This is a genomic window from Rhizobium arsenicireducens, assembly GCF_964021225.1.
In genome coordinates, this window is record NZ_CAXHYK020000001.1 from 1131185 (window position 1) to 1188855 (window position 57671).

The 57671-nt window shown below is 62.5% G+C and carries 48 protein-coding genes and 2 pseudogenes (1 of these 50 cut by a window edge); 30 read left to right on the forward strand and 20 right to left on the reverse strand.

The genetic code is table 11. The annotated features are described in order from the left end of the window. Nucleotides 1–2307: an NADP-dependent malic enzyme gene (locus ACWPVA_RS05325; RefSeq protein ID WP_454289533.1), complete on the reverse strand. Its 2307-nt coding sequence runs from the start codon at nt 2305–2307 to the stop codon at nt 1–3. Between the two features lie 183 nt (nt 2308–2490). Continuing rightward, on the reverse strand, nt 2491–2676 hold the full coding sequence (locus tag ACWPVA_RS05330; RefSeq protein WP_454286690.1) for a lipoprotein: 186 nt from the start codon (nt 2674–2676) through the stop codon (nt 2491–2493). Nucleotides 2677–2927: 251 nt separating this feature from the next. Between ACWPVA_RS05330 and ACWPVA_RS05335 the strand changes: the two genes are divergently transcribed. From ACWPVA_RS05335 to ACWPVA_RS05360, 6 genes are all read left to right on the forward strand, one after another. Beyond that, nucleotides 2928–3494 carry a TetR/AcrR family transcriptional regulator gene (locus tag ACWPVA_RS05335; RefSeq protein ID WP_454286691.1) on the forward strand — a complete coding sequence of 189 codons (567 nt, stop codon included), beginning with the start codon at nt 2928–2930 and terminating at the stop codon, nt 3492–3494. Nucleotides 3495–3595: 101 nt separating this feature from the next. Next, nucleotides 3596–4444, forward strand: coding sequence for a UDP-2,3-diacylglucosamine diphosphatase (locus tag ACWPVA_RS05340; protein ID WP_454286692.1), 849 nt, complete (start codon nt 3596–3598; stop codon nt 4442–4444). Nucleotides 4445–4634: 190 nt separating this feature from the next. Beyond that, nucleotides 4635–5783 carry an MlaE family lipid ABC transporter permease subunit gene (locus ACWPVA_RS05345; RefSeq protein WP_454286693.1) on the forward strand — a complete coding sequence of 383 codons (1149 nt, stop codon included), beginning with the start codon at nt 4635–4637 and terminating at the stop codon, nt 5781–5783. 8 nt (nt 5784–5791) lie between these two features. Then, nucleotides 5792–6613 (forward strand): ABC transporter ATP-binding protein, encoded by an 822-nt coding sequence (locus ACWPVA_RS05350; protein ID WP_454286694.1) that lies wholly within the window; start codon nt 5792–5794, stop codon nt 6611–6613. Continuing rightward, nucleotides 6613–7983, forward strand: a complete 1371-nt coding sequence (locus ACWPVA_RS05355) for an MlaD family protein (RefSeq protein WP_454286695.1) — start codon at nt 6613–6615, stop codon at nt 7981–7983. The genes ACWPVA_RS05350 and ACWPVA_RS05355 overlap by 1 nt, the downstream gene beginning before the upstream one ends. A 59-nt stretch (nt 7984–8042) precedes the next feature. Continuing rightward, nucleotides 8043–8630, forward strand: coding sequence for an ABC-type transport auxiliary lipoprotein family protein (locus tag ACWPVA_RS05360; protein ID WP_454286696.1), 588 nt, complete (start codon nt 8043–8045; stop codon nt 8628–8630). A 14-nt stretch (nt 8631–8644) separates the two neighbouring features. Here the strand turns inward: ACWPVA_RS05360 and ACWPVA_RS05365 are convergent, their stop codons facing one another. The 3 genes and pseudogenes from ACWPVA_RS05365 to ACWPVA_RS05375 all read right to left on the reverse strand — a co-directional run. Then, a complete protein-coding gene (locus tag ACWPVA_RS05365; RefSeq protein WP_454286697.1) occupies nt 8645–9583 on the reverse strand; it encodes an IS110 family transposase in 939 nt (312 codons plus the stop codon). A gap of 635 nt (nt 9584–10218) precedes the next feature. Beyond that, a complete protein-coding gene (locus ACWPVA_RS05370) occupies nt 10219–13824 on the reverse strand; it encodes an apolipoprotein A-IV repeat region-like domain-containing protein (RefSeq protein ID WP_454286698.1) in 3606 nt (1201 codons plus the stop codon). A gap of 55 nt (nt 13825–13879) precedes the next feature. Next, nucleotides 13880–15773, reverse strand: a pseudogene (locus ACWPVA_RS05375) (hypothetical protein); the annotation flags it as partial. 481 nt (nt 15774–16254) lie between these two features. Between ACWPVA_RS05375 and ACWPVA_RS05380 the strand changes: the two are divergent. Continuing rightward, nucleotides 16255–16626: an Hpt domain-containing protein gene (locus ACWPVA_RS05380; protein ID WP_454286699.1), complete on the forward strand. Its 372-nt coding sequence runs from the start codon at nt 16255–16257 to the stop codon at nt 16624–16626. 139 nt (nt 16627–16765) lie between these two features. After that, nucleotides 16766–17086 (forward strand): 2Fe-2S iron-sulfur cluster-binding protein, encoded by a 321-nt coding sequence (locus tag ACWPVA_RS05385; RefSeq protein ID WP_454286700.1) that lies wholly within the window; start codon nt 16766–16768, stop codon nt 17084–17086. Nucleotides 17087–17357: 271 nt separating this feature from the next. Here ACWPVA_RS05385 and ACWPVA_RS05390 read toward each other — a convergent pair whose 3' ends face one another. Then, complete coding sequence (locus tag ACWPVA_RS05390) at nt 17358–17984, reverse strand: DUF922 domain-containing Zn-dependent protease (RefSeq protein WP_454286701.1); 627 nt, start codon at nt 17982–17984, stop codon at nt 17358–17360. A gap of 103 nt (nt 17985–18087) precedes the next feature. On the opposite strand from ACWPVA_RS05390, the gene folP reads away from it, so the two are divergent. Genes folP through folK form a run of 3 tightly spaced genes read left to right on the forward strand, consistent with a single transcriptional unit; the run spans nt 18088 to nt 19827 of the window. Beyond that, nucleotides 18088–18954, forward strand: coding sequence for a dihydropteroate synthase (folP, locus tag ACWPVA_RS05395; protein ID WP_454289534.1), 867 nt, complete (start codon nt 18088–18090; stop codon nt 18952–18954). Beyond that, complete coding sequence (gene folB / locus ACWPVA_RS05400) at nt 18951–19319, forward strand: dihydroneopterin aldolase (RefSeq protein ID WP_454286702.1); 369 nt, start codon at nt 18951–18953, stop codon at nt 19317–19319. Before folP ends, folB begins: the two co-directional genes overlap by 4 nt. Next, on the forward strand, nt 19303–19827 hold the full coding sequence (folK, locus tag ACWPVA_RS05405) for a 2-amino-4-hydroxy-6-hydroxymethyldihydropteridine diphosphokinase (protein ID WP_454286703.1): 525 nt from the start codon (nt 19303–19305) through the stop codon (nt 19825–19827). The genes folB and folK overlap by 17 nt, the downstream gene beginning before the upstream one ends. Before the next feature lie 39 nt (nt 19828–19866). On the opposite strand, the gene ACWPVA_RS05410 is transcribed toward folK, so the two are convergent. The 4 genes from ACWPVA_RS05410 to ACWPVA_RS05425 form a co-directional block, all read right to left on the reverse strand. Further along, nucleotides 19867–20418 carry a hypothetical protein gene (locus ACWPVA_RS05410; RefSeq protein WP_454286704.1) on the reverse strand — a complete coding sequence of 184 codons (552 nt, stop codon included), beginning with the start codon at nt 20416–20418 and terminating at the stop codon, nt 19867–19869. Nucleotides 20419–20550: 132 nt separating this feature from the next. Continuing rightward, complete coding sequence (locus ACWPVA_RS05415) at nt 20551–21633, reverse strand: YcjF family protein (protein WP_454286705.1); 1083 nt, start codon at nt 21631–21633, stop codon at nt 20551–20553. Beyond that, nucleotides 21630–23105, reverse strand: a complete 1476-nt coding sequence (locus ACWPVA_RS05420; RefSeq protein WP_454286706.1) for a YcjX family protein — start codon at nt 23103–23105, stop codon at nt 21630–21632. Before ACWPVA_RS05420 ends, ACWPVA_RS05415 begins: the two co-directional genes overlap by 4 nt. Before the next feature lie 115 nt (nt 23106–23220). Next, nucleotides 23221–23718, reverse strand: a complete 498-nt coding sequence (locus ACWPVA_RS05425) for a SixA phosphatase family protein (protein WP_454286707.1) — start codon at nt 23716–23718, stop codon at nt 23221–23223. Nucleotides 23719–23997: 279 nt separating this feature from the next. Here ACWPVA_RS05425 and dksA point away from each other — a divergent pair, with 279 nt between their 5' ends. Then, complete coding sequence (gene dksA / locus ACWPVA_RS05430; RefSeq protein WP_028735380.1) at nt 23998–24417, forward strand: RNA polymerase-binding protein DksA; 420 nt, start codon at nt 23998–24000, stop codon at nt 24415–24417. Between the two features lie 91 nt (nt 24418–24508). Here the strand turns inward: dksA and ACWPVA_RS05435 are convergent, their stop codons facing one another. Further along, entirely contained in the window at nt 24509–25858 is a 1350-nt protein-coding gene (locus ACWPVA_RS05435) for a flagellar biosynthetic protein FliO (RefSeq protein WP_454286708.1), read from the reverse strand. Nucleotides 25859–26134: 276 nt separating this feature from the next. On the opposite strand from ACWPVA_RS05435, the gene cckA reads away from it, so the two are divergent. Together cckA and ACWPVA_RS05445 are read left to right on the forward strand one after the other, a co-directional pair. After that, nucleotides 26135–28771, forward strand: coding sequence for a cell cycle histidine kinase CckA (gene cckA, locus ACWPVA_RS05440; RefSeq protein ID WP_454286709.1), 2637 nt, complete (start codon nt 26135–26137; stop codon nt 28769–28771). 141 nt (nt 28772–28912) lie between these two features. Further along, nucleotides 28913–29650, forward strand: a complete 738-nt coding sequence (locus ACWPVA_RS05445) for a helix-turn-helix transcriptional regulator (protein WP_454286710.1) — start codon at nt 28913–28915, stop codon at nt 29648–29650. A 27-nt stretch (nt 29651–29677) separates the two neighbouring features. Here the strand turns inward: ACWPVA_RS05445 and ACWPVA_RS05450 are convergent, their stop codons facing one another. Beyond that, nucleotides 29678–30604: a pseudouridine-5'-phosphate glycosidase gene (locus ACWPVA_RS05450; RefSeq protein ID WP_454286711.1), complete on the reverse strand. Its 927-nt coding sequence runs from the start codon at nt 30602–30604 to the stop codon at nt 29678–29680. 28 nt (nt 30605–30632) lie between these two features. Beyond that, entirely contained in the window at nt 30633–31577 is a 945-nt protein-coding gene (locus tag ACWPVA_RS05455; RefSeq protein ID WP_454286712.1) for a carbohydrate kinase family protein, read from the reverse strand. A 242-nt stretch (nt 31578–31819) separates the two neighbouring features. Between ACWPVA_RS05455 and recA the strand changes: the two genes are divergently transcribed. After that, entirely contained in the window at nt 31820–32905 is a 1086-nt protein-coding gene (recA, locus tag ACWPVA_RS05460) for a recombinase RecA (protein WP_454286713.1), read from the forward strand. A gap of 158 nt (nt 32906–33063) precedes the next feature. Next, a complete protein-coding gene (alaS, locus tag ACWPVA_RS05465) occupies nt 33064–35724 on the forward strand; it encodes an alanine--tRNA ligase (protein ID WP_454286714.1) in 2661 nt (886 codons plus the stop codon). Between the two features lie 235 nt (nt 35725–35959). Here the strand turns inward: alaS and ACWPVA_RS05470 are convergent, their stop codons facing one another. The 3 genes and pseudogenes from ACWPVA_RS05470 to ACWPVA_RS05480 all read right to left on the reverse strand — a co-directional run bounded on the left by ACWPVA_RS05470 (nt 35960) and on the right by ACWPVA_RS05480 (nt 39691). Further along, a complete protein-coding gene (locus ACWPVA_RS05470) occupies nt 35960–37588 on the reverse strand; it encodes a SulP family inorganic anion transporter (RefSeq protein WP_454286715.1) in 1629 nt (542 codons plus the stop codon). A gap of 110 nt (nt 37589–37698) precedes the next feature. Further along, a pseudogene (locus ACWPVA_RS05475) lies at nt 37699–38326 on the reverse strand (glutathione S-transferase family protein). Nucleotides 38327–38476: 150 nt separating this feature from the next. Beyond that, complete coding sequence (locus tag ACWPVA_RS05480) at nt 38477–39691, reverse strand: NADP-dependent isocitrate dehydrogenase (protein WP_454286716.1); 1215 nt, start codon at nt 39689–39691, stop codon at nt 38477–38479. 225 nt (nt 39692–39916) lie between these two features. Here ACWPVA_RS05480 and ACWPVA_RS05485 point away from each other — a divergent pair, with 225 nt between their 5' ends. The 6 genes from ACWPVA_RS05485 (at nt 39917) to ACWPVA_RS05510 (ending at nt 46031) form a co-directional block, all read left to right on the forward strand. Beyond that, complete coding sequence (locus tag ACWPVA_RS05485) at nt 39917–40441, forward strand: hypothetical protein (protein WP_454286717.1); 525 nt, start codon at nt 39917–39919, stop codon at nt 40439–40441. Nucleotides 40442–40553: 112 nt separating this feature from the next. Next, on the forward strand, nt 40554–41384 hold the full coding sequence (locus ACWPVA_RS05490; protein ID WP_454286718.1) for an RNA methyltransferase: 831 nt from the start codon (nt 40554–40556) through the stop codon (nt 41382–41384). Then, a complete protein-coding gene (gene murI / locus ACWPVA_RS05495) occupies nt 41365–42198 on the forward strand; it encodes a glutamate racemase (RefSeq protein WP_454286719.1) in 834 nt (277 codons plus the stop codon). Before ACWPVA_RS05490 ends, murI begins: the two co-directional genes overlap by 20 nt. Before the next feature lie 112 nt (nt 42199–42310). Next, nucleotides 42311–43585 carry a hemolysin family protein gene (locus tag ACWPVA_RS05500; RefSeq protein WP_454289535.1) on the forward strand — a complete coding sequence of 425 codons (1275 nt, stop codon included), beginning with the start codon at nt 42311–42313 and terminating at the stop codon, nt 43583–43585. A gap of 447 nt (nt 43586–44032) precedes the next feature. Then, nucleotides 44033–44233 (forward strand): DUF1127 domain-containing protein, encoded by a 201-nt coding sequence (locus ACWPVA_RS05505; RefSeq protein ID WP_454286720.1) that lies wholly within the window; start codon nt 44033–44035, stop codon nt 44231–44233. A 277-nt stretch (nt 44234–44510) separates the two neighbouring features. Beyond that, a complete protein-coding gene (locus ACWPVA_RS05510; RefSeq protein ID WP_454286721.1) occupies nt 44511–46031 on the forward strand; it encodes an ATP-binding protein in 1521 nt (506 codons plus the stop codon). A 9-nt stretch (nt 46032–46040) separates the two neighbouring features. Here ACWPVA_RS05510 and ACWPVA_RS05515 read toward each other — a convergent pair whose 3' ends face one another. Next, nucleotides 46041–46469: a DUF1810 domain-containing protein gene (locus ACWPVA_RS05515; RefSeq protein WP_454286722.1), complete on the reverse strand. Its 429-nt coding sequence runs from the start codon at nt 46467–46469 to the stop codon at nt 46041–46043. 115 nt (nt 46470–46584) lie between these two features. Between ACWPVA_RS05515 and ACWPVA_RS05520 the strand changes: the two genes are divergently transcribed. Further along, complete coding sequence (locus tag ACWPVA_RS05520; protein ID WP_454286723.1) at nt 46585–46965, forward strand: DUF1622 domain-containing protein; 381 nt, start codon at nt 46585–46587, stop codon at nt 46963–46965. 43 nt (nt 46966–47008) lie between these two features. Here ACWPVA_RS05520 and pepT read toward each other — a convergent pair whose 3' ends face one another. Further along, nucleotides 47009–48241, reverse strand: a complete 1233-nt coding sequence (gene pepT, locus ACWPVA_RS05525; protein ID WP_454286724.1) for a peptidase T — start codon at nt 48239–48241, stop codon at nt 47009–47011. A 395-nt stretch (nt 48242–48636) separates the two neighbouring features. Between pepT and rpsD the strand changes: the two genes are divergently transcribed. The 3 genes from rpsD to ACWPVA_RS05540 all read left to right on the forward strand — a co-directional run bounded on the left by rpsD (nt 48637) and on the right by ACWPVA_RS05540 (nt 51951). After that, entirely contained in the window at nt 48637–49254 is a 618-nt protein-coding gene (gene rpsD, locus ACWPVA_RS05530) for a 30S ribosomal protein S4 (protein ID WP_454286725.1), read from the forward strand. 113 nt (nt 49255–49367) lie between these two features. Then, the gene (locus tag ACWPVA_RS05535) at nt 49368–50291 is read left to right on the forward strand and encodes a glutaminase (RefSeq protein ID WP_454286726.1); all 924 of its coding nucleotides are present in this window, start codon (nt 49368–49370) and stop codon (nt 50289–50291) included. Between the two features lie 154 nt (nt 50292–50445). Beyond that, nucleotides 50446–51951, forward strand: a complete 1506-nt coding sequence (locus tag ACWPVA_RS05540) for a glycosyltransferase family 39 protein (protein WP_454286727.1) — start codon at nt 50446–50448, stop codon at nt 51949–51951. A 6-nt stretch (nt 51952–51957) separates the two neighbouring features. On the opposite strand, the gene ACWPVA_RS05545 is transcribed toward ACWPVA_RS05540, so the two are convergent. Then, nucleotides 51958–52350, reverse strand: a complete 393-nt coding sequence (locus ACWPVA_RS05545) for a GtrA family protein (protein WP_454286728.1) — start codon at nt 52348–52350, stop codon at nt 51958–51960. A 206-nt stretch (nt 52351–52556) separates the two neighbouring features. Between ACWPVA_RS05545 and ACWPVA_RS05550 the strand changes: the two genes are divergently transcribed. From ACWPVA_RS05550 to ACWPVA_RS05565, 4 genes are read left to right on the forward strand one after another with little or no spacing between them, the layout of a single operon-like run. Next, complete coding sequence (locus tag ACWPVA_RS05550) at nt 52557–53507, forward strand: glycosyltransferase family 2 protein (protein ID WP_454286729.1); 951 nt, start codon at nt 52557–52559, stop codon at nt 53505–53507. Further along, nucleotides 53504–54361, forward strand: coding sequence for a ChbG/HpnK family deacetylase (locus tag ACWPVA_RS05555; RefSeq protein ID WP_454286730.1), 858 nt, complete (start codon nt 53504–53506; stop codon nt 54359–54361). The genes ACWPVA_RS05550 and ACWPVA_RS05555 overlap by 4 nt, the downstream gene beginning before the upstream one ends. After that, entirely contained in the window at nt 54358–55209 is an 852-nt protein-coding gene (ttcA, locus tag ACWPVA_RS05560; RefSeq protein ID WP_454286731.1) for a tRNA 2-thiocytidine(32) synthetase TtcA, read from the forward strand. Before ACWPVA_RS05555 ends, ttcA begins: the two co-directional genes overlap by 4 nt. Before the next feature lie 2 nt (nt 55210–55211). Beyond that, on the forward strand, nt 55212–56033 hold the full coding sequence (locus ACWPVA_RS05565) for an inositol monophosphatase family protein (protein WP_454286732.1): 822 nt from the start codon (nt 55212–55214) through the stop codon (nt 56031–56033). A 69-nt stretch (nt 56034–56102) separates the two neighbouring features. Here ACWPVA_RS05565 and ACWPVA_RS05570 read toward each other — a convergent pair whose 3' ends face one another. After that, nucleotides 56103–57671, reverse strand: partial view of a methyl-accepting chemotaxis protein gene (locus ACWPVA_RS05570; protein ID WP_454286733.1) — the 3' portion only. 537 nt of this gene lie beyond the right edge of the window; only the last 1569 of its 2106 coding nucleotides appear in the window; its start codon lies off the right edge, out of view; the stop codon is at nt 56103–56105.

The window sequence follows — 57671 nt, forward strand, 5'->3', positions numbered from 1 at the left end:
TCAGTCCGGTTGCGACGCCTCTACGACGGCCAGCGCCGCCATGTTGACCACGCCGCGTGAGGTGACCGAGGTGGACAGGATATGCGCGGGCAAGGCAGCGCCGAGCAGGATCGGGCCGACATGCAGGGCATCCATCATCGTGCGGATAATGCCGAGCGAGATGTTGGCCGCATCAAGGTTCGGGAAAACCAGCAGATTGGCCTCGCCGGTCAGGGTGCTGTCTGGCATGGCGCGCTTGCGTAGGGCTTCGGACAGGGCCGATCCACCCTGCATCTCGCCATCGACCTCGAGTTCGGGCGCCTGGCTGCGGATGAGCACCAGCGCCTCACGCATCTTGCGGGCGCTTTCGGAATCGCGCGAACCGAAGTTCGAATGGGTGAGTAGTGCTGCGCGCGGCGTAATGCCGAAGCGGCGGATTTCCTGGGCCGCCAGAATCGCCATTTCGGCGACTTCGGCGGCAGAGGGATTGTAGGTGACGAAGGTGTCGGTGAAGAAGATCGCGCCACGCTGCGAGATCAGCAGGCTGAGGCCGGAAAAGGCCCGGACGCCGGGCTTTTTGCCGATGATCTGGGCGACGTCTCGCAGATGCCGGTCGAAGCGGCCTTCGACCCCACAGATCAGGGCGTCGGCGTCGCCGCGTCGGACCGCGAGCGCGCCGATCACGGTGCTGTTCGTGCGCACGATGGTACGGGCGGCCTCGGGGTTGATGCCAGCGCGGCCGACCAGCGTGAAATAGTCCTCTACATAGTCGCGATAGCGCGGATCGTCCTCCGGGTTCACCAGATCGAAATCGACGCCCGGACGGATGCGAAGGCCGAAGCGCTGGAGGCGGCTCTCGATGATGTGCGGGCGGCCGATCAGGATCGGCTTGCCGCTGCCTTCCTCGAGCAGGACCTGGGCGGCGCGCAGCACGCGCTCGTCCTCGCCCTCGGCGAAAATCACGCGCTTTTCGGATGCCTTCTTCGCCGCTGCAAAGATAGGCTTCATGACGAAGCCGGAGCGGAAGACGAAGCGGTTCAACTGATCGAGATAGGTATCGTAGTCGGCGATCGGCCGGCGGGCGACGCCGCTTTCCTCGGCCGCCTTGGCAACGGCGGGTGCGATGCGCAGGATGAGGCGCGGGTCGAAGGGCGAGGGGATCAGGTAGTTCGGGCCGAAGGTCGGGGACTCGCCGGAATAGGCGCGGGCGGCGACTTCGGAAATCTCTTCGCGGGCAAGGGCTGCGATGGCGCGCACGGCCGCCATCTTCATCTCCTCGTTGATCGTGGTTGCGCCGCAGTCGAGCGCGCCCCGGAAGATGTAGGGGAAGCAGAGGACATTGTTGACCTGATTCGGGAAGTCGGAACGTCCGGTGCAGATCATTGCGTCGGGACGCGCTGCACGGGCGAGGTCCGGCATGATCTCCGGCGTCGGGTTGGCAAGTGCCATGATCAGCGGCTTTTCAGCCATTCTCGCCAACAATTCGGGCTTCAGGACGCCAGCGGCCGAGAGCCCGAGGAAGACGTCTGCGCCATCGATCGAGTCGGCCAACGTGCGCTTGTCGCTCTCTTGCGCATAGACGGATTTCCAGCGGTCCATCAGCACTTCCCGGCCGACATAGACCAGGCCCTCGATGTCGTGCACCCAGATGTTCTCGCGCCGCGCGCCGAGGATGACCAGAAGATTGAGGCAGGCGAGCGCCGCCGCGCCGCCGCCGGAGGCGACGATCTTGACGTCCTCGATGTTCTTGCCGGCCAGTTCCAGCCCGTTGAGAATCGCGGCGGCGACGATGATTGCTGTGCCGTGCTGATCGTCATGGAAGACCGGGATATTCATCCTGTCGCGCAATTGCTGCTCGACCTCGAAGCATTCCGGCGCCTTGATGTCCTCGAGATTGATGCCGCCGAAGGTGGGTTCAAGGGCGGAAATGGTCGAAACCATCGAGTTGACCGTCATGGCGTCGATTTCGATGTCGAAGACGTCAATGCCGGCAAACTTCTTGAATAGAACCGCCTTGCCTTCCATCACCGGCTTGGAGGCGAGCGGGCCGATATTGCCGAGGCCGAGGACGGCTGTGCCGTTGGAAATGACGGCGACCAGATTGGCGCGTGCGGTGTAGTCGGCCGCAGTGTCTGGTTCATCCCGTATGGCCAGACAAGGGGCAGCGACGCCGGGCGAATAGGCAAGCGCGAGGTCGCGCTGGTTTCCCAGCGGCTTGGTCGCCTGGATCTCCATTTTCCCCGGTCGCGGATAGCGATGGTAGAAAAGTGCCTGTTCGTCGAGGTCGGCCGTGGCGGCTGCCGGCTTGGTCTGGTCGTTGGTGTCCATGTTTATCGTATCCGGTTCGTTCACTGCTGTGCATTCCTGCATACACCAAATGAACCGGACTGGGAGTACCCGGTCACTGCGCGCACCGATTTTGTCGGGTGCAATGCCTGCCGACAGATGGAAAAGGCCCGGCGGGGGAGCGCCGGGCCTGCCTTCAGTCGCGCCTCAATAGCATTGGTGCGCTCAGATGGAGGGCGACACGATCGATGGTTGAGTCGTGCCACGGTAGCCGTATTTCGACTTGGCGCACTCCTCGGGGGAAAGGCGGGCATATGCACAAGCAGCCTGCTTCTCATTGGCCGGGCGGGTTGTCTGCGAGCAGCCCGCGAGAGCGGCGGTTACAAGCAAGGCGACGAGAATCTTTTCCACGATCTGTACTCCTGGGTGGATGGCTCGATGCTGTCGAATGCATTGCATCGGCCGCTTGGGAAGTGAACGAATATGATCTATATTGAACACATATGTTCAAATGTCAACAACGTCGTTATATGATGCAACGGGATGATCAATGGTCGGCCGCAGGCCTTGGCTTAGGGCCGCTTGATGGGCTACGAAGAATGGATTCATGAGGGAGTGCGACCGTGAAGTCTGTCGTCCAATGCCGCATCCATGAGGCAGCGATGCGCCTGTTCGCCCGATTGGGCGTGTGCCGGGTGAACGTCAGCGATCTTGCCGAGGAGGCGGGCGTCGCACGCGGTACGATCTACAACGCCATTCCCAACCCGGACCGCCTGTTTGAGGAGGTCGCCGGCGATCTCGCGGGTGAGATGCAGGAACGTGTGCGAGCAAGTATCGACGGCCTTGCCGATCCGGCATGTCGCCTTGCCTGCGGCATCCGGCTTTTCATTCGGCGGGCCCACGAAGAGCCGCAGTGGGGCCGTTTCATCGTGCATTTTGGCTTCAGCAACAAGTCGCTGCGTGGATTGTTGACCGCCTCGCTGGCGGATGAAATGGCAAAGGCGATCGAAAACGGTCGCTACGCAATTGCCCCGGATCAGGTCACGGCGATGGTCGCCGCGATCGGAGGCGCAACCCTGTCAGGGATGATGCTGGTTCAGGAAGGCTACAAGAGCTGGCGCGACGCCGGCAGCGAGGTGGCGGAACTCATGCTCGTGGCGCTTGGGATCGAGCGCACGGAGGCGGCGGAGATTGCCCGGTGTGAACTGCCGCAGCTGGGGCCGGCCTGACGGCACGCTGTCAGGCGCGGATTTGCGGGCTGTCATGTTCCTGAAATACGAGTCTGATTTGAAAAAAGGGCAAAGGCTCGTCAAGCGAGAGGCCCAAGACCGTGAATACAGATTCGGAAATTCGTCACTTCAGAACCCTGTTCATTTCCGACGTGCATCTCGGTTCCAAGGCGGCCAAGGCAGACTTCCTGCTGGATTTCCTGCGAACCCACGAGGCCGAGACGATCTTTCTCGTCGGCGATATCGTCGACGGCTGGCGGTTGAAGCGAAGCTGGTACTGGCCGCAGGATTGCAACGATGTCGTCCAGAAGCTCTTGCGCAAGGCGCGCAAGGGCACCCGCATCGTCTACATCCCGGGCAATCACGACGAATTCCTGCGGGGCTTTCCCGGCACGCATTTCGGTGGCATCGAGGTGGCCGAGCGGATGATCCACGAGACGGCCGATGGCAAGAGATACCTGGTGCTGCATGGTGATGAATTCGACGTTGTGGTGCGCAACGCTCGCCTCGTCGCCTATCTCGGCGACTGGGCCTATGATATGGCGATCAACATCAATATCCTGCTTGCCGCCATCCGCCGCCGTCTCGGAATGCCCTACTGGTCCTTTTCGGCCTGGGCCAAGTTGCAGGTCAAGCAGGCGGTCAATTTCATCGGTGAATTCCAGAGGGTTGTCGCCGAGGAGGCCCGGCGCAATGACGTTCACGGCGTGATTTGCGGGCATATTCATCACGCGGTGATGGAGGACATCGACGGCATTCACTACGTTAACACCGGCGACTGGGTTGAGAGCTGTACCGCGATCGCCGAGCATCCCGACGGACGGTTGGAGCTGATTTCCTGGGGCCACCGCATCGGCGCGTCTGCGAGTACGATCGCTCCTCTTGCCCTGCCGCGTCCGGTGGCGCTTGGCGCAGCGACGGCCAAGGAAAAGGATGCTCAGGCGGCCTGACCTATCCTGCGCGCAGCGCTGTTGTAAGTTCTACGTGGAAGCTGTGGCTTCGGGGTGACTGGTCCCGATAAACGCTTTCTTAAGGATTTCATTGCCGGCCCGTGTGGCTATACTGCGCCTTCAAGTGATTTGCGCCGCTGCCCGGTCTGGGGCGGCTCACGTTGCGCAGGCCGGGGAAGTTGTCAGAACATTGAAGTCCGTACACCCAGAAAGCGCCGCGATTAACATCGACGAACTGTCGAGCGAGAGGCACTGCCTGCGCCTGTCCGGCGCGTGGCGCAACAACAGCCTTGGTGTGCTGCTGCAGAATAATGGCCGACTGGTTCCGGCGGATGCAAGCAAGTCGTTCGAGATCGATCTGAGTGGCGTATCGGACATGGACATGGCGGGTGCCTGGCTCCTGCGCCGCTTTGTTGCAGCTCGCAAGAAGGAAGGCACCGAGGTCACGCTGACTGGCGGAACGCCTGCGATGCGGGAACTGCTGCGCGTTCTTCCCGAGGACGTCAAGCGTCCACCCCCGCCGCCGGCCAAGGGGCCGCTGTTCCAGCGGATGTTTGCGCCAGCAGGCAAGGTCATTGTCGATCTCTGGCTCGATGTCGTGGCGATGATGTTCGTCCTTGGGTCTGCGGTGCACGGAGCCCAGACCAAGCTCGGACGCGCCAGTGGCATCTCGCCGGCATCGGTCGTCAACCAGATGGACCATATGGGTGTCCGGGCGGTGCCGATCGTTGCCTTGATGTCCTTCCTCATTGGCGCGATCATCGCCCAGCAGGGCGCCTTCCAGCTTCGCTATTTCGGCGCGGAGATCTTCGTCGTCGACCTTGTCGGCATCCTGCAGTTACGCGAAATCGGCGTGCTGCTGACGGCGATCATGGTTGCAGGACGCTCGGGGAGCGCGATCACCGCTGAAATCGGTTCGATGAAGATGCGTGAGGAAATCGATGCCCTCAAGGTCATCGGCCTCAATCCGATCGGCGTGCTCGTCTTCCCGAGGCTTGTGGCGTTGACGATCGTCCTGCCCTTGCTGACCATCCTGGCCAACTTCTCCGCGCTTTACGGCGCGGCCCTGGTGGCGTGGAGCTATTCGGGGATCACCTTCGACGTGTTTACCACCCGCCTCCATTCGGCGGTCGACTATTCGACCGTTGCATCGGGTATGATCAAGGCACCGTTCATGGCGTTGATCGTCGGCATCGTCTCGGCGGTCGAGGGCATGAAGGTCGGCGGGAGCGCCGAATCGCTCGGCCGTCATGTCACGGCGGCCGTGGTGAAATCGATTTTCGTCGTCATCCTCGTGGATGCTCTGTTCGCCATGTTCTACTCGGCGATTGACTTTTGAGGGGCGGGATGGACGAACAGACGCAGGTGGCGGACGAGCGTGAAAAGGTGTTGTCGGTCAAGGGACTGACGGTCGGTTTCGGCAGCAAGATCGTGCTCGAAAACCTCGATCTCGATATCTATCGCGGCGAGATCCTCGGCTTCGTCGGAGCGTCCGGCGCCGGCAAGTCGGTGTTGATGCGAACGGTGCTGCGGCTCTTGCCCCGCCGGTCGGGAAAGATCGAGATCCTTGGCTCAGATTATGACACGGTCAATGAACGCGAGCGCATGGAACTCGACACACGGCTCGGCGTCCTGTTCCAGCAAGGCGCGCTGTTTTCGGCGCTCACAGTCAAGGAAAACATCCAACTGCCGATGCGCGAATATCTCGAGTTGCCGCAATGGATGATGGACGAACTCGCCTATCTGAAGCTCGATCTCGTCGGCCTTGAGCCCGATGCGGCGGACAAATACCCGTCCGAACTTTCTGGCGGCATGATCAAGCGGGCAGCCCTTGCACGCGCCCTGTCACTCGATCCGGATCTTGTCTTCCTCGACGAGCCGACCTCCGGTCTCGACCCGATCGGCGCGGCCGAATTCGATGAGCTGATCGCAAGACTGCGCGACACGCTGGGCCTGACCGTCTATATGGTGACCCACGACCTCGACAGCCTGTTTTCGGTCTGCGACCGCATCGCCGTTCTTGGGCAAAAGCGCGTCTTGGTAGAAGGCAGCATAGACGATATGCTCGCCAGCGAGGATCCGTGGGTCAAATCCTATTTCAGGGGCAAGCGGGCCCGTTCCATTCCACGGCCGGCGAACCCGGCAAAATCCGGTAGAGTAACTGACTGATGGAAACCAAAGCCAATTACGCGATCGTCGGATTTTTTGCGGTACTTGTCATCGCAGCCGCCTTCGGCTTCGTCTTCTGGATGGCCGAATACGGCCGCGGAGGGACGCTCGCGCCGCTCACGATCCGTATCCCAGGCTCGGCCAACGGGCTCAGCATCGGTTCGCCGGTCCGCTTCAACGGCATTGCCGTCGGTTCTGTTCGGAGCCTCTACATCGACAAGGATGATCCGCAGTTCTCCGTGGCTTTTACCGAGGTGCGCGCCGATGCGCCGGTCACCGCCTCGACGAAAGCGGTGCTTGAGATCCAGGGCTTGACCGGGGCGGCCTATATCGAACTGTCCGGCGGTAGTGCGACGGACGAAAACATCCTGGCCAAGGCACTCGACACGGGCGAGCCCGCGGTGCTTCTGGCCGACCAGTCGAGCGTCACCAACCTCCTGGCGACTGCCGACAAGATCCTCAAGCGGGCGGATGATGCGATCGGGCAGTTGCAGGGCTTTATCACCGACGCCCGTGACCCGTTGACCAATACGGTGAAGAACGCCGAGACTTTCTCCAAGTCGCTGGCCGACAATGCCGATGGTATCGACAAGTTCCTGCAAAGCGTCAGTGCGCTGTCGGATTCGGTCTCCGGCCTGTCCGGCCGGCTCGACTCGACGCTCGGCGCGGCCGAGAGCCTGTTCAAGGCGCTCAATTCGGAGAAGATCGACAAGATCCTCACCAATACCGAGGCCTTCACCGGCAATTTCGCCGATGCCTCCGACCAGATCGGTCCGGCCATCGAGACTTTCCGCGATACGGCATCGACCTTCCAGAAATTTGGCGAGAATGCCGACAAGACCTTGGCCAGGGTCGACGAGATCTTCATGGCCGTCGATGCCCAGAAGATCAGCAAGGTGATGGACGACGTCTCGGTCGCTTCCGCCGACGCCCGCGAAGCGATCAGCGGATTCAAGGACCTGAGCCAGAGCATTACCGACCGGACCCAAGACATCGACCAGGCGATTACCGACTTTACCCAGCTTGCCAACAAGCTGAACAATGCCTCGGATCAGATCGACGGTATCCTGACCAAGGTCGATGCCTTCCTCGGCTCGGGTGAGGCGGATTCGCTCAGCGCCGAGGCCCGCAATACGCTGGTATCGATCCGCGGCGCCGCCGACAACCTGAATTCAAGGATCGGCCCGATCGCCGACAATCTGGCGCGCTTCTCCAATACCGGGCTCAGGGACATTCAGTCGCTCGTAACCGATACGCGCCAGACGGTGCGTGGTCTCAACGATGCGATTACCAATTTCGATCGCGATCCGCAGCGCCTGCTGTTCGGCGGGGAAAACGTCAAGCAATATGACGGGCGGACGCGCCGATGAAGCTCATCACCGCAATGGGCAAGGTTCAAATGGGGACAAGCGCGATGACGGCACATCGAATGACGGAATGGAGATCGGTGCTGCTTTTGTCGCTGCTGGTCGCGGGGCTCTCGGGCTGCGGCTCGAAAGCCACGAACGATACGTTCGCTATTACGGCGGCACCGGACGTCAGGAGCAGTGGACCGGTTCGTAGCCGGCAGTTGCTGGTCGCCGATCCCTCGGCGCTCAAGGCTCTGGACAGCGAGAATGTCCTCGTGCGCGTCTCGCCCTCCGAGATCCGCTATCTGTCGAATTCTCAGTGGAGCGACAAGCTGACACGGATGGTGCAGGCCAAACTGGTTGAAGCCTTCGAAAACACCGGCAAACTGGCCGGCGTCGGCAAGCCCGGGCAGGGGCTGGCCATCGACTATCAACTGATCAGCGACGTGCGCGCTTTCGAGGTCGACACGGTCGGGGCAGATCGTGGCGTCGTTGAGATCTCGGTCAAGCTGCTCAACGATCGCAACGGTACGGTGAAGTCGCAGAGGGTGTTCAGCGCCAGTGAAACTGCGACAGGCACATCGAACGAGGCCTATATCCGCGCCATGGACCGGGCCTTCGGACGCGTGAGCGCCGAGATCGTTGCCTGGACGCTGGCGCAACTCTAGAGTATCCGTTTTGATCAAGCGGGTTTTGGGATCCATTTCCTGTTGTTTCGCAGAAGTGCGTTTGCCAGGAGGATGAGCTTTCGCATGATGGCTGTAATGGCGACCTTGGGTGGCTTTCCTGTTTTGACGAGGTCGTCGTATTTTGCCTTGAGATCTGGGTTGAAGCGGCAAGCGACGAGGGCGGGCATGTAGAGCGCGTGGCGGACGATGGCCCTGCCGCCAGCAATGAAAGCGCGTCCGGTCCATCGTCCGGACTGGCGGCTCACCGGCGCAAGACCGGAGAGTGCGGCTGCGGCTTTCTCATCCAGTTCGCCCAGTTCAGGCATCTCGATGAGAAGTGTAAAAGCCGTGACCTGTGACACGCCCGGAATTGAGACGAGGATGTCGAACCTAGCCTTGCGGGATGCGTCCTCGGCAATCAAGGCCATGATGGCTTCGTCCACGGCCTTGATCTGGCGCTCGATCTGCCTGAGCCTTTCGACGTTGTGTTTCTTCAGCAGCGGGCTGGAAAGGTTCTTGGCCCTGTTCTTCGCGGCGGTCCTGTCTTTGACGAGCGCCAGCCGCGCCATATGCAACTCTTTCAGATCATTATGGTCTTGTGTATTGGCCTGCAGGATGCGCGGTTCAAGAAGCGTCCCGTAGCGGGCCAGCAGTTCGGCATCGATCCGGTCCGTCTTGGCAAGCCTGCCGGTGGCTTCGCAAAAGCGCCGGGCAAGGCGGGGATTGACCTTGGAGAGCGGCAAGCCATTTGCGGCCATGAAGCGCTCGAAGGCCTTGTGGTAGGGGCCGGTGGGTTCATAGACGATGCGCTCCACGCTCTTTGCGCCGATCCATTTGAGAATGGCCGCAAAACCCTTGCGGTCATTGCCCACCCTCAAGTTTTGACCGTCTGGCAGGCTGTGCAGGTCGATATGGTCTTTCGAGATGTCCGCGCCGATGGTAATATCCGTCATCTTTTCCGCCTCCTATGCTTGTCATCCGAGCCCGAAACTCGGGTATCCGTTCAGGACGATTGGAAAAGATGGGGGCGATCACACTCTAGCTCGGCCCGGCACTCGATGAATGGCGGCCTGCATTTCCACGATCCGTCCCCCATCGCCGGAAGAGGATGGCCGTCCTCTCCGGCGCTTCCTTATCTCACGAAGAAGCACAAATAGTCATAAGACAAGCGTTTCCTGTCTAGATTGAAGCATTCTGTTGGCTCAAACGGAGTCGGATGGTTGCCCGGCCGGCGCGCGTCGTAGCCACGCCCTACGGCCAAGCCGGCCGGGCGATCAGGCGGCCCGTTTCAGCCAACCCGAAGGGCCGGGCATCTTTCCGCCAGGGCAAAGACGATCGGCTCGGACGTACCAAGGGGTATGCCCTTCGCCAATCGCCTTTGCCCTGACAAAAACCTACTCCGGCAGAATGCTTCAATCTAGACAGGAAACGCTCTAAGGGCATCGTGCCGGTCTGGGCGGCACTACCGCTTGATCGCTCTCCCCCCATTCTCCTCAGCAATAAAAAGAGCCCCGGGCCATTCAGGCGCCGGGGCTCTTCGCTATGGTCATGCTGTCTGGACCGGCTTTGTGCGCCGGCGCCATGGGTCTCAGCTGAACCGGCCAGCTGCGTGGGCCAGCATGGTGTAAACCTTGCCGGTGTCCGAGGTCAGGTAGGACTGGGTCACGGTCTTGTCGCGGTCGGTGCGGGCGACGTCGCCGAGCAGCTTTTCGAAATCTGCGATGTAGCGGTCGACGGCGACGCGGAATTCCGGCTCGCGGTCATACTTGCGCTTGATCTCGTCGAAGGTCTGCTGCCCCTTCAGCGTGTAGAGACGACGGGTGAACACGTCGCGTTCGCCGCGCTGGTAGCGGCGCCACAGGTCGACAGAGGCGTCGTGGTCGATTGCGCGGGCAATATCAACCGACAGAGAATTCAGCGATTCCACCATGTGGCGCGGATTGCGGTTGTCGGTCTGGCGCGGAGCGGGCTGGGCATCGGCTGTCGGGCGCGGCGCTGCGGCGCGCGGGGCCGGGGCGGCAGTCCGTTCCTCCTGCTCGTCGCGCGAGGCACCACGCAGGAGGTCGCTGATCCAGCCACCGGAAGGAACGCCGGCGGCAGGAGCGGCGGCAGTCGGCGTCGGCGCAGGGTTGAGGCTTCCACGCAGTCCAAGCGCTTCCATCGGGCGCGCGGGTGCGGGCGCGGCAACTCTGGCGGGCGCCGGAGCCGCGACCGGCTGTTGGGCAACGGGAGCCGGAGCAGTGGCCGCCCTCGGGGCTTCTGCGGGCTTTGCTTCGGAAAGCTTGCGGGCGACCGGTGCGGAGATCTCAAGGACCTGGGTCGAGCGGCCAACCAGCTGCGAAATGTCCTGAAGCGCCTTTATCTGCTCGGACACGGCGCGGCGCATGGCGGCGGCACTTTCCTTGGCTTCTTCGGGAAGATCGAACGCGCCGCGCTTCAGTTCGCTGCGGGTCAGGTCCAGTTCCTTGCGGATGTCCTGTGCCGAGCGACGGATCTCGTCGGTCGCGCCGGCAAAGCGGCCAACGGCGTCATCGACCGCTTCACGCATGGCTTCGCGCAGATGGTTGGCGGCGCCGTCGGATTTGCGCCCGGCCTCGCCGAGCAGCTTGTCGACGTCGGAAAGCGAAGCGGACAGCCCGCCGCGCAGGCGGTCGGCCAAGTCGCCGGACCGCTTTTCGGCCTCGGAGAGTGTCTTTTCGATCGCGCGATTGGCATCTTCGCCGGCCGACATCAACGCACCGCGCATGTTGCCTGCCGTTGACAGTGCCTGCTTCTCGGTTTCGGACAGGATCTTGCCGATATCGGCAAAGGACGTCTGAATGCTCTGGCGCAGGTTTCCTGCGACCTGACCCGAGCGCTGTTCGGCGCGTTCGAAAGCGCCCTCGACCATGTTGCCGAGGTTCTGCATTGTCGTCTCGATTTCTTCCGAGCGCTTGACGAGACCGACGGCAAGATCGCGCAACGCCTGCTGGCGTTCCTCCAGCGTGCCGACGAGGTTGGATTGGGCGGCCGACAGCAGCTCAGAGGCCTGGCTCAGCACCTTCGAGTGGTCGCCAAAACGGCCGACGATTGAGGTGACCTGCGAGAGGGTCTCGCCGGAAACGGTGGACAGCCGCTCGAGCTTGCCGTCCAGCAGGCGACCCGAGGTCTGCAGCAGGTCCGCGGCCTTGGACGTGGATTCGGCAAAGCGCTCGGTGGTCTGGTTGAGATGGTTGTCCGCCGTCGCGATATTGGCGGCGACCTGCTCGATCATCGTGGCAAGGCCCGAGTTGCTTTCGCTGAGCCGCTCGATCAAACGGCTTGCACTCTCGGTCAGGCTGACCTCGGCCGCATCGATGGTTTCCGCGGCCTTGTCGGCGCGGCTGCTGATCGCCTCGACGATGGCATTGTTTTCGGCACGCAAGCGCTCGGCGCTGAGGGCTGCGGCTTCGGTGATCCGCTCGGCGGCGGTCCGGCCAGTCTCGGCATAGTCGGCGATGAGCGGGGACGCCTTCTCGTCGATCAGGCGCGACAGTTCCGCCGAACGCGAGGCGAGCATGGAATTGAGTTCACGGGTCCGCTCGTCGAGCACCGTGCGGATCGTGTTGCCACGCGCCTCAAGAGCCTTCTCGACGGCATCCATGGTCGAGGTGATTTCCGCGGTATTGCCGGAAAGCTGTTCGCGGATCGCCGCGGCGCGGGCTTCCAGGACCGAGCCGGCTTCGGACAGGGTGCCGGAAAGGACCGAAATCTGGTCGCCGACGAGGGTTTCCGCTTCGGCAACTTTCTTGGCGATGGCATCGCCGGCTTCCGAGAAGGTCTGTGCCACTGCAGCGGCCTGGCCGCTGAGACGGTTTTGTGTCTCGGAAATCCGATTGGCGAGATCCTGTGACTTTTCCTCGACCGTGCGGCTCAGCTCGGCAGTGCGTTCGCCAATCCGTTCGGCGAACTGCGCGCCGGTCTGGTTGAGCAGTTCGACGGAGCGCTGAGCTTCGCCGTCCAGTTCGCGGGCAGCATCCGCCACGGCGCCGCGCAGGGCGGAAGCGAGGCCCGCGGCCTTGCCTTCGATCGTGCGGTTGACGTTGTCGAGGCCGACATTGAGGGCGCGGTCCATGGTCGACAGGCGCTCGTCGATCTGAGCAGTGCGGCCGTCGAAGGTTTCTGCGACCTTCGCGGTTCCGTCGTCAAGCACGCGGGCGACGCGGTCGACAGCCTCGCCACCGACGCGCTCCAGATCGGAGACCTTCTCCGCGAGACGGCTGGCGAACGTCTCGCCGGCGTCGCCGACTTGGGTTTCAACCCCGTCGAGCCCGTTCTTGATGCGCTCCTCAAGGGTCTCCAGGCTGAGTTCAATGCGGCTGCTGGTGTCATCGAGGCGGGTCGACATGCCGCCGACCGACTGTTCGATGCGGCCGGAGAAATCCTCGGCGGTTCGGGTGATTTCGTTGGCGGCCTCGCTGAGTTGGCCGACAAGTGCGCCGGTGGTGCCCCGCAGGCGTTCATCGAGCGTCTTGCCGCTTTCGTCGATGGCGCGGCGAAGGGCTTCTTCACGTTCCTCAAGCGTCATTTCCAGCATGCCGGCGCTTGCGGCAATCGACGCGCCGATCGCGGTGCCCTGCTCGGCTAGAATCGTATCGAGTTGGCCGTGGGCGGTGCGCAGGGTCAGGTCGATGGCGTTTCCGCGCTCTTCGAGTGTCGCACGGATCCGTTCATGGGTGTCGGTCAGTTTGCCGTCGATGCCGGCAAGGCCGGTGGCGAGGGTCTCGCCGATACGGCCCGAACCTTCCCCGAGCGATTTTTCCAGCTGCTCGCCGGCGTGCTCCAGCGTGGAAGCGAGATAGGTGGCGTGTCCGGCCAGCGACAGGTCGAGCCGGTCCTGGTTTTCGTTATAGGCGCTGCGGATCGCCTCGGCCTTGTCAGCAAAGGCGGCTTCGATGCGTTTGTCTGCGTCGGCTACGGTGTCGATGATCGTCGCGGTGCGCCGGTCGAGGGCGTCGGCGAGGCGGTTTTCGGTGCCGGATACCGCCTCGATGATCGAGGAGGCGCGGCCGTCGAGCGTCTCGTTCGAGGCGCTGCTGGCCCAAGGCGAGCGTGGATGCGATCGCCTGATTGCGGCTGTCCAGAATGTCGGCGAGGCGGTCCTCCGTGCCGGATACGGCCTCGATGATCGAGGAGGCACGGCCGTCGAGCGTTTCGTCCAGACGCTTTTGCCCATTGGCCAAGGTATCGGCGATCTCGCGGCTCTTGGTGTCGAGGGTTTCGGCAAAGCGCTCCTGATTGCCTGAAAGCGCGTTGACGATGGTTTCGGCGCGTGTCGCAAGCGTTTCCTCGAAGCGCGACTGGTTGTCGGCGAGAGCCGAATAGAGGGCGCCACTGCGCTCTTCCATCACGGCGTCGATGCGCTTCTCGGCGTTTTCCAGGCTCTCGCTGAGCGACAGCGCGCGGGCCGACATGGCGTTTGCGATTTCCTGTGCGCGGGTGGAAAGCGCGTCGTCGATCAGTTCCTGACCGGTACCGACGGCGGTGGCAAGCGCGAAGGACTGGTCGGTCAGAGTTCGAGCCGAGGCGTTCGATGCTGGAGTTGAGGATGCCGTCGATCGCGTCGGAGCCGCCGGTGACCGTCTCGTTGATGCGGGCAAGGCTTTCCATCAACTTGCTGTCGAGCGAGCCTGCGCGCTGGTCGAAAGCGCTGGCGAATTCGGCGACGCGCTCGTCGAAGGCGGTATTGACAAGACCGATGGTCGCCTGGAGGCGATCCTCGAACAGGCCGGAGCGCAGGTCGAGGTCAACGATCGCATCGTCGGCGCTCGATTGCAGGCTCTGGCGGAAGGCGGCGCCCTTGTTGTCGAGTGTGGCATTAAGCTTGGCCAGGACGTCCTCGAGCGAACTGGTGATACCCTGTTCTCCGCTCGTCAGGCGTTCGGCGATTTCGCGGGTGCGCTCGGCGAGTGTCTCGTTAAGCTGACGGGCGCGTTCGCTGAGTGCCGTGTTGAGCTTTTCGGTATTGGCGTCGAGCGTCGAGGCGCGGGTCTCAAATTCACCGAGCAGTTCACGGCCGCGTTGCTGCAGCGTGCCGGTCAGTTGCTGCAGGCGGGTATCGAACTCGCTGGCAAGCGAGATGCCCGAAGCGCTGAGCGTTTGGACCAGGTTTTCGGTCTTGCTGGATAGCAGGCTGCCGATCGAGGTGGCGGCGGCATCCGACTTTTCCATGAGGGCGGCGGCGCGGGTATCGATCAGCGAGGCGAACGCCTCGCCCGAAGTGGCCAGGCGGACCGCGATCTCCTCGGTCGCCAGCGAGAGTTCTTCTTTCAGCTGTTCATGGGCGCCGACGATCGAACTGCGAATGCGCTCGGCATGATTGACGATCGCGTCGCGTTCCGAGCCGAGTTCATGGACGAGCCCGCGCACGCGCAATTCGTTGTCGGAATAGCTGCGCTCGAGCGCGTTCACTTCGGAATGCACCAGCGTCTCGAGTTCGGTGGCGCGCGCAATCGTGCGCTCGATGCCCTCGTTCATCGCCGAGACCTCGCGGCGTACGGCCTGGCCGACGGTCATGATGCGCTCGGAGGCAACCGTCTCAGGCTCTGCGAGGCGAAGGGCGACCTCCGCCATCGACCGTGCGGCATTGCGAAGGTCATGGGCTCGCGCCATCATGATGGCAAAGGCGAAGAACAGCATGACCGGAATGATGGTCCCGATGAAGATCGCGACCACGCCCGGCATTGCAACGACATCGGCCACGCTCGGCGCCTGCCAGATCTGGCTGCCGTAGAGAAGCTGGCTTAGGCCGACGGCGCCCAGGACCCATAGTGCCGAAACGATCGCGGCGTTGCGCATCGCGCTACGCATGGACGCACCTTCGAGGGTCTTCATGATAGCTGCCGGGCTGCGGCGCGAGGCGTCGTTGGCAGGCTCGAAGGCGGGTGCTCTCGGCGCCATTTCGGGCGCAAGCTCGCCGCCACGGGCCGGACGGCGGTCGGCCGGCTTCGTGGATGCGACGGGACGCTGGTTGCTGGACTCAGACACTTTGGCCTCCGGTGCGTCTGACGCCTGCCTGCCTTTGCCGGCTGACGTCTCCTCTTCGTCGAAATCGATCCTCAGAGCCGCTTCAAGCGCCTGGAACGCGCTGTCGTCAATCGACTCGACCGTCTTTTTGTTCGCCATAGGATTACGCCTCGTTACCAAGCCTATTGAGCCGTCTTGCCTGCTACCCTGGATCAATCGAGGCCGGGCATTTGGCAAAACCGCTTATTACGGGGATCCCATCCTGCCGCCACGCCAGATGGAATCTCCTTCGGAATACGCCACCGGAACTGCTCCAAATTATGAGCACGATGATTGTTTCCTATCACCATCCGGCTTGAGGGCAAAGGATTCCACCCCTTAGCCTTACCATGCGTATCGTAGTGACACATTCAGAATGCAGAGACAATTAAGTGGGGGCGGCATTCCTAACGCGCTGGGGAGATTGTTAACAGCATTTAAACTAAATTAGCGCCTGAAAAACCATATGGTTCCACCGTTTAGGCGTTGTTAACCATATCCTAAGTTTTTGCCGGGGCATCGCTCCCTATTTAACCGGAAATGGACGCTGTCGCCCGAAGGATGCAGGTATCACAAATAGCCTCAAGAAGGAAATCGACCCATGGCTGCGCCCAGTATTGCGTTCGAAGCCCCCGAGAATACCGGTGGGCGTTGCCCCTCGAAAGATCGTCCGATCGACCTCGTTCAACTGGCGACAAGGACCAAGGGCGACAAGGCGGTGGAAATCGAAATCCTGCAGATCTTTGCCCGCCAGGCCCGCGGTTGCCTCCAGGCTCTCGCCAACGAAGTCGAGGCCGCGGCCAGAGTGACGATCGCTGCGCGTCTGAAGAATGCTGCCGGGGCAGTCGGGGCCCACGCCGTACTGCGGTCTGCCGAGGCGGTCGAGCGTGAGGGTGCGGATGCCGGCCAACTCGCCACGGTCGCCGCGAGCGTGATCGAGGCGGAGAACTTCATCCTGAAGCTCTGCCGCTGAGCGCTCTGCGTGCGCACGGTTCCCTTGGTGCAATGCGGTAGAGCTAGCGGAAATTCGGTTGTCGTAATGTTGACTGCCCGCCGGATTTGGGTGATGACTTCGCGGTTTTTTGCAATCGGCGAAGTCTGGACACCTCATCATGGCACAACTCACCATCATCGCTTTCGACGGTACGCGTTTTGAGATCGCTGCGGACGAAGGATCCACGGTCATGGAGAATGCCGTGCGCAATTCCGTTCCCGGTATCGAGGCCGAATGCGGCGGCGCCTGCGCCTGCGCGACCTGTCATGTCTATGTCGACGAGGCCTGGACCGAGAAGGTTGGGGCTCCTTCGCCTATGGAAGAGGACATGCTCGACTTTGCCGTGGATGTTCAGCCCAATTCCCGTCTTTCCTGCCAGATCAAGGTCACGCCGACGCTCGACGGTCTCGTTGTGCGCGTTCCTGAACGCCAGGGCTGATCTTCGGCAAAAAAAGCCTCGCTCATCGACAAGCGACGAGCGAGGCAGGAGGGCGCATCGCCATGATCAGGCGAGGGAGGAACACCTGTGGCTCCTGGATGCGCCAGGGAGAACTCGGGAACCCAACACGTGAACGACTGAGTGTTATGACATTTATATTTCAGCGTTTGTTCAAGTACCACACCGAGAAATAGCCAGTTATTCACAGGCTCGCGTGCAAGTTTCGCGCAAGCTCTGTGGCATTTTTGCCTGTCTAATAGGCTGAACCACCTTAGTTTTTAGGGGAGTTCTGTTTCGCCCGATAATCGAGGATGCGAATCATCCGCTTCTCGAAGTTCACGGCTTCGACACGGTCGAAACGCATCTGTGCGGCGTCATGCGCGGCGACGACCTTGTCGGTAGCCTCGGTGACCTTTGCCTGCATGGCCTCGCAGTCCCGTTGCGGGCGCAGCGACTTCAGCGTCTTTTCCAGCCGGCGGGCATAGTCCCTCGCGATCTCCGCGTGACGTTCTTCGTGGCGCTTGATGTCGCTCGACAAGGCGTCCCAGATAAGCGCAATATCGCCCTTTGCCCTTTTGCGGTTCTTCCAGCGGGGCAGGACGAGGCGCGTGTCGAGGGTCACATCGACACTGCCGACCCGGCAACGCCCCGCAGACTCCACATATCCCAGTTCCCCGCCGAACTTGATTTGCGTCGCACCTGGATGACGCGATCCGCTGGCACGGGTCATCGGACCTCGGCGCTCAAGCTCGCGGTCAAGTTCCTCCGCGGTGGTGCCGCCGATCTGAAAATAGGAGATCGACTTGCGGACGATTGTTTCGGCCTCGGTCGTGCCGCTCAGAGCGAGCCACAGTGCTGCGGCGGCGGTGAGGACGCCTAAACGGCGTTCAGTCTTCATTCTTGATGGCTCGCTAAGTTGAATTCGCCGCGACCTTGGGGCATAGGCTGTGAAAGTGCAATATCAGCACAAGCAAATTCTCGCCGGGAAGGACAGCAGCGTGATCAGGGCAACGACCGGATACTGGCGCGCGGCCCACGGGCTCGGAATCGCGCTTGAGGCTAAGGGCAGGCTGATGGCGATCGTCAACGTCACGCCGGATTCCTTTTCCGACGGGGGGCGGCACTTCAGTGTGGACCGGGCGGTTGAACACGCGCTTTCTTGTCTCTCCGATGGTGCCGAGATCCTCGACATCGGCGGTGAATCAACCCGGCCGGGTGCAACACCGGTAAGCGCCGCTGAGGAGCAGGATCGCGTCCTGCCGGTGATCGAACAGTTGGCGCGCGAGACAGATGCGCTGATTTCGATCGACACCTACCGCGCCGACACGGCGCGTCGGGCAATCGCGGCCGGTGCTCACATCATCAACGATGTCCACGGGTTGCAGCGGGAACCGGAGATTGCGGCGATCGCCGCGGAATACGGAGCGGGGCTGTGCGTCATGCACACGGGGCGAGGCCGCGACCGGCTGGCCGATGTCGTCGCCGACCAGTTCGACTACCTCGAACGTTCGCTGGCGATCGCCGCTGCGGCGAAGGTGGCCCGCGAGACGATTGTGCTGGACCCTGGTTTTGGATTCGCCAAGGAAACGGTCGAGGAGAACATGGCGCTGATGGCGCGCTGTGACGAACTGCTGGCGCTCGGTTATCCGCTCCTGGTTGGGACGTCGCGCAAGCGCTTCCTCGGGACGCTGACCGGCCGGGAAGCAGGCGAGCGCGATGCGGCGACCGCCGCGACCACTGTGCTCTTGCGGATGAAGGGCGCTTCGGTTTTCCGGGTGCACAATGTCGCGATTAACCGGGATGCTCTGGCGATCGCCGATGCTATGATCGCGGCGCAACGAGAAGCCGGCAAGGAACAGGCACTATGACGGACATCTACACAATCACGCTGGAGAATTGCGCGTTCTTCGCCCGTCACGGGGTCTATGCCGAGGAAGAGTTTCTCGGCCAGCGCTTCTTCATCGATGCCGAGTTCGACGTTGCAGCCGGAACCGCGCTCGAGAATGATGATATCGACGGCACTGTCGACTATGGGATCGCCTTCAAGGTGATCGAGGATACGGTCACAAATAGCCGACGCTACCTGATCGAGGCGCTGGCACTGGCAATTGCCAAGGAGCTATGCACTCGCTTCCCTATGATCCGGCGGGCGAAGATCACTGTCCGCAAGCCGAGCGCTCCGGTTCCAGGCATCCTCGATTATGTGCAGGTGAGCGTTGAGCATTTCAATTGAGGACGGCTGGCGTCGCGCAACGCTCGGGCTCGGCGGCAATATCGGCGATCCGGTTGCGGCCATGGCGCTTGCGCTGCGCCGGCTCGATGCGCGCGCGGATTGCCGGGTAACGGCGGTGTCGCGACTCTACCGTACGCCGCCCTGGGGCAAGATCGACCAGGCCGACTTTTACAATGCATGTGCGACTATCGAAACGACGCTTTCCCCGCTGCGACTGCTCGAAGCGTGCCTGGAGATCGAGCGCGACATGAAGCGGATCAGGACCGAGCGCTGGGGCCCGCGCACCATTGACATCGATGTTCTGACCTTTGACGGGCTGGAAATCGCCGAGGACGCGCTGACCGTACCGCATCCGCGCATGACCGAACGCGCTTTCGTCCTGATGCCGCTCGCCGATATCGCTGGCGACCTCAAGGTGAAGGGAAGGGCGGTCTCGGATTGGTTGGCCGCGACCGGTGCCGAAGGGATTGTGGTGGCAAACGAAAACCGCGCCTGGTGGCGCGGCTGAGGAATAGTTAATCGGCTGGCGACTGGGGCCGACAGCGCGTCAGTTCTTGATCGCGCCGGCGTAGGCTTCGGCCTGGCGATTCAGCTTCAGGCCGATCACAGGTATCATGCGATCCTCGACCTTGACCGAAATCGTGATGTTCAAGGCGCTGTCGTTGTGCAGGCGAGCGACCATGGCGCCGTTCAGCTTTTTGCGGTTGATACCCATCACGACGCGATCGCCGGTCACGGCGCCGGAAACGATGTCGAGGCCCTTGCCTTCCGCGCCGTCGAGGAACTGACCCTGGTACTTGCCGCCGACCTCGGAAATTGTCGCTTTCATCGGCTGGGAGAATACACCGACGCGGCAGGTGCCGTCGAGCGTCAGCCCTGTCAGGTTGCCGTCGGCTGGCAGGCCGGTGAGGCTACAGGTGAACTTGGTGCCCTTGTACTTGCCGGCTACGATCTCGCCCGGGCCTTTCCAGACACCGGCGACCGATTGGAAAAAGCGCTTGTCGCGCGATGCGGCATCGGCCACGGGTGCCGAGGCAACCATTGCGGCGACGGACATGGCGATGATGCGGCCGAATGGCGAGATGAAACGATGTGACATCGACTTACCTTGGTACGAGCAACCAGAATACCCGCAGGCAGACTACCCTGGGAATGGTTAACGCATCATTGCACTAGCCGCAAATGGCGCGGCGGGCAACGGCAAAAGAGGGCACGCGAGACCGGCTCTTTCCTACTTCGCGGCCTGGGTGGGTTTGCCGGTCATGCTGGGCGTTAGGTCCGAGATGAAATCGCCGATGCCGGGTCGTTTCACGGCCCGGAACGGCAGGGGGCGGCAGAGATCCATGGCGGCGATGCCGATTCGCGCGGTCATCAGACCGTTGATCACGCCTTCGCCCAGCCGCGCCGAGAGCCTTGAGGCGAGTCCGTGGCCGAGGATCTGCTGGGCCAGACCATCGCCGACGGCAATCGATCCGGTGATTGCGAGATGTGCGATGACGTCGCGCATGAGCCGCAGCATGCCGACCGTACCCGGCCGTCCGCCGTAGAGCTCGGCCATGGCGCGCACCAGGCGGAAGACTTCGAACAGCACATAGGCCAGATCGACGATGGCACGCGGACTGACCGCAGTAACCACCGACACGCGCTTTGCTGCGCCGAGGATGAGGCCGCGCGCCCTCATGTCGAGCGGAGCCAGCAATTCGCGTTCGGCAAGTTCAATCAGCTGCGGAGCGTCGATGATGTCGTCCTCCGTCGCTTCGAGCGTCGCCCGGCCACGGGCGGTCTCCGGGCGCGATGAAACAAGGCGGGTCAATTGCCGGACAAGAGCCCTGGCCGCGGGTTTTCGCCCTTCCGCCGCGGCCTTCTCAGCGTCGGCCTTGAGGTTCTGGACAGCTTCGAGGCGGTAGAGGCCTATGGCCTCGCGTGCCAGCAGGAGGAAGAGTGCGAGAAGGCCGACGGCAAGCACGGCCATGGCGGCATAGCCGAGCCAGTCGGATCGCGCGAACAGGTCGCGAATCAACCCGTCGAGCCAGAGCCCGATCGCCAGCGAGACGAGCAGGCCGAAAGCGCCGGCGGCGATCTTGCCGAGAGACAGGCCTCTGCGATGCGGCCTTGCGATGGCAATCGGGTCGATCGCGTCGAGTTCGGCGCCGAGAAAGGGGTCGGCCTCGTCGGGCACGATTTCGACGCCGTCGTCGAAGCATTGCGGCGCCCTCGGGCCTATGTTCTTCGGAGCGGTCGTTTCCTCCGGTTCGACGGCGAAGGAAGCCGGATGACGGCGAGGGGCCTCTGGCGAAAGCGGTGGCCTTTTCATGCGAGGCGATCTCCGAACAGGAACTGCATGGCGCGGTCGAGCCGGATATGCGGCACGGAAAGCGTGATCCCGCCGGCGGTTTCCTCGATCAACGGGGGGCGGAAACGAACGATGTCGAGATCGGGCAGGTCCAGATGCTCGGCGCCTTCGTCGATCGAGCGAAAGAAGGCCAGTGGGTCTTCCGGCAGATCGCCCGGGAAAACGGCGGTCTTGCGCATGCCGTCGAAGCGATCGGCCCCAACCTTCTCGCCTTCGATCGGTGTACCGACGATCACCGGCAGCTCGTGGCCGTCGCGCTTGACGGTTGCTTCGCGGGTCGCGCGGACCGAGGCGATCGCCATGACGTCGATGCCGGCGCCCGACATGCCGATCGTCTGGATCGCCCTGTCGACAAGGCGGCGCGTGATCGCCTGCAGCCTGTCGTGGCTTTCGTGGTGCAGGTGGTCGGCCTTCGTGGCGGCGACCAGCACCCGGTCGATCCGTCGGCGGATCAGCGAGGTCAGCATGTTGTTCGTGCCGGCGCGGAAGCAGGCGAGCACGTCGGCCAGTGCCCGCTCGAGATCCTGCACGGCTTCCGGACCGCGATTGATCGCCTGGAGCGCGTCGACCAGCACGATCTGCCGGTCGAGCCGGGCGAAGTGCTCGCGAAAGAAGGGCTTCACAACGACTGACTTGTAGGCCTCGTAGCGGCGCTCCATCATCGCGCGCAGAGATCCCTTCGGCGCGCGCGTCTCTGGTATGCCGACGAGGGGCGCGAAGGTCAGCGCGGGAGAGCCGTCCAGATCGCCGGGCATGAGGAAACGGCCGGGTGGCAGGGTCGACAGCGAACGCTCGTCGGCCTTGCAGGCGCGCAGATAGGTGGTGAACGTGGTCGCCAGTTGCCGCGCCACCATCTCGTTTGCGGGCGCGTCCATGTCGATCGCAGCGCACAGGTCGAGCCAATCGCGCGCCAGTTCGGCACGTATGCCGGTGCGGGCAAGGTCGGTCGTCGCCTCGCTGAACTGGCGGAAGTCCTGTCCGAGCAGCGGCAGGTCGAGCAGCCATTCGCCGGGATAGTCGACAATGTCGATCGACAGCCGCCCGGGCGAAAACATCCGGTTCCAGCCGCTAGCGCTCTTGTACTCGATGGTCAGCCGAAGTTCCGAAATCGCGCGCGTCGAATCCGGCCAGACCCGGTCTCGCACCAGCGCACGGATATGATCCTCATACTGGAAGCGCGGTACGGCGTCGTCGGGCTGCTCCTCCAGCCGTGTTGCGCTGACGCGACCCGAGCGGACCGGCTCGAACAGGGGGAGCCGTCCGCCATGCAGAAGGTTGTGGACCAGGGAGGAAATGAAAACCGTCTTTCCCGCGCGTGATAGGCCGGTGACGCCGAGGCGCAGCGTCGGATTGACGAGATTGGCGGCGCGGTCGGCAATATTGTCGAACGCGATGGCGGCTTCGTCGGTCAGGCTGGTCAAGGATGGCGGCAATTCATTCGTCCCTGCGTGATGTGCGTCCCGTCATATAGGAAGCTTACCGGCGCGGAAACAAGAACGGGACCGGCGCCGGATCGTCGCGGGCGTCAAGCGGTCGTCGCGGCGGCGTTCAACCGACGAGAAAATCGTGCAGTATCCATCGGTCACCGTCGCCGCTGCGATCCAGGACTGCCAGACCGGCGGTCGGATAGCCTTCCGGGATCGTGCGGTTGACGACATCCATCCCGACGAGCCTGGCAAACAGTTCTTCGATCGCCGGATTGTGACCGACCACCATGACCGAGGGGGCGCTGTCCAAACGATCAAGGGCGTCGGTGTAGATTTCGGCCGGTGCATTGTAGAGTTCATCGATGTAGCGAAACTCGGTTTCGCCGTCGATCGCGCGCTGCACAGCCTCGGCCGTCTGTCGGCACCGCATCGCCGATGACGAAAGTACCAGACTGGGGCGATAGCCGCGCGTGGCCGCCTCTTCGGCGACCTGAGCCGCCTCTGCACAACCGGCCTGATCCAGGGTGCGGTCGAAGTCCCGTCCGCCGGGCATGGCCCAGCCGGACTTTGCATGCCTCAGGAGGTAGATGCGTTCAGGGGGCGAGGCAAGGAGGGTCATCCGAGGAAATTCCGCGACTGGGCTTCTTATCCTGAACTAGCTTTTGTCGGGGAGGTCCGTCAACCGCCGTTCAAACCGATTAGACCACAGTAGTGTATGCAGCGTGAGGCTTCTCAGGGCGCCTGACTGCCGAATTCGAAAATAGTGGTTAAAAAATATGCCTTTAGCCTAAAAATATGACAGATTTAAAAATGGCTTAATACGCGGCCATTAGGCTTGAACCCCGGTTATTGAAAGGATATACAGCCCGCCATTGAGATGTTCTTCAGGAGAATCGCGTTGAGTGAGAAGATCAATCTTAGCAATTATGTGCTCTCGGAAGACGATGAGTTCATGAACGCGAGCCAGAGAGCTTACTTCCGTGCCAAGCTCGTCGCATGGAAGAACGACATCCTTAGGGAAGCGCGTGAAACGCTCGGTCACCTTGCCGAAGAGAGCGCCAACCATCCCGATCTTGCAGACCGGGCTTCCTCCGAAACTGATCGTGCCATCGAGCTTCGTGCCCGCGACCGGCAGCGCAAGTTGATTTCCAAGATCGACGCAGCCCTGCAGCGGATCGATGACGGAACTTATGGCTATTGCGAAGAGACGGGTGAGCCGATCGGCTTGAAGCGGCTGGACGCACGGCCGATCGCGACGTTGTCGATCGAGGCGCAGGAGCGCCACGAGCGGCGCGAGAAGGTCTATCGCGACGAATAGGCAGCGCTGGACGCGTCTAGTTTTTAAGCAGAATCGGCCTTGATGCCGGGGGAGAATGCCGGCCTGTGCCGGCATTTCTCGTTAGGCGAAATCATCGGCGGTCGGCCGACATCTCGCCGAAGATGCGTGCGATCTCGTCCTGCAGGTCGGGCTCCTCGGCCGTGGTGGCGCTCGGGCGTGACTCGTCGCTGCGTATCGGCGCGGCAATTGGCGGTACGACCGGACGGTCGGCGCGCGTTTCTGGCAGGATCGGCTCGAAAGCCAGCGGTGCCTTCGCCGGGACCTCGCTGGCGGCAAGATGCAGTGCCATTTCCTCCTCAAGGACGCGCTCAAATTCGCTCGGCTCGCGATTCCGTTCGGGCACTTCGGTCGATGCCGAAGGAGGGCCGGAAGGACGGCCGATAGCCGGGGTTTCGGCAGCCGGTGAAAGAACGCGCTGGCGAGCCGCCTCCAGGATGTCGGCAGCATCGCTTTGTGGAATCGTGGTCTCCTCGGCGGCCGGTTTCGACAAGGCGAGAGCGGGGGCACCAATCGATGGGGCGATCACCGCGGCTGCGGCGACCGGGGCGGCGGAACTTGCCGAAGTCTCCATTTTTCTCGTTTCATTCGCCGGACCCAGGGGCGGAACGGCAGGGGCGAATCTATTCTCGCTGGTCGGTGAGCTGGGCGGAGCGATTTCCGCAGTAGGTCTGGCGGCTGCGACCGGCGAAGCCGACGGTGGCGCTGCCGGCGAGGGCGCCGGCGCCGATGGTGCCACCGGCCGCTCGGCCTCCAGGCTCTCAGTTATGCGGTACGCCCGTTCCGGCCCGCCGGCCGCCGGCTGCGTCACGTCCTGCCGGGGAGCCTCGATGGCACGCGGCTCTACCCTGGCCGTTGGTTGCGGTTGCGCTTCCTGGACCATAGCGGGCCGAACCGGCGGTCGCGGCGGGGGCGGCGCGGACAAGGTGGCTTGCGGCGGGGCCGTTGCCGCGGCGGACGGGGCAGCCGGACGGGCCGCTACGGATGGTTCGGGTTTCGCCACCGGTGCGGGAGGGCTCTCGCGTTGCTCAAGTGCCCGCGGGACCACGGCCGGAGTCGGCAGCTGTGTCTCGGCCGCATCGCCCGTCACCTGCATTGCCGCACCCCCGACCGGGGTGGCCGAGAGATAGGCGCGCTCATCGCCGATGCCGCTTTCGATGACGATATCGGTAGGGCCGCCGATCATCACCAGATGCTCGACATTGTCGCGACGGACCAGCACCAGCCGCCGGCGCGCATCCACCGCTGCGGCATCCAGAACCTGCAGCCGGGGCTGGCGATTGCGGCCGCCGCGAACAAAGGGCGAGGGTGCGCGGTTGCGCAGGAGCCACAGCACGATGAATAGGCACAAAAGCGCGAGGCTCACGCCGAGCGCAGCGACCAGAAAACGGTTCCCGTAGGCGGTCACCAGTTCGTCAATCATGTCGCGCTCTCCCTTTTTCCGCTTTCTGGCAGAAGACTGTCCATTTCGCAATCTCGCAAGGGCTTGAGGCCGGCTTGGGCTGGCACTTCGCGAAAAAGGTGAATGATCTTTGTTAAATGAGGCATTCCTGTGGGAATTGCTGTGTATTGCCCGACTCATTATGCCGGCTCGGAGCTTTTTGCGGCTGCCGCAAATTGCTAAAGAGTTCTACACGCCCCGATTCCCTGACACACTTCAGGCGGCGACGCGATATCCGGGCTCGAGCACGAGGCATACATGATAAGAGAGCCGAAGGGCGGAGATAACGAGGGTCCCCTGGTGGATCGCGCGGCGCGTTCGGGAACGGCGCTGCGCGTCATCCTGCTGGCCTTTGTGCTGTTGGCGGCGGCGGTCGCTTTCGTACTCTTCAAGGAGCAGCTCGACAACGAGATCGTGCTCGGAATTCTCGGCATCCTCGCCATGATGGGGATATTCTTCATCGTTGCGGCGGTTATCGGTTTCGTCGAGGTGATGCCGCAATCCCACTCGGACACGCTGGCGCGCAGCTTTCTCGCCAGCCAGCCCGACGGCATCCTGATCACCGACGAGGATGGGCGTGTCGTCTATGCCAATGCCGGCTATGGCCGCATGACCGGCGCCAGGAAGGCGACCGAGGTGCAATCCCTCGAATCTCTGCTGTCGCGCTATCGCGAATCGAGCGAAGCGCTCTATCGGCTAACCAACGGCTTGAGGGAAGGGCGAGAGGGCTACGAGGAGTTCCGCCTGCTGAAACCGCTCGGTACCCACACCGCTAACGGATCGGGAGCCCATTGGTATCGGCTGAAGGCCCGCCTACTTTCCGGCGAGCGCAGCCTGGGCAAGAAACTGCATATTTGGCAGATCAGCGACATCACCTCGGAGCGCGACGACCAGGAGCGCTTCTTCAAGGAACTGCAGCATGCGATCGACTATCTCGACCATGCGCCGGCCGGATTCTTCTCCGCCGGCCGCAAGGGCGAAATCTATTACCTGAACGCCACGTTGGCGGAGTGGCTTGGCGTCGATCTCACCCAGTTCAGCCCGGGCTCGATGACGATCGCCGACCTGGTGGCCGGCGAGGGCATGGCGCTGATTAATTCCGTGCAGGCCGAGCCCGGCCAGTCGAAGACAGAGACGCTCGATCTCGATCTGCGGCGCGTCAACGGCCAGAGCCTCCCGGTCAGACTGGTGCATCGGGTCCGTTCGGCGCGTGACGGTGCCCCCGGCGAGAGCCGCTCGATCGTGCTGGCTCGGCAGGAGGGCGGTGCCGACCAGTCTGCGTCGATTGCCTCGATGCGTTTCACCCGTTTCTTCAACAACACGCCGATGGCCATCGCTTCGGTCGATGGCGACGGGCGGATCCTGCGCACCAACGCGCCATTCATGAAACTCTTCTCAGACATGGTCAGTCGCGACGACGTCGATCGCGGGGGGCAGCTGGAAGTGGTCTTCCATGAGAGTGATCGGGAACGTTTCCATCAGGCTCTGGCCGCGGCCAAGGATCGGCAGGTCGACATCGCCCCGATCGACAGCCGTCACCCGGTCAATGAAACGCGACATTTCCGTTTCTACGTCAATGCGGTGATCGACCAGAGCGACGAGGCGCCTGAAGAGGCGGCGATCGTCTACGCGGTCGACGTGACCGATCAGAAGGCGCTCGAGACGCAGATGGCGCAGACGCAGAAGATGAATGCGGTCGGCACGCTTGCCGGCGGTATCGCGCATGACTTCAACAATGTGTTGACCGCGATCCTGCTCTCCTCCGACCATCTCCTGCTGCAGGCGCGGCCGTCGGATTCGAGCTTTGCCGACCTGATGGAAATCAAGCGCAATGCCAACCGCGCGGCGGTCCTGGTGCGCCAGCTGCTTGCCTTCTCGCGCAAGCAGACCATGCGGCCGACCGTGCTCAACCTGACCGACGTGATCGGCGATCTTCGCATGCTGGTCGACCGCCTGATCTCGGGCAGCAATGTCAAGCTGAAGGTGGAATACGGCCGCGATCTCTGGGCGGTGAAGACCGACCTGTCGCAGTTCGAGCAGGTGCTCATCAACCTTTGCGTCAACGCCCGCGACGCCATGCCGGACGGCGGTACGATCACGGTTACCACCCGCAATATCTCACCGACCGAGGCTGCGGCCTTCGACTATCGCGACCTGCCGGAGGCGGAATTCGTTGTGGTGGAAGTTGCCGATAGCGGAACCGGCATCGCGCCGGAAATCATGGACAAGATCTTCGAGCCCTTCTTCACCACGAAGGAAGTGGGCAAGGGAACGGGCCTCGGCCTTGCCATGGTCTACGGCATCGTCAAGCAGTCTGGCGGCTACATCTATCCGGAATCGGAAATGGCGCGCGGCACGACGTTCCGTATCTTCCTGCCGCGCCATATCCCCGAGGCCCTGCCGCTGAGCGTATCCGACGGTACGTCCGGCACCGGACCTGCCAGCGGTGGCGAACACGCGGGTGCCGTTGCGCAGGCGGCGGGAAGCGCGGCACCGGCTGAGCCGGCCGATCTGACCGGCAAGTCGGCCGTGGTGCTGCTGGTGGAAGACGAGGAAGCGGTCCGGCGCGGCGGCAAGCGCATGCTTGAAACCCGCGGCTATACCGTGCACGAGGCCGGCTCCGGGGTAGAGGCGCTCGACATCATGGAAGAGCTCGACGGTGCCGTCGACATTGTCGTCTCCGACGTCGTCATGCCGGAAATGGACGGTCCGACGCTGCTTACCGAGCTGCGCAAGAAGTATCCGGACCTGAAGTTCATCTTCGTCTCCGGCTATGCCGAGGATGCCTTTGCTCGCAACCTGCCGGCCGACGCGAAGTTCGGCTTCCTGCCAAAGCCGTTCTCGCTCAAGCAACTGGCCGTGGCCGTTCGCGAAATGCTCGACGGAACAAATTGACATTTGGCAAGCTCATTGGCCTACTGCTCATGGTTTTGGTCAATTCGCCGATTGCGTGGCCACGGGGCGCAAACCTGGTGAATTGACCGGTTCGGGTGCACACGGCGCCAGAACTGCAATATGGCGTGTAGTTGAGGTGCGATGGACGGGAACGGAGTTCCAGACGACAGCGGCAGGGATCTGCTCATCCGCATCCAGGCGGCAGATGGCCTGGCTGGGATCGGGACGGTGATCGGCCTTCTGTTGCGGCGTTTCAGGTTCGACTATTTCAAGCTTTTTGCCGCACGGTCCGTATCGAGTGGCTCTCTTCGGGAGCATCTTGTCCTCACCAATGTTCCATCGACCTTCATCGACGGCTTCGATGCCATCGGCGGCCTTCCGGCCGCGCCGATCCGCATTTTCGACACTTCCGACCGGCTGGTCTACCAATGGCATGTGAGCGACTTGACGGAGAAGGCGATGGCCTCTCCGCAGGTCGGGCGGCTGATGACGCTGCTTGAAGGGCACGGCATGAGCCAGGGCGCCTATGCAGCCTTGCCGACGCTTGACGGGCGCAAGCATATTTTCGGGGTCTACGGTGAGCGCGCGCCCCTGTCGCCAGCGGAACTGGATGAATTCAGTTTCCTGTCAATCCATCTTCTGGACCGTCTGGAGGCGCTGGAGAAGCTACGCGGCTGGCAGCAGACCGGCATGTCCAGCCTGGAAATCGAGTGCCTGATAATGACGGCTGCCGGTCTCGACACGGCGGCCATTGCCCAGCGGCTTTCACTGTCGACGCGCACGGTCAACTATCTTCATGGGTCGCTCTGCCGAAAGCTCGGCACCGACCGCCTCGAACATGCACTGACCGAGGCGGTCCGATTGGGCTACATCACTTGAGCCCGCGGCCGGACCGTTCGATGACTGTCAGCTGTTCATCGCCACCGCAATCTCGGCTGCCAGGCGGGCATTGTTCTCGACCAGGGCGACGTTTGTCTTCAGGCTGCGCCCGCTGGTCATGTGGAAGATCGTGTCGAGCAGGAAGGGCGTGACCTCCTTGCCGGAGATTTCCTCGCGCTCGGCGCTCGCCAGGGCCCGGCCGATATAGATCTCCATTTCTTCGCGCGCGATCTCGTATTCGGGAGGCACTGGATTGGCGATCAGCATGCCGCCTTCGATGCCGAGCTGTTCGCGCATCCGCTGGAAATTGGCGATCGCTGCCGGGCTCGGCAGGGTGAGAGGGCTCTTCAGGCCGGAGACGCGCGACCAGAAGGCCGGGAATTCCTCGCTGTCAAATGTAACGACCGGGACGCCTCGTGTCTCGAGTACTTCGAGCGTCTTGGGAATATCGAGGATCGCCTTGGGGCCTGCGGAGACGACGATTACTGCCGTGCGCGCCAGTTCCTCCAGATCGGCGGAAATGTCGAAGCTCTCCTCGGCGCCCCGATGAACACCGCCGATGCCGCCGGTGGCAAAGACCGAGATGCCGGCTCGGGCCGCGGCGATCATGGTTGCGGCGACTGTCGTCGCACCGGTGCGCCGTTCGGCCAGCGCGAAGGCGATGTCCGCCCGCGAAAGCTTCATCACCTCACGCATTTCTGCAAGGGCGGCAATCTGCGCCGGTTCGAGACCGATATGCAGAACGCCTTCGATCACCGCGATGGTGGCGGGCACAGCGCCATGCTGACGCACGATGTGTTCGACGCTGCGTGCCATTTCCAGATTGCCTGGAAAGGGCATGCCATGGGTGATGATCGTCGATTCGAGCGCAACGATCGGTGCCCCGCGCGCTTTCGCGGCGACGACCTCGGCTGAATAAACGATCGGCAGGATGGGGGAAATGGATTTGGTCATGGTTGTATCCAGGATTCTCGAGCGCGTGTCATGACAGGATAGCGGCCTCTCCCACAAGGGCCAGCCCCGACTTTAGGAGTTCGTTATTGAGATCTTTCTCCGTGCCGTGTGGCGAAATCAGGGTGATCGCGGCGCAAGCCGTCCCCTGGCGCAGGGCATCGGCGATTGTCTCCCCGGCAATCCTGGCTGACAGGAAGCCGGCGGCGAAGGCATCGCCCGCACCCGTCACATCGGAAATGGCGTCCAGCTGTGGTGGGGTCAGCAGGGCTGCGCCGTTTTCGTCAAAGGCCACGGTCGGGCCGGCGCCCATGGTCACCGTCCCGGCCCGCAAGCCGACATCGCGCAGCATGGCCGGCCAGTCGGCGGGCTGACGGGCACGGGCGCCGGCCAGGACTTCGGCCTCCGCGGCGTTCATGAAGACATGGTCCAGCCTTTGCAGCGAGGGCGTGAGCCGCAGCGCCTTGGCCGGAGAAATTGCAATCGCCGCAACAGGTTTGCCGAGATGGTTGGCGGCGGAGGCAAGGGCGGCGATCGTTTCGCCAGGCAGGTTGGCGTCGCACAGCACGTGGCTGGCCAGTATCAAACTGTCCCTCAGGGACCGGCTGCGCAGGCGACGGGCCGAAAAAAGGTCGTAGAGGGCCATGTCGGCAAGCGCCACGATCAGATTGCCGTCGCTTTCAAGAATGGCCGTATAGCTCGGCGTGGCGCGATCGAGAAAAACGACCGGGCAATCCTCGATCCCGGCCTGTTCGGCCGCTGCCGCCACCCGTTCGCCGCTGGCGTCGCCGCCGCGAGGAGCGACGAGCCTGACCCGGTGCCCGAGCCGGCCGAGATTGCAGGCCGCGTTGAAGGCCCCGCCGCCGGGTTCCTCGAGCCACTTGCCGGGATTGCTCGCACCCATGCGGGTCGGACCGTCGAGCCTGCCGCGCCGGTCGATATGGGCGCCGCCGAGGACGAGAACATCGATGCTCATGGGCTCGCTTTCAAGTGGTACAGTGGAGCGAATCGAACGGCCCGGAAAATGCCAAGCCGAAGCGCCGCGGCGGGTGCGAAGCCTGCATGGGCAGCAATGCGGACAAAAAGCGAACATGGCGTGGAATCGAACGTGATTCCAACGCGGTGTTCGGCTCTTGTCAAACGAGAACAAAACATGTACATGTGCGCCATCGGCTGCTTCATTGCCTATGCGGCTTCAATAACCTAAAGGTGGACCAGATGGCACAAAATTCTTTGCGGCTCGTAGAGGACAAATCGGTGGACAAAAGCAAGGCATTGGAGGCAGCGCTCTCGCAGATCGAACGGTCGTTCGGCAAGGGCTCGATCATGAAACTCGGCGCAAACGAGAGCGTGGTCGAAACCGAGACGATCTCGACCGGTTCGCTCAGCCTCGACATTGCGCTCGGCATCGGCGGGTTGCCGAAGGGGCGTATCATTGAAATTTACGGCCCGGAGAGCTCGGGCAAGACCACTCTGGCGCTGCAGACGATTGCAGAAGCACAGAAGAAGGGCGGCATCTGCGCCTTCGTCGATGCCGAACATGCGCTCGATCCGGTCTATGCGCGCAAGCTCGGCGTTGACCTGCAGAACCTGCTGATCTCGCAGCCGGATACCGGCGAGCAGGCGCTCGAAATCACCGATACACTGGTGCGTTCCGGCGCGATCGATGTCCTGGTCATCGACTCGGTTGCCGCACTCACCCCGCGGGCCGAAATTGAAGGTGAGATGGGCGACAGCCTGCCAGGTCTTCAGGCCCGACTGATGAGCCAGGCGCTGCGCAAGCTGACGGCATCGATTTCCCGTTCCAACACCATGGTGATCTTTATCAACCAGATCCGCATGAAGATCGGCGTCATGTTCGGTTCGCCGGAGACGACGACGGGCGGTAATGCGTTGAAATTCTACGCTTCGGTCCGTCTCGACATCCGCCGTATCGGCGCGGTCAAGGATCGCGAAGAGGTGGTCGGCAACCAGACCCGCGTCAAGGTCGTCAAGAACAAGATGGCGCCGCCCTTCAAGCAGGTCGAATTCGACATCATGTATGGCGAGGGCGTCTCGAAGACCGGCGAGCTCGTCGATCTCGGCGTCAAGGCCGGCATCGTCGAGAAGGCGGGGGCGTGGTTCTCCTACAACAGCCAGCGTCTCGGCCAGGGCCGCGAGAACGCCAAGCTTTTCCTGCGTGACAACCCGGCGCTTGCCCAGGAAATCGAGTTGGCGCTTCGTCAGAATGCCGGCCTGATTGCCGAAAAGTTCCTGCAGAACGGCGGCCCGGACAGCGAAGAGGCGGCCGGCGGCGACGAGTAATTCCGGCGCAATTTCAGTTTGCTGTTCAAAGACCGGCCACATATCGAAAGAGGTGTGGCCGGTTTTGCGTCGTGCGGCTGGACAGGGGGAATGGCGGGCGATAAAAGCCATTGATTTTCGCGGATTGGCCGGCTCCCGGCCTGAATGAAGGGCATGACATGAGTGGCGTGAACGACATTAGGTCGACATTTCTCGATTACTACAAGGCGAACGGCCATGAGGTCGTGTCATCGAGCCCGCTCGTGCCGCGTAATGACCCGACGCTGATGTTCACCAATGCCGGCATGGTGCAGTTCAAGAACGTGTTCACCGGGCTCGAGCAGCGGCCGTATTCGACGGCAGCCACCGCGCAGAAATGTGTGCGCGCCGGTGGCAAGCACAACGACCTCGACAATGTCGGCTATACCGCGCGTCACCACACCTTCTTCGAAATGCTCGGCAATTTTTCGTTCGGCGACTATTTCAAGGAACGCGCCATCGAGCTCGCCTGGAACCTGATCACCAAGGAGTTCGGCCTCGACCGCAAGCGCCTGCTGGTCACCGTCTACCATACCGACGACGAAGCCTTCGACCTTTGGAAGAAGATCGCCGGCCTTTCCGACGACCGCATCATCCGCATTCCGACCAGCGACAACTTCTGGGCCATGGGCGATACCGGTCCGTGCGGTCCCTGCTCGGAAATCTTCTACGACCACGGCGACCATATTTGGGGCGGCCCGCCCGGTTCGCCGGAAGAGGACGGGGATCGCTTCATCGAGATATGGAACCTCGTCTTCATGCAGTATGAGCAGGTGACGAAGACGGAGCGCGTTGACTTGCCGCGTCCCTCGATCGACACGGGCATGGGTCTCGAGCGTGTGGCGGCTGTCCTGCAGGGGCGTCATGACAATTACGACATCGACCTGTTCCGCGCCCTGATCGACGCATCGGTGGATCTCACGGGCGTGCCGGCCGAGGGCGAGCGTCGCGCCAGCCACCGCGTCATCGCTGATCATCTGCGCGCTTCGGCCTTCCTGATTGCCGATGGCGTGCTTCCGTCGAACGAGGGGCGCGGCTACGTGCTGCGCCGCATCATGCGACGTGCTATGCGCCATGCCGAATTGCTCGGTGCACGCGAACCCATTATCTACAAGCTGTTGCCGGTTCTGGTTCAGCAGATGGGCCGTGCCTATCCGGAGCTGGTGCGTGCCGAAGCGCTGATTGGCGAGACGCTGAAGCTCGAGGAAACTCGCTTCCGCAAGACGCTGGAGCGGGGTCTCACTCTGCTCTCGGATGCCACGAACACGCTCGGCAAGGGCGACACGCTCGACGGCGAGACCGTTTTCAAGCTCTACGACACCTATGGTTTCCCGCTGGACTTGACTCAGGATGCCCTGCGCGCGCGCGGCATCGGCGTCGATCTAACCGGCTTCAACGACGCGATGCAGCGCCAGAAGGCCGAGGCGCGTGCCCATTGGACCGGTTCTGGCGACAAGGCGACCGAGAGCATCTGGTTCGAGCTCAAGGAAAAGCACGGCGCAACCGAGTTTCTCGGTTATTCCTCGGAAACGGCCGAGGGCCAGGTCCAGGCCATCGTGCGTGACGGAGTTGCGGTCGAAAGTGCTGCCAAGGGAGAAAGCGTCCAGCTCGTCGTCAACCAGACCCCTTTCTACGGCGAATCCGGTGGTCAGATGGGCGATGCCGGTGTGATTTCCAGCGACGGTGCAAGCGTTGCAGTCAGCGACACGCAGAAGAAGGGTGAGGGTCTATTCGTCCACATCGCGACGGTTTCCGATGGTACGATCCGGATCGGCGACGCGGTCACCCTGACGGTCGACCACGCCCGCCGTTCGCGGTTGCGGGCCAACCACTCGGCAACGCACCTGATACACGAGGCACTGCGCGAAGTCCTTGGTACACACGTGGCGCAGAAAGGCTCGCTGGTCGCGCCGGAGCGCCTTCGCTTCGATGTTTCTCATCCGAAACCCATGTCCGCCGAAGAGCTCAAGATCGTCGAAGACATGGCCAATGATATCATCGTGCAGAACGCCCCGGTGACGACGCGGCTGATGAGCGTCGATGACGCGATAGCCGAGGGTGCGATGGCGCTGTTCGGCGAGAAATACGGCGACGAAGTGCGCGTCGTGTCGATGGGCACGGCGATCCACGGCCCGAAGGCCGGAAAACCCTATTCGATCGAACTTTGCGGCGGTACCCATGTCGGTGCAACCGGTGACATTGGCCTGGTGCGCATCCTCGGCGATAGCGCCGTCGGCGCTGGCGTGCGGCGTATCGAGGCGGTAACGGGCGAATCGGCGCGCGCCTACCTCGCCGATCAGGACGAACGGGTGAAGCAACTGGCCACGACGCTGAAGGTCCAGCCGGCGGAGGTCGTGACGCGCGTCGAGGCTCTGATCGACGAGCGGCGCAAGCTGGAGCGCGAACTCGCCGATGCCAAGCGCAAGCTTGCCATGGGCGGCGGACAGGCGGCGGCGGAAGAGTCGGTTCGCGAGGTCAACGGCGTCCGTTTCATCGGCAAAGTGCTGAACGGGGTCGACCCGAAGGACCTGAAGGGGCTGGCCGATGACGGCAAGACCTCGCTCGGTTCAGGCGTCGTGGCGCTGATCGGTGTATCGGACGACGGCAAGGCAAGCGCAGTTGTCGCGGTCACGGCGGATCTGGTGGGCAAGGTGAGTGCCGTCAACCTTGTCAGGGTTGCCTCTGCCGCTCTCGGCGGCAAGGGTGGCGGCGGCCGTCCCGATATGGCCCAGGCTGGCGGTCCGGACGGCACCAATGCCGAGGCCGCGGTCGAGGCCATCGCCGCCGCGCTGGCCGGCTGAGCGCCTGGGTTGGTCCCTCTTCCTGACGTCGAGGTCAGGGGGCGCTGCAAAGCTTGAATAAGAGGGCGTGGGCAAATTCCACGCCCGTTTTTTATTCCTGCCGACAGAAAGCAACTTAAAAGGAGAGGGTGGGGCAAGTGCCCCGAACGGCGCCCCTCCTGAGCGACCGCCGCAGCGCGCGCCTGTATGGCATGCCTTGTCGGGGCTTTGTCCGTGCGCGGCTTGGCGATCGGCATCAGTCCAATTTGGCGGCAATCATCGCGCGGGCCTCGCTTACCGAGCGCAGATAGACGACGTTGGCGCCCTGTACTTCGTGGGTCTCGAGCATGCGACGCACGTCAGGCTCCGCGCCGGTGATATAGACGGTGACGCCGGCCCGGCGTGCCTTACGGACCGTTCCGGCGATCACGTTGGCCGCTGTCGAGTCGATCAGATGCAGGCCTGAGAAGTCGATCACGAAGTTCCGATACTGGTCGGCAATGCGGTCGAGAACGGCGCCGACGGTGGCTGCCGCGCCGAAGAAGAACGCCCCACCGAGGCGGTAGACGACGGTGTTGCTATCCAGATTGTCGACCGGCCGCTCCTTCTCCACGTCATGCGGCACCAGGGTGACGCTTTTCCCCATGCGATCGATAAAGAGAAGGGCGCCAAGGGTGAAGCCCACGATGATCCCCTCCGTCAGGTCGCGGAAGACGACGAGAAGCAAAGTGACGAGCAGCACGACGGCGTCGCCTCGCGACGTTCGGATCAGCGCAGCAAAGGCCGGGCGCTCGATCATATTCCAAGCGACGACGGCCAGAACGCCCGCCAGGGCGGCAAGGGGGATATAGCTGGCAAGCGGTGCGGCCACCAGCATGAAGACGAGAATGAAGAGCGCGTGCAGCATGCCGGCGACGGGACTTGTGCCACCGGCGCGGACATTGGTGGCAGTACGGGCAATCGTGCCGGTCACGCAGAAGCCGCCGAAAAGGCCGGAACCGATGTTGGCGACCCCTTGGCCGATTAGTTCGACATTCGAACGATGGCGCCGGCCGGTCATGCCATCAGCGACCACCGCCGAGAGCAGCGATTCGATCGCGCCGAGCAGGGCGAAGGCAAACGCGTCCGGCAGGACGGCGCGGACGAGGTCGAGGGAGAACACCGGCATATGCGGCACCGGCAGGCCGCGCGGTATGCCGCCAAAGCGGGATCCGATGGTACCAATGTCGAGGCTGAAAAGCGTGGTGACGACTGAGGCAAGCGCGACGGCGATCAGCATGCCAGGCCAGGTCGGGCGCAGCCGGCGCAGCACGAGTATGGTGGCGATCGTCAGTGCCGCAATCCCGGCTGCGGCAACGCTGATAGACGGAAGTGCATCAAAGAGGACAGGGAGCTTTTCGACCAGAGGGCCTGGTTCCTTGACCGGGAGCGCGAGCCCGAGCAGTTCGCTGATCTGGCTGGCGAAGATGATGACGCCGATACCCGCTGTAAAGCCGACGGTGACGGGGTAGGGGATGAACTTGACGTAATCGCCGAGCCGGAGCAGTCCCGCGAGCATTAGCAAGACGCCGGATATCATGGTGGCGACGATCAGGCCCTCGACGCCGTGGGTTGCCGTCGTGGTGGCCACCAGGACGATGAAGGCACCGGCCGGACCGCCGATCTGATGGCGGCTGCCGCCGAGCAACGAGACGAGAAAACCACCGACAATCGCGGTATAGAGACCCCGGTCCGGTGTCACACCGGAGGCGATCGCAATCGCCATGGAAAGCGGCAGGGCGACGATCGCAACGGTCAGTCCGGCAATGGCATCGGCCCGCAGCCGATTGAAGTCATAGCCTTCGCGAAACACGTCGATGGATTTCGGTATGAAAGCGTCGGTCATGCTATCCCCCCGATGGCACAATTACGTTCAATCACCGCATCTAAACAGAGTCGGCTCGTTCATCGCTAGTATTCATACGGGCCAGAGGGGGATTTCTCTAAGACTATCGTTCAGTTTTCAGGCTGGATGTCGCGCATTGCCTCGTCGTCCTTCTCCTTTGCCCGCTGAAAGGCAGGCCGGTCACTGACCCGGGCGAGGTAGTCGATGAAGGCCGGCCGCTTGTCGATCGATCCGAATTGCAGGCCCCAGCCAATGTGCGAGCCGACATAGACGTCGGCTGCGGTAAAGGCCTGACCGGCGACGAAGGGATTGGTCGAAACGGCGATCTCAAGCGTGTCCATGACGTCCTGAAAACTGCCATAGCCGATCATCCTGCGTCCTTCGTCGGGAACCTCGAAGCCGAGGCTGCGATTGCTGACCGCCGCCTCCAGCGGCCCGGCGGCGAAGAACAGCCAGCGGTAATAGCCGCCGCGCGCGTTGGTGGGCGGCGCGAGTTCGAGCCTCCGGGAAAGTGTCGGCCAGATAGGCGCAGATCGCTGCGCATTCGGTCACAACGACGTCGCCGTGGCGAACCGCCGGCACCTTGCCCATGGGGTTCACCGCCCGGTAGTCGGGCGATTTCATCGCCGGGCCGAAGGGTACGAACACTGTGTCATAGGGCTGGCCGGTTTCCTCGACCATCCAGCGGGCAATCCGCCCGCGCGACATGGGATTGGTATAGAGCGTCAGATCGGCCATGCCTTCTCCCTCCTTGTTTGCGTTCCCTTTATGTTCTAATTGTTAACAGCCTTCGCCGATCTTCGCAAGACGCCCTGGCGCAAAAAAGAAAACCCGGCGCGGAGCCGGGTTTTCATCATTCCTTGAAGCGGTGGCGGTGAACCGGATGGTTCAGGCCGCCATGGCCTTCTGCAGGTTCTCGTCGACCTTGTCGAGGAAGGCGGTGGTTGACAGCCAAGGCTGGTCGGGACCGATCAGCAGCGCCAGGTCCTTCGTCATGAAGCCGCTCTCGACGGTGTCGATGCAGACCTTTTCCAGCGTCGTGGCGAAGCGGGCGAGCTCTGCATTGTCGTCGAGCTTGGCGCGGTGCGCGAGGCCACGGGTCCAGGCGAAGATCGAGGCGATCGAGTTGGTCGAGGTTTCCTGGCCCTTCTGGTGCTGGCGGTAGTGGCGGGTAACGGTGCCGTGGGCGGCTTCGGCTTCGACCGTCTTGCCATCCGGGGTGAGCAGGACCGAGGTCATCAGGCCCAGCGAGCCGAACCCTTGCGCTACCGTATCGGACTGCACGTCGCCGTCGTAGTTCTTGCACGCCCAGACATAGCCGCCGGACCACTTCAGCGCCGAGGCGACCATGTCATCGATCAGGCGGTGTTCGTAGATGATGCCGGCCTCGTCGAACTGAGCCTTGAACTCGTTCTGGTAGACTTCTTCGAAGATGTCCTTGAAGCGACCGTCATAGGCCTTGAGGATGGTGTTCTTGGTCGACAGGTAGACCGGCCACTTGCGCATCAGGCCGTACATCATCGAGGCGCGGGCGAAATCGCGGATCGATTCGTCGAGGTTGTACATGGCCATGGCGACACCGGCGCCCGGGGCCTTGTAGACTTCCTTCTCGATCACTTCGCCGTCTTCGCCGACGAACTTGATGGTCAGCGTGCCCTTGCCCGGGAACTTGAAGTCGGTCGCCTTGTACTGGTCGCCGAAGGCGTGACGGCCGACGACGATCGGCTTGGTCCAGCCGGGCACCAGGCGCGGCACGTTCTTGCAGATGATCGGCTCGCGGAAGATGACGCCGCCGAGGATGTTGCGGATCGTGCCGTTCGGGCTCTTCCACATTTCCTTGAGGTTGAATTCCTTGACGCGGGCCTCGTCCGGCGTGATCGTCGCGCACTTGATGCCGACGCCGTGCTTCTTGATGGCGTTGGCGGAATCGATCGTGACCTGGTCATTGGTGGCGTCGCGGTTTTCGACCGAGAGGTCGTAATATTCGATCTGCAGATCAAGATAGGGCAGGATCAGCTTTTCCTTGATGAAATGCCAGATGATGCGGGTCATCTCGTCGCCATCGAGATCGACGACGGGATTGGCAACCTTGATCTTTTTCATGAGTATCCTCGCAGCTAGGGGAGGGACGAGGGTCCCTGTTTGCTCTCTGGCAGCGCCTATAGCATTCCGGATCAGGAACGCAAAGCTCCGAGCCCGGTTGAAAGGCCTTTTCGTTGACAAAAATGCACCAACTTTGGCCGTATTGCCGCCAATCGCGCGCTTGGTGCTTGGCCAGGCGTCGGCTAGATTGGCGCCCAGCATTCTCGCTCTTTTCAGGAAATCGCCATGAAGTCTCTCGCTGCCGCAATTGCCTTGCTCCTCCTTGCCGCCGGTGCCTGCCAGGCGGCGGATCCGACTGCGCCAGTCAAGGAAGTCATCGGCGTCGCGGCCGGCAGTTGGGCTGCGGAAAACCCGACAAGCGAGGATGTCTTCAGCGAAAGCCGTCTCGCCCGCTTGTTCAGTGCGGACTTTGTTCGTGCCTACCGCGAGGCCTCCAAGCATCCGGCCTATGATCCGCCGGAAGGCGAGACCACCGGCTCCCCCTTCGATTACGACCCGATCGCCGGCGGACAGGACGGTTGCGCGTTCGAGAACATCCGCGTCGAGGATGATGGCGACGGTCAGGTGACGGCGCTGTTCAACAATCGCAAGTGCTTCGGCGACGGTCCCGAGTATCAGGAAGACACGGTTCTTATTTTCCACGTGCAGGATGAGGGCGGACGGCCGGTGATCGACGACATCTATCCGGTCGTCGATGGCAATTCGGGCAATTCGATCAAGGACGAGTTGAAGACGATCGCGGCGCAATAGCCGCACCGTCGTTTCAGTGTGACGGGGGCCTGGGTGGTCCTGTGCCTTTCGGCGTTTTGATTTTTCCAACGCTTTGTGCCAGTGAAGCCGCGAACTCCACTTGAGGCACGTGATGTCAGGCACCAATAGCGAACGCGAACTTCTGACCGAAGGTCCCGCGATCATTCTCGTTGAACCGCAGCTTGGCGAGAATATCGGCATGGTGGCCCGCGCGATGGCGAATTTCGGCTTGTCGGAGTTGCGCCTGGTCAATCCGCGCGACGGCTGGCCGAGCGAAAAGGCGCGTTCGGCCGCCTCCAAGGCCGACCATGTGATCGACGGAACCCGCGTGTTCGATACGGTGGAGGAGGCGATCGCCGACCTCAACTTCGTCTATGCCACCACGGCGCGCGAACGCTACGGCTTCAAGCCGGTCCGTTCGCCGGTTGTGGCGGCCGAGACGCTGCGTTCGCGCTTCAAGGCGGGCGAGGCGACCGGCATCCTGTTCGGGCGCGAGCGCTGGGGTCTGACCAACGAGGAGATCGCGCTGGCTGACGAAATCGTCACCTTTCCGGTCAATCCGGCCTTTGCCTCGCTCAACATCGCGCAAGCGGTGCTGCTGATGTCCTATGAGTGGATGAAGTGCGGCCTCGACGATCTGGCCGAAACCTCGTTCCAGCCGCTCGAGCAGAAACCGGCGACCAAGGAGCAGTTGTTCGGCATGGTCGAAGCCGTCGAGGAGGCCCTCGATGCACGCGGCTACTTCCGGCCCGCCACCAAGAAGCCGAAGATGATCGACAATCTGCGCGCGGTTCTGACGCGCCGGGCCTTCACCGAGCAGGAGATCAGCATCCTGCGCGGCGTTTTCGCCACATTCGATCGATACAGCCGCAAGAGCCCGCGCGGTAAGGCTGGGCCTTGGCAGGATGGGGACGGGGCGGACGATGGCGCAGATCGGGAATGAACCGAAGCCGGTGCTGATCTTCGACAGCGGCATCGGTGGTCTGACCGTGCTGCGGGAGGCGCGTGTCCTGATGCCGGAGCGCGGCTTCATCTACGTCGCCGACGATGCCGGCTTTCCCTATGGCGGCTGGGAGGAAGCGCCGCTTCGACAGCGCATCCTCGACCTCTTCGCCGATTTGCTCGCTATCTATGATCCCGAAGTTGTGATCATCGCCTGCAACACCGCCTTCACGCTGGCCGGGGCCGATCTGCGCCACGCATTTCCCGACATGCGTTTCATCGGCACGGTCCCGGCGATCAAGCCGGCGGCCGAGCGGACCCGTTCGGGACTGGTCTCGGTGCTCGCCACCCCCGGCACGGTGAAGCGCGCCTATACCCGCGATCTCATCCAGTCCTTTGCGGCCCGGTGCCATGTCCGGCTGGTGGGCTCGGAAAACCTCGCAAGGATGGCGGAAGCCTATATCCGTGGTGAACCGGTGTCCGACGAGGCGGTACTGGCCGAAATTGCCCCCTGTTTCGTTGAGAACGATGGCGCGCGCACCGACATCGTCGTGCTTGCCTGCACCCATTATCCGTTTCTCGCCAATGTGTTTCGTCGTCTTGCTCCCTGGCCTGTCGACTGGCTCGATCCGGCCGAGGCGATTGCGCGCCAGGCCCGCCGGCTGGTGCCGCTGATCGAGGGGGCAGAACACCCGGAAGGCTTCGATTTTGCCGTCTTCACCTCGGGAAAGCCCGATTTTTCCACACGTCGCCTGATGCAAGGCTTCGGTCTCGACACCGCCGGCCCCTTGCTGAAAGCCCCGCCGGACCGCTGAATTGACTGCCGTAGATTTGGAGAACGGCGAGCAAACATGGTAGTGGTCCTGAACGCTGCCGGACGGGCCGCGATTTCACGGGAGCCTCGAGCTTATCTTGTTCACGGAAATTCTGATCGTTGCGTTGCTCACCCTTGTGAATGGTGTCCTGGCCATGTCCGAGATGGCGCTTGTTTCCTCGCGTACGGGCCGTCTTAAAGTGCTTTCCGAACAGGGCAATCGCGGTGCGACGATCGCCTTGCGGCTCGCCGAGGAGCCGGGTCAATTCCTGTCGACGGTGCAGATCGGCATCACGCTGGTAGGCGTCCTGTCGGGTGCCTTCTCCGGCGCCACGCTCGGCGCGCGACTGGCCGGATGGTTGGCCCAGCAGGGGCTGTCCGACAATCTGGCCAATACGCTCGGCGTCGGCTCTGTGGTGGTGATGATCACTTACCTGTCGCTGATCGTCGGCGAGCTCGTGCCCAAGCAGATTGCCCTGCGCAACCCCGAGATCGTGGCGGCCAAGATCGGCGCGCCCATGCTGCTCCTCTCGAAGGTCGCAGCGCCGCTGGTCTGGCTGCTCGACAATTCCGGACGCCTGCTGCTTGCGCTTCTTGGCCAGCGCGGCGTTTCCGCGGGGACGGTGACAGACGAGGAAATCAAGTCGCTGCTTGCCGAGGCGCAGAGTGCTGGCGTCATCGAGACCGAGGAATCGGCAATGATTTCGGGCGTCATGCGGCTTGCGGACCGCACCGCGCGGGCGCTGATGACGCCGCGGCGCGATGTGGAACTCGTGAATATCGATGATACGGCCGACCAGGTGCGTGAGAAGATCCGCAATGCCAGCCATTCCCGTCTGCCGGTACGCTCCGGTGATTCGGATGAAATTGTCGGCGTTCTGTTTACCCGGCGGGTCTACGATTCAATTGTGCTGGATGCCGACTTCGACGTTCGCTCGCTGATGAGTGAAGTGCCGATCGTCTCGGATCTGGCCAGTGCCGTCGACGTGATCCAGGCGATCCGCAAGACGCCGGTGCATATGGTTCTCGTCTATGACGAATACGGCCATTTCGAAGGGATCATCAGCTCCGGCGATATCCTGGAGGCAATCACCGGTGCCTTTCACGAGGATGACAACGAGGAACCATCGCTCGTCCAGCGTGAGGACGGATCGTTTCTGGTGGCCGGCTGGACGCCGATTGACGAATTCGTCGACCGCATCCGCATCCCCGTTGAGGACGATCCGGACTATACGACGGTTGCGGGCTACGTCATCGCCAAGTTGAGGCGCATTCCCGATCTGGGCGAGAGCTTCGAGGCCAATGGCTGGCGCTTCGAGGTGATCGACCTGGACGGACGGCGCATCGACAAGCTGCTGGTATCACCGGTGGGTGAGCCCTCGAGCTGACCGTTTTCGGCCGCCGCCTTCGTCGTGGCGGCCGGTTCGCCACCTGTTGCCGATCTGCAACTGTGATCCGCCGATGTTTGCAATCCGCAATTGCGCACTTGTCGGTTGCTTTGTCTTGTGAGAACTTTTGGTCGTCCGCAACTCAAACACAGGAGGCGTTGATGTCACATCATTTTGCATTCATGCGCCTTGCTGGCGGATTGGTGTTCCTTCTCTCGGTGCTTTGCACTCCGGGGTCGCGAACCACCGCCTGAACGGTCTTCCGTCCAGGATTCCCGGCGTCTGGCGCCATTTCAACAAAATTGACGTGATCGGTCGCCGAGACGCATAGCTGCGTTCTCCCGCTCGTTTCACACCCTTGTTTTCCATCGAGAGGACCTGGTTGCATCGCTGCACCGGGGCGGAAAAGCTATGTATAAGGAACAATCTATAATTGCGGACAATCCCATGGCGGCGGTCGATGACCTGTGCCGGAAATTCGGTGTCTGGGCGTCGGCTCGCGCCCTGGTCTACGTCGCCTGGAAGCGGCGCCGGAGGTCAAATTCGGTCGAAGGTCTGTCTGACTACATGCTGCGAGACATCGGCCTGTTGCCGCCGGAAACCTGGCAGCGCCCGCAGCGCTTCAACGCCTGGGACATCCGGCTGTGACAAACCACGGCAGGGCTTCGGCGGTATGCTCTCGCCGAAGCCCTCCCGGACCGTCGCGGTGGCGCCGTCCCGAGCGATCGGCACGCCACGACCTTCCCCTTGTCCGCAACGCGCCATAATTGGATCGGTGCTTGAATCGCCGGGCCCCGAGGCATAATTGCCTGTTGATGGCGGGGTCTTTATCTACGCCGATTCACGATTTATTTGCTAAGGCAGTCTGTGGCTCGCGGGGCGAGGCGTTCGCCCAGCCAGCGCATGATGATACGAGGTGGTATTGGTGCAGGTCGGAATCGATATGGGGACGCTGTCGGGCGGCGAGCCGGCCAAGCTCGATATCGAGGAGCTTCTGGCCACGCGTCTTCTCGTGCAGGGCAATTCCGGATCGGGCAAGTCGCATCTGCTCAGGCGCCTGCTCGAACAGTCGGCGCAATGGGTTCAGCAGGTCATCATCGACCCCGAGGGCGATTTCGTCACCCTGTCCGACCGGTTCGGCCATCTGGTGGTGGATGGCGAACGCACGGAAGCCGAGCTTGCCGGGATCGCCAACCGTATCCGCCAGCACCGCGTCTCCTGCGTCCTGACCCTCGAAGGCCTCGACATCGAACAGCAGATGCGCGCCGCTGCCGCCTTCCTCAACGGTCTGTTCGATGCCGAGCGCGAATACTGGTATCCGGTTCTGGTCGTGGTCGACGAAGCGCAGATGTTCGCGCCCTCGGTCGGCGGCGACGTCTCGGAAGACGCCCGCAAGATGTCGCTCGGCGCGATGACCAACCTGATGTGCCGTGGTCGAAAGCGCGGGCTTGCCGGCGTGATCGCCACGCAGCGCCTCGCCAAGCTCGCCAAGAACGTCGCGGCCGAAGCCTCGAACTTCCTGATGGGCCGCACCTTTCTCGACATCGACATGGCGCGCGCCGCCGACCTGCTCGGCATGGACCGGCGCCAGGCGGAGATGTTCCGCGACCTGAAGCGCGGCAATTTTGTCGCGCTCGGGCCGGCCTTGTCGCGCCGGCCGCTGCCGATCGTCATCGGCACGGTCGAGACCTCGGCGCGTTCGTCCAGCCCGAAGCTGATGCCGCTGCCGAATGCACCGCAGGATGTCGAGGACCTGATCTTTACGCCGGATCCAGAAGAGTTCACCCGGCCGATTGTCCGGCGCGCACCGCCGGCGCCGCGCCCGACGACCGACATTCTTGCGGAATTGTCTAAGGCCGCGCCGGCCGCGAGCGGGCCTGTTAGCCCCGGCGAAGGTCGGCCGTCGGTGCCGGAAATGTCGTTGGAGGAGCGCGAGGATAAGCTCGCCCACGTGCTGGCGGAAATTCTTGCCGATCCGCAGGCCGCCTACCGCACCGATTCCGTTCTCTATCAGGAGTTCCTGGTGCGGGCCCGCATGCGCCGCGTCGCAGGCCCGCCTATGGCGATGGGTGAATTCCGCCGCCGCGTGGCGATCGCCCGCTCCGGCGTCGACGAGGAGACTGCGAGCGGCGAATCCTGGGCCATGGCGCTCGAACTGTCGCAGCGTATCTCGGACGATCTGCAGGGCGTCTTCCTGCTGATGGCGCGCGCCGCGATTGGCGGCGAGGCCTGCCCCTCCGACCAGCGCATAGCCAAGGCCTACGGCACCCATTCGGCGCGCCGCGCCCGGCGTCTGCTCGGCTATTTCGAGGAACACAACCTGATCGTCGTCCATACCGACTTTGCCGGCAAGCGCATCGTTGCCTTCCCGGACCTGCAGGTGGAGACGGCTCCCGGCGATCCCAATGCCACGGACGACTGCGACGTTCCTTCGGCGGCGGAGTAGCCGGCAGGGCTATCCGATCTGCGCCAGCGTCTGCGGATCCGGCTTGCCGTCGTAGTATTTCTCCAGCACGGCATCGAAGATGGTGTCGCCCGGCGCTGCCGCGCGGGCAAATAGCGTCAGCGACGAGCGTAGCTTCAACACGTCCGGGTAGCCGAAGATCGCCTTGGCGTCCCTGGCGTCAAGGCCTTGAAGGATGTCACAGCATTCCCTGAGCCGGGCCCCGAGGACCGGGTGCTCGAGATAGGCGCGGGCTTCGGCGATCGACGAGATGGCGTAACGGATCGCCATGGGACTGCCGCCGAGCCCCTCGATCTGCGGAAATATGAACCACATCCAGTGGCTTGCCTTCCGTGCCCTGCGCAGTTCGGCGAGCACCTCGGCATAAACCGGCGCCTGTGCATCGACGAAGCGTTCGAGGTTGAAGCGATCCTGGGTCACGGCTGCCTCCGTAGTTCGAGACGAAATCAATTTCGAAGACGCGGGTCTCGCAGTCGTCAATCCCCGGGTGAACGGTTAAGATGGCGAAAGTGCTCCCATTTTGAAAGGCTGACCGATGGATACCACGTTCTCGCGAATTCTCGAAAGCACGACGTTGGCGATCGAGATGGTCGGGGTCGGGGTGATCGTCATCGGCATCATTTTTGCCGGCGCGAACTATATCCGCGACCGGGCCGCGGAGGGCGCCTATCGCGCGCTTCGTTCCACGCTCGGCCGTGCGATCCTGGTGGGCCTCGAGCTTCTCGTCGCGGCCGACATTATTCATACGGTGGCTATCGAGCCCGGTCTGGACAGTCTTGCCGTGCTCGCCGGAATCGTGCTGATCAGGACCTTCCTCAGTCTCTCGCTCGAGGTCGAGATCGAGGGGAAATGGCCATGGCAGCTTTCGAAATCCGAGCCCTTGCCTGAACGGTCGGAGCTTGCCGGCCGAAAATAGGATCGATAGCCGCGGTCTTCTCCCATTGAAGCAGGGCGTCTTCTCAGGCCTGTTCCTCCCAGACCTTCACCAGTTCGACGATGGTCTCCACCGCCTTTTCCATGTCCTGCCGGCTCACCCATTCGAGCGGCGAATGATAGGCATGGCCGCCGGTATAGATATTGGGGCAGGGCAGGCCCATGAAGGACAGGCGGGAGCCGTCCGTGCCGCCGCGGATGCTGTGGCGGACCGGGTTCAGCCCGACGCGCTTCACCGCCTCGATGAGATGATCGACGACCTGCGGATGCTGGTCGAGCACGACCTTCATGTTGCGATACTGCTCCTTGACCGCGAACGTGTAGGTGGAGCCGGGATAGAACGTCATGACTGCGCGGGTGATCTCTTCGAGCACGGCCTCCTTCTCGGCCAGGCCCTTGTCGTCAAAATCGCGGATGATGAAGCTCAGCTTCGCGCCTTCCATCGAGCCGGCGATGTCGGTCGGATGGATGAAGCCCTGGCGGCCTTCGGTCGTCTCCGGCGCCTGGTCTTTTGGCAGGCGGGCGACGATCTCGGCGGCGATCTTGATGGCGTTCTCCATCTTGCCCTTGGCTGTGCCGGGATGGATGGCGACGCCGGAAATAGCGATGTCCACGCCGTCAGCGGAAAAGGTCTCGTCCTCGATCTCGCCCACGGTGCTGCCGTCCAGCGTGTAGCCGAAGTCGGCGCCCAGTTTCTTCAGGTCCACCTTGTCGGCGCCACGACCGATTTCCTCGTCGGTGGTAAAGAGCACCTTCACCGTGCCGTGCGGGATCTCGGGATTGGCGGTGAGGAACTGCAGGGCCGTCATGATCTCGGCGATGCCGGCCTTGTCGTCCGCGCCAAGCAGGGTCGCGCCGTCGGTCGTGACGATATCGTGGCCGATCTGGTCCTTCAGTTCCGGATTGTTGGCAAGCCGGATGACCTGGCTGGTGTCTCCTGAAAGGCGGATATCGCCGCCGGCGTAGTTCCGCACCACCTGCGGCTTGACGTTGGTACCGGTGAAATCGGGCGCAGTATCCATGTGTGAGCAGAAGCAGATGACGGGCACAGGCTTGTCGACATTGGCGGGCAGGGTCGCATAGACATTGCCATGTTCATCCAGATGGGCGTCATTCAGGCCGATCGCCAGCAGTTCCTCGACCAGCAGCCGGCCGAGGTTCTTCTGCTTTTCGGTCGAGGGCTGTGTGGGGGAGTTCGGGTCCGACTGGGTGTCGATCACGACGTAGCGGAGAAGGCGGTCGAGGACGGTGTCGGTCATGGGCGCATCCGATTTGGAGTTGTGAGGCTCAACTAGCTATAGCCTTCCGCGCGGCTGCCGTGAATGTGCTTGGTGTCTGCGGGGGATTGTCACGGCAGGCTGCCGCCGCATATGTAGCGGTGGTCACGCGGGCTTTCGGTTGGCTACGGCGATGGAAACGACGCCCGCCGGGTAATTTTCGCGCCAAACCGTTGACATTTCTACGTCACCTCAGTAGAGACCGCACCAACGCCGGGCCTGACGCCCGGTGTTTTCTTTGACATGTCCCGTGGCTCTTTCCATACGCTTTATGTGAGAGGCCTGTCAGAGCTTCCAAAAAAGAAGTTCAGAGGAGGGCGTGTTTCCTTGATCCGGTTTGGCAACAAACCGGTGTAACCTGTTGTAAAGGAAATACGATGAGCAAGCGCGCTTCATCCAAGTATAAAATTGACCGCCGTATGGGCGAAAATATCTGGGGTCGTCCGAAGTCCCCGGTCAATCGTCGCGAATACGGCCCCGGCCAGCACGGCCAGCGCCGCAAGGGCAAGCTTTCGGACTTCGGTGTGCAGCTGCGCGCCAAGCAGAAGCTGAAGGGCTACTACGGCGACCTGCGTGAAAAGCAGTTCCGCGCGACCTACGACGAAGCCAACCGCCGCAAGGGTGACACCTCGGAGAACCTGATCGGTCTGCTCGAATCGCGTCTCGACGCGATCGTATACCGCGCCAAGTTCGTACCGACGGTCTTTGCTGCCCGTCAGTTCGTCAACCACGGCCACGTCACCGTCAACGGCGTCAAGGTCAACATCGGTTCGTATCGCTGCAAGCCCGGCGACGTGATCGAGGTTCGCCAGAAGTCGAAGCAGCTGGTCACGGTTCTCGAATCGGTTCAGCTCGCCGAGCGTGACGTTCCGGACTACGTCGAAGTCGACCACAACAAGATGGTTGCCACCTTCGTTCGCGTTCCGAGCCTGTCGGACGTTCCCTATGCGGTCGTCATGGAGCCGCAGCTGGTCGTCGAATTCTATTCGCGCTAATCACTGTGTGATCGGATTTTGGAAAGCCGCCTTTCGGGGCGGCTTTTTCTATTGGTACCACACCATTTCGCGGCCACTATCGAGGCGCGACACCGGGTCGAGAGAGGAAGTCCATGGACCTTCAGGCGATCGTTGACGGCATTGCGCAGGAGCTCTTGCCGCGGCTCGGCGAGGGCAAGGTGGCGGGCTATATTCCCGAGCTTGCCAAGGTCGATCCGAAGCAGTTCGGCATCGCCGTGACGACGGTCGATGGCCAGGTCTATACCGCAGGCGATGCAGGCACGCCGTTCTCGATCCAGAGCGTCTCCAAGGTCTTCATGCTGACATTGGCGCTCGGCAAGGCCGGCGAGGGGATCTGGAAGCGGGTCGGGCGCGAGCCGTCCGGCACGGCCTTCAACTCGATCGTACAGCTCGAGCATGAGCACGGGATACCACGCAATCCCTTCATCAATGCCGGGGCCATCGTCGTCTGCGATCTGGTTCTGGCCGGCCACCAGCCGAAGGAGGCGATTGGAGAGGTGCTGCGTTTCGTTCGCTATCTCGCTGACGATGAAGCGATCAGCATCGACAAGGCGGTGGCCAGATCGGAAACGGAAACCGGGTTCCGCAACTACGCGCTTGCCAATTTCATGCGCTCCTTCGGCAACCTGAACCACGACGTCGATCATGTGCTTGGCGTCTATTTCCACCAGTGTGCCATCGCCATGACTTGTCGGCAGCTGTCGCGCGCCGGACTTTTCCTCGCTGCCCACGGCCATGATCCGATCAGCGGCTATTCGGTCGTCTCGCCGAAGCGTGCGCGGCGCATCAATGCGTTGATGCTGACCTGCGGTCACTATGACGGCTCCGGCGATTTCGCCTTCCATGTCGGACTGCCGGGCAAGAGCGGTGTCGGTGGCGGTATTCTGGCGATCGCGCCGGGCAAGGCCTCGATCGCCGTCTGGTCGCCGGGGCTCAACAAGGTCGGTAATTCGGCGCTCGGCTCGGTCGCGCTCGAAATGCTCGCGGCGCGCACCGGTTGGTCGGTGTTCGAATAGTCTCGCCGGGCCTTTCCGGTCAGTTCAACACATGCCTTCGTTCGCCACGATATTTTTGCGGGCAAACAGGGTCGCACAACGTGATGTCTTCGGATAAGCCGTTACGCCATCGCCTTTGGCAGGGTGGTATGCGCGATAGAAACGGAGTTCCAGAATGCGGCATGACAGTCTAGGAGGACAGAACTGGCAGACGAAGGCGATCGTCGTGACAATCGTCGTGTTTGCCATCGTCTTGACGCTGCATGCGGACTGGTCCCGTTTCAATCTCGACGAATGGGGCGACATGGTGGAGAACTATGCCTGGGGTGTTCTCTGGCAATGGGGCTATTTCAAGCACCCACCGTTCTTCGGCTGGGCCGTCGCAACCTGGTTTTCGGTCCTGCCGCATACCGACCTGGCCTATTACGCCTTTGCCTCACTGAACGTCGCCGTGGCGCTTTTCTGCCTGTGGCGGATCGCGGCGCGCTATGGAAACGCCGATTTCCAGCTTTTCGTCATTCTCTGCGCGGTTCTCATTCCTCCCCTTTCGTTCCAGGCGATCAAGTACAATGCCAATTCGGCAATGACGCCGATCTGGGCGGCGGCTTTCCTGTTCTATCTGAGAGGGCTTGAGGCGCGGCGCTGGTATGACGCGTTGGCGCTTGGCGTGCTGGCCGGCATCGCCATGCTGACGAAATATCATTCGGTGGTGCTGATCGCGGCCCTGTTGATTCATGCGCTGGTAGACCGGGAAGCACGCGCGATCCTGTTTTCCTCCTTCGGGCTGATCACGGCCGTCGCGTCGATCGCGGTCTTTGCGGGGCATCTGGTCTGGCTGGTCGACAATGATTTTCGGCCGATTACCTATGCGGCCACGCAGGGTGACGGGTTGACCCTGGACTTCCTTTACAGTCTGGCGCGGTTCCTGATCGGCATGCTCGCCTATCTCCTGCCGGCGCTTGCTTTGGCTCTGATCTTTCGATCGCCGAAAGACGGATATCCGCCGCTCTGGCTCGCGCGTCTGGGGAGCCTCAAGCAGACGGTTGCCGGGCGGGCATTGCTTGCCTTCGGCGTTCTGCCGACGTTATTGACGGTGGTACTGGCTGCGGCTGCCGGCGCGCAGCTGAGTGTCGTCTGGGTGCTGCCGCTTTATGTACCTATCCTGGTTATGGTGGGCTTGCTCTTGCCACCTGACCTGCTGCGTCGCCACATGCGGCGCGGCTTCTATGTCTTCGGCTTGTACTGCGCAGCCCTGTTGATCTCCGCACCGATCTACAAGGAGAGCATTCGTCCGACGGTGCAGAAAAACATGATGGTGCCGTTGGAGCGGATGAGTGGCATGCTCGATGGCTACTGGCTGCTGTATGGCGGCGGTCCGACGGGGGCCGTCATGGCCGGCGAAGACCTGCTCGCCAACGCCATGTCGTTCTATTCGCGCTATGCCCCGATTGCGCTCGAAGCCAATTCGCTCGCGATATCCAAGGGCTATCTCGAGCGGGCCGAACTTGACCGGCGCGGCGCGATGATCATCTGCCGGCAGCAGGATGTCGTGTGCCAGCAGTCTGTAGAGTCCATTATGCCGGGTCGGACCGATCTGGTGACGATCCCCTTCGTCGTGCCGGGCTTTGACGAGGCGCGTAAATGGCCCTTCGTCGTCACGATCGCACCGCCTATCCCCTGAAGCGCATCAGCGGCCGAAACGGTTCTCGATCGACCAGCGCGCGGCGATGAAGTTCAGGATCGCGGCGACGATCGTCCCGCCGATCTTGGCTGGCCAGAGGCCGATGACATCAGTCAGCAAGCCCACGGCGAAGGACGAAACGAGCAGCGAGATGACGGCGCCCATGGCGACAAACCGCGGCAGCGCCTCGCTATGGCGTCTCTGCCGATCGAAAGACCAGTTGGCATTGACCACATAGGAGAAAGTCACCGCCACCACCCAGGCCAGAACATTGGCCGCGAGCGGCGGCAGGCCAAGTTTCAGGCCAAGCGCAAAGATGGCGAAGTCGATGGCGGTATTGGCGACGCCGACGGTCAGGAAACGCAGGACTTTCGTGCCAAGCGGCTTTTCCTCTGACATGCGGTGGCCTTTTCTCCCTATGACGACGGTCTTCTCCTAAACCAGAAAGGTCGGCCGGGTAAGTCATCGATTTGCGGCTCGGCGTATTGTGGATGCAGCGCGGGCCACGGTGATTCGAACCGCTGTTGCGCCAATGCTCTGGCTATTGTGCGCCGCGGTGATTATAGAGCCTGACAAATCCCAGTCCTCAGCCGGCGGAGGCATGAATGGCCCTCTTGACTATTGTCGCCCCCTTTTTGAACGAGCGCGATTCCGCCGCTGGATTTGCCGCCTTTACGCAAGAGCTTGGCGAGGAGGTGAAAACCCGCCATGGCCTTGATCTCGAAGTGATCCTCGTGGACGACGGCAGCAGCGACGATAGCATTGTGCGCTATCGTGAAAGCCTCAGCGGCAATTGGCGGATTGTCGAGCTCAGCCGCAATTTCGGCAAGGAGGTCGCGCTTTTTGCCGGGATCGAGGAAAGCCGGGGCGACTATGTGCTGATGGTTGATGCCGACATGCAGCATCCCTATGCCGTCTGCCTTGAGCTGATCGACAAGCTCATGGCGGATCCGGAGCTGGATGTCGTCTATTCGATCCGCGACGACCGCAAGGACGATTCGCTGAAGAAGGCCATTGCCGGCCGCTTCTTCTACTGGGTGGTCAATTTGCGCCAGCGTGTGAATATTCCGGAAAATGCCGGCGATTTCCGCATTATGCGCCGCAGCGTCGCCGATGCCTTGCTGAAGGTCCGCGACAAACGCCGGTTCAACAAGGGGCTCTATGCCTGGACGGGTTTCCGGCAGGCGGGCATTTATTACACGCCGGATGCCCGCACTGCCGGCTCGACCAAGTGGTCGCGGCTGGCGTTGATTGCCCTCTCCCTTGAGGGCATCACCTCGTTTTCGGCGTTGCCGCTGCGCATCATGTCGGGATTTGGCGCGCTGATCGGCGTCGCCGGTCTGCTCTATGGACTGAAGATCCTGTTCGAGGTCATGTTCCACGGTATCGACGTGCCCGGCTATCCGAGCCTGATGGTGGCGATCCTGGTGCTGGGCGGCTTCAATCTGGCGCTGCTCGGCATGCTGGGTGAATATGTCTGGGTGGCCGTCAGCGAGGTGAAGGATCGGCCGCTCTATCTCGTCCGTAAGATCCATGCGCCGGATGGCAAGGCATGACGGCCTCGCCGCGACAGCCAGACGGCCGCAAAACCATCGTGCTGGTTGCCGACGACTACGCATTGGCGCCGGGTGTTGACGATGCCATCCGCACGCTGATCGCAGCTGGAAAGCTATCCGGAACCGGATGCATGACGCTGTTTCCCGAATGGCCCGAAGCGGCGGAACGGCTGAAGGCCATGGCCGAAAGCCAGGAGGTCGCCATCGGCTTGCATCTGACGCTGACGGATTTTCCGCCCTTGAGCGGAGCCGGACCGTTCGGTGCGGGCCGGATGCCGGCGCTTAGCCGACTGATCCGTGCCAGCTACACGGATGGCATCGATGTGCCATCGCTCGAGGGCGAGCTGGATGCGCAGCTCCAGGCCTTCGTCTCGGCGATGGGCCGCATGCCCGATTACATCGACGGACACCAGCATGTGCATTTCCTGCCCCAGGTGCGGCATTGGCTAAGCACGCGCCGAGCCCATCTTGTGTCTTCCGGTACGCCATGGCTGCGCGGCGCGCCGTCGACGGCGCTTGCCGAGGGGTGGGCAGTGAAGGTCAAGGTCGCAATTGTCGGACTTCTGGCGCGCGGCTTTGAGGCCGAGATGACGGCCGCCGGTTTTGCCGTGAAGGGACCGCTGGCCGGATTCTATGACTGGAACGCGCCCCGGACATTCGCTATGGCCATGGCGGCGCTTTCCGCAAAGGCGCCAGAGGGTGCCCTTGTGATGTGCCATCCGGGCATGCCGGACGATCTCTTGAAATTCCGCGATCGGCTGGTGGCGGCGCGGGCGGTGGAATTCGAAGCGTTGAAACACTTCGACGGCTGGCGGATCGCCAGGGCAGACAGGGGAAAGGGAGCGCTCGCATGAGTCTCGATATCGATCCTCTTGCGCAAGAGGATGACGGCGTGCATCCGGTCTTCGGCCAGGCGCCGCGCTCGGTCGGCTTCAACAAACTGCGTAAACGGCTGATCCGGCAGGTGCGCCAGGCGATCACCGATTTCGACATGCTCAAGGGCCAGAAGCGCTGGCTGGTCGGCCTTTCGGGCGGCAAGGATTCCTATGGCCTGCTGGCGCTCCTGCTCGACCTGCAATGGCGTGGGCTGCTGCCGGTGGAACTCATCGCCTGCAATCTTGACCAGGGCCAGCCGAATTTCCCCAAGCACGTGCTGCCGGACTATCTCACGTCGATCGGCGTCAAACATCGCATCGAATATCGCGACACCTATTCGGTGGTGAAGGAAAAGGTGCCGACCGGTGGCACCTATTGCTCGCTCTGCTCGCGTCTTCGCCGCGGCAATCTCTATCGGGTGGCGCGCGAGGAGGGCTGCGATGCCCTCGTGCTCGGTCATCATCGCGAGGATATCCTCGAGACCTTCTTCATGAACTTCTTCCACGGCGGGCGGCTCTCGGCCATGCCGGCCAAGCTTTTGAACGACGAGGGCGACCTGATGTTGCTGCGTCCGCTCGCCTATGCCGCCGAGGACGACCTTGAGCGCTTTGCTGCTGCCATGGCGTTTCCGATCATCCCGTGCGATCTCTGCGGCTCCCAGGATGGCTTGCAGCGCAATGCGATGAAGGAGATGCTGGCGGGCATCGAGGCGAAGATGCCGGGCCGCAAGGCTGCCATGTTGCGGGCGCTTGGCCATGTCGACGCCTCGCATCTGCTCGATCCAAAACTCTTCGACTTTTCCTCCCTTGCGACAAAGGACGTCTGACCATGGCTGAACTCGACATCGCGGCGCTCGCCAACGCGCTCCAGGAGGCGGCGGCGATGGAAATCCTGCCGCGCTTCCGCAAGCTCGGCGACGGCGACGTCCGGATGAAGAGCGACGCCATCGACCTCGTCACCGAGGCTGACGAGGCTGCGGAAGAACTGATCCGCCAGCGCGTTGCCGAAGCTTTGCCCGACGCCGTTTTCATCGGCGAGGAGGCGGTCGCAGCCGACCCGGCGCTGCTCGACAAGCTCGCCGCCGCTGACCTCGCCGTCATCGTCGATCCGATCGACGGTACGTTCAACTATGCCGCCGGCCTGCCGCTGTTCGGCGTCATGCTGAGCGTCGTTGCCAAGGGCGAGACGGTCGCCGGCATCATCTACGATCCGATGGGCAATGACTGGCTGATCGCCGAAAAGGGGTCTGGCGCGTGGATGTGCAGCGCCGACGGTTCTCAGGTACAGATGGCAGTCGCTCCTGCCGTGCCGCTCGACCAGATGGTCGGCATTGCTGCGCTCACCTACATGGAGACCGCGGCCAAGCGGCAGATCCTCACCAACCTGGCCGAGGTCCGTCTCTTCACCAGCTACCGCTGCTCGGCGCATGAATACCGCACCTTTGCTGCCGGCCACCTGCATTTCCTCATGTACAAGAAGCTGATGCCCTGGGATCACCTGGCCGGCACGCTGATCTCGCAAGAAGCCGGCGCCCATGTCGCCCGTCTCGACGGCTCGCCCTACCTGCCGCACAATTTCGACGGCGGGCTGCTGATCGCGCCGGACCGCGAGAGTTGGCAGGAACTGCGCGACAAGGTGTTTACCGTCTGAGACGGAAAACGGCCATGGCAAACCCGCGCGGTGCGAGCCGCGCGGGTTTCGTATGACAGAGTGAGACCGTCAGGCTGCTCTGTAGGTAACGTTGCCTGAGCCCTGCTGGCCGTCTAGGCGGAAGCGACACAGGGCTTCGTTCAGCGTTTCGGTCTCGCTGAAGACGGAATGGACGGCGGCCGTCGTTTCCTCGACCATGGCGGCATTCTGCTGGGTGACCTGGTCCATCTGGTTGACGGCGGTATTGATCTCCTGCAATCCCGCGGACTGTTCCTGCGACGAAGTGACCATGGCACGCACATTTTCGTTGATCGTCGCAACTTGCTGGCCGATCTTCTTCAGGGCCTCGCCGGTACGGGTGACAAGGGTCACGCCCGACTGGACATGCGCTTCGGATCGTTCCAGCAAGGTCTTGATCTCCTTGGCTGCACTGGCCGAGCGCTGAGCGAGTTCGCGGACCTCCTGGGCAACGACGGCAAAGCCCTTTCCGGCCTCGCCCGCACGGGCAGCCTCTACGCCGGCGTTCAGCGCCAAGAGGTTGGTCTGGAAGGCGATGTCGTTGATCACCCCGATAATCTGGTTCACTTGGTTCGATGAGGATTCGATCTCGCCCATGGCCGTTACTGCTTCCTCGACAATCAGTTCCGAGCTTCCTGCCACGCTGGTTGCCTCGCCCACCATGCGGCCGATCTCTTCCGCACGCCGATGGGCAGCCTTGACTGTTGTGGTGATCTGGTCGAGGGCGGCTGCGGTTTCCTCGAGCGAGGCTGCCTGCTGCTCGGTGCGGCGCGACAGATCGTCGGTCGAGCCACGGATCTCGGACGTGCCCTGGCGGATGTTGCCGGAACTGTCGGCAATCGTCCCGAGGGCGCCGGCGAGCGTTTCCATCGAGCGGTTGAAGTCCTGCCGCAGTGTTTCGAGCGAACCGGAGAAGGGAACTTCGATGCGGAAGGAGAGATCGCCCTTGGCGAGACGGTCGAGCCCTTGGGCCAAGCCATCCACGGCGACCTGCAGCCGGCGTGCCTGCTCGGCTTTTTCGATCTCGGTGCGGGTGCGTTCCTGTTCGCTGGCAGTGCGATTTTCCGTAGCCTCGTTCTCGAGATCGATGTTGCGCAGGGCCGATTTGCGGAAGATGTCGACCGCGTTTGCCATGGAGCCGAGCTCATCGGCACGACCGACATAGGGGACTTCGGTCTTCAGGTCGCCGCGTGCCAAAAGGCCCATATAGTCGGTCATCCGTGCCAGCGGGCGATAGACCATCGGCTTGCTGATCAGGGCGATGGCTGCAGCGATCAGGAGCATCAGGGCAAAGACGCCGGCTGCGGCCCATAGACCGGTCGCGGCGATGGCATTGTATTGTGCGCGGTCAACCGCGATGACTGCAAGGCCGATCGTGTTGTTGGAGAAATCCTGAACCGGAAAGGCGAGTGCGGCAAAGGCACCGGCGGTCTCCGGCATGATGTCGAATGCCGTCCGCTTGCCGAGCAATGTGCCAAGATCGAAGACCTTCGCCGCATCCATGCCGTTCGGCAGGGTGGATCCGATCTGTTCGAGCCCGCTCTTGCCGACCGCGAATATGGCTGCCGGATGGCCGCTGCTCCTGGTGAATTTGTCGACGAAGCCGCTGTGCAGGCTCAG

Excerpts from the sequence above, each read along its gene's own strand:
- ACWPVA_RS05325 (WP_454289533.1), bottom strand. The coding sequence starts at position 2,307 with ATGGACACCAACGACCAGACCAAGCCGGCAGCCGCCACGGCCGACCTC.
- ACWPVA_RS05335 (WP_454286691.1), top strand. The coding sequence starts at position 2,928 with ATGCGCCTGTTCGCCCGATTGGGCGTGTGCCGGGTGAACGTCAGCGAT.
- ACWPVA_RS05350 (WP_454286694.1), top strand. The coding sequence starts at position 5,792 with ATGGACGAACAGACGCAGGTGGCGGACGAGCGTGAAAAGGTGTTGTCG.
- ACWPVA_RS05355 (WP_454286695.1), top strand. The coding sequence starts at position 6,613 with ATGGAAACCAAAGCCAATTACGCGATCGTCGGATTTTTTGCGGTACTT.
- ACWPVA_RS05360 (WP_454286696.1), top strand. The coding sequence starts at position 8,043 with ATGACGGAATGGAGATCGGTGCTGCTTTTGTCGCTGCTGGTCGCGGGG.
- ACWPVA_RS05365 (WP_454286697.1), bottom strand. The coding sequence starts at position 9,583 with ATGACGGATATTACCATCGGCGCGGACATCTCGAAAGACCATATCGAC.
- ACWPVA_RS05370 (WP_454286698.1), bottom strand. The coding sequence starts at position 13,824 with ATGGGCAAAAGCGTCTGGACGAAACGCTCGACGGCCGTGCCTCCTCGA.
- ACWPVA_RS05380 (WP_454286699.1), top strand. The coding sequence starts at position 16,255 with ATGGCTGCGCCCAGTATTGCGTTCGAAGCCCCCGAGAATACCGGTGGG.
- ACWPVA_RS05385 (WP_454286700.1), top strand. The coding sequence starts at position 16,766 with ATGGCACAACTCACCATCATCGCTTTCGACGGTACGCGTTTTGAGATC.
- ACWPVA_RS05390 (WP_454286701.1), bottom strand. The coding sequence starts at position 17,984 with ATGAAGACTGAACGCCGTTTAGGCGTCCTCACCGCCGCCGCAGCACTG.
- folB (WP_454286702.1), top strand. The coding sequence starts at position 18,951 with ATGACGGACATCTACACAATCACGCTGGAGAATTGCGCGTTCTTCGCC.
- ACWPVA_RS05410 (WP_454286704.1), bottom strand. The coding sequence starts at position 20,418 with ATGTCACATCGTTTCATCTCGCCATTCGGCCGCATCATCGCCATGTCC.
- ACWPVA_RS05415 (WP_454286705.1), bottom strand. The coding sequence starts at position 21,633 with ATGAAAAGGCCACCGCTTTCGCCAGAGGCCCCTCGCCGTCATCCGGCT.
- ACWPVA_RS05425 (WP_454286707.1), bottom strand. The coding sequence starts at position 23,718 with ATGACCCTCCTTGCCTCGCCCCCTGAACGCATCTACCTCCTGAGGCAT.
- ACWPVA_RS05435 (WP_454286708.1), bottom strand. The coding sequence starts at position 25,858 with ATGATTGACGAACTGGTGACCGCCTACGGGAACCGTTTTCTGGTCGCT.
- cckA (WP_454286709.1), top strand. The coding sequence starts at position 26,135 with ATGATAAGAGAGCCGAAGGGCGGAGATAACGAGGGTCCCCTGGTGGAT.
- ACWPVA_RS05445 (WP_454286710.1), top strand. The coding sequence starts at position 28,913 with ATGGACGGGAACGGAGTTCCAGACGACAGCGGCAGGGATCTGCTCATC.
- ACWPVA_RS05450 (WP_454286711.1), bottom strand. The coding sequence starts at position 30,604 with ATGACCAAATCCATTTCCCCCATCCTGCCGATCGTTTATTCAGCCGAG.
- ACWPVA_RS05455 (WP_454286712.1), bottom strand. The coding sequence starts at position 31,577 with ATGAGCATCGATGTTCTCGTCCTCGGCGGCGCCCATATCGACCGGCGC.
- recA (WP_454286713.1), top strand. The coding sequence starts at position 31,820 with ATGGCACAAAATTCTTTGCGGCTCGTAGAGGACAAATCGGTGGACAAA.
- alaS (WP_454286714.1), top strand. The coding sequence starts at position 33,064 with ATGAGTGGCGTGAACGACATTAGGTCGACATTTCTCGATTACTACAAG.
- ACWPVA_RS05470 (WP_454286715.1), bottom strand. The coding sequence starts at position 37,588 with ATGACCGACGCTTTCATACCGAAATCCATCGACGTGTTTCGCGAAGGC.
- ACWPVA_RS05480 (WP_454286716.1), bottom strand. The coding sequence starts at position 39,691 with ATGAAAAAGATCAAGGTTGCCAATCCCGTCGTCGATCTCGATGGCGAC.
- ACWPVA_RS05485 (WP_454286717.1), top strand. The coding sequence starts at position 39,917 with ATGAAGTCTCTCGCTGCCGCAATTGCCTTGCTCCTCCTTGCCGCCGGT.
- ACWPVA_RS05490 (WP_454286718.1), top strand. The coding sequence starts at position 40,554 with ATGTCAGGCACCAATAGCGAACGCGAACTTCTGACCGAAGGTCCCGCG.
- murI (WP_454286719.1), top strand. The coding sequence starts at position 41,365 with ATGGCGCAGATCGGGAATGAACCGAAGCCGGTGCTGATCTTCGACAGC.
- ACWPVA_RS05505 (WP_454286720.1), top strand. The coding sequence starts at position 44,033 with ATGGCGGCGGTCGATGACCTGTGCCGGAAATTCGGTGTCTGGGCGTCG.
- ACWPVA_RS05520 (WP_454286723.1), top strand. The coding sequence starts at position 46,585 with ATGGATACCACGTTCTCGCGAATTCTCGAAAGCACGACGTTGGCGATC.
- pepT (WP_454286724.1), bottom strand. The coding sequence starts at position 48,241 with ATGACCGACACCGTCCTCGACCGCCTTCTCCGCTACGTCGTGATCGAC.
- rpsD (WP_454286725.1), top strand. The coding sequence starts at position 48,637 with ATGAGCAAGCGCGCTTCATCCAAGTATAAAATTGACCGCCGTATGGGC.
- ACWPVA_RS05535 (WP_454286726.1), top strand. The coding sequence starts at position 49,368 with ATGGACCTTCAGGCGATCGTTGACGGCATTGCGCAGGAGCTCTTGCCG.
- ACWPVA_RS05540 (WP_454286727.1), top strand. The coding sequence starts at position 50,446 with ATGCGGCATGACAGTCTAGGAGGACAGAACTGGCAGACGAAGGCGATC.
- ACWPVA_RS05545 (WP_454286728.1), bottom strand. The coding sequence starts at position 52,350 with ATGTCAGAGGAAAAGCCGCTTGGCACGAAAGTCCTGCGTTTCCTGACC.
- ACWPVA_RS05550 (WP_454286729.1), top strand. The coding sequence starts at position 52,557 with ATGGCCCTCTTGACTATTGTCGCCCCCTTTTTGAACGAGCGCGATTCC.
- ACWPVA_RS05555 (WP_454286730.1), top strand. The coding sequence starts at position 53,504 with ATGACGGCCTCGCCGCGACAGCCAGACGGCCGCAAAACCATCGTGCTG.
- ttcA (WP_454286731.1), top strand. The coding sequence starts at position 54,358 with ATGAGTCTCGATATCGATCCTCTTGCGCAAGAGGATGACGGCGTGCAT.
- ACWPVA_RS05565 (WP_454286732.1), top strand. The coding sequence starts at position 55,212 with ATGGCTGAACTCGACATCGCGGCGCTCGCCAACGCGCTCCAGGAGGCG.